General features: G+C 40.3%; 51 protein-coding genes and 1 riboswitch (2 of these 52 only partly in view). Of the genes, 7 read left to right on the top strand and 44 right to left on the bottom strand.

Annotated elements, in window-relative coordinates:
* The 3 genes from MFF31_RS16505 to MFF31_RS16495 form a co-directional block, all read right to left on the bottom strand.
* Positions 1-78: the start of a LysE family translocator gene (locus tag MFF31_RS16505; RefSeq protein ID WP_238189327.1), read on the bottom strand. 555 nt of this gene lie to the left of the window's left edge; the window shows 78 of its 633 coding nt (coding positions 1-78); its start codon is at positions 76-78; its stop codon lies beyond the left edge, outside the window.
* A 47-nt stretch (positions 79-125) separates the two neighbouring features.
* The gene (locus MFF31_RS16500) at positions 126-944 is read right to left on the bottom strand and encodes an AraC family transcriptional regulator (RefSeq protein ID WP_238189326.1); all 819 of its coding nucleotides are present in this window, start codon (positions 942-944) and stop codon (positions 126-128) included.
* Positions 945-1,111: 167 nt separating this feature from the next.
* Positions 1,112-2,344 (bottom strand): aminopeptidase, encoded by a 1,233-nt coding sequence (locus MFF31_RS16495; protein ID WP_238189325.1) that lies wholly within the window; start codon positions 2,342-2,344, stop codon positions 1,112-1,114.
* Between the two features lie 216 nt (positions 2,345-2,560).
* Here MFF31_RS16495 and trhO point away from each other — a divergent pair, with 216 nt between their 5' ends.
* Positions 2,561-3,463 carry an oxygen-dependent tRNA uridine(34) hydroxylase TrhO gene (trhO, locus tag MFF31_RS16490; protein ID WP_238189324.1) on the top strand — a complete coding sequence of 301 codons (903 nt, stop codon included), beginning with the start codon at positions 2,561-2,563 and terminating at the stop codon, positions 3,461-3,463.
* 60 nt (positions 3,464-3,523) lie between these two features.
* On the opposite strand, the gene MFF31_RS16485 is transcribed toward trhO, so the two are convergent.
* Positions 3,524-4,051, bottom strand: a complete 528-nt coding sequence (locus tag MFF31_RS16485; protein WP_238189323.1) for a GNAT family N-acetyltransferase — start codon at positions 4,049-4,051, stop codon at positions 3,524-3,526.
* Between the two features lie 217 nt (positions 4,052-4,268).
* Here MFF31_RS16485 and MFF31_RS16480 point away from each other — a divergent pair, with 217 nt between their 5' ends.
* Positions 4,269-5,111, top strand: coding sequence for a chemotaxis protein (locus tag MFF31_RS16480; protein ID WP_238189322.1), 843 nt, complete (start codon positions 4,269-4,271; stop codon positions 5,109-5,111).
* Between the two features lie 48 nt (positions 5,112-5,159).
* On the opposite strand, the gene MFF31_RS16475 is transcribed toward MFF31_RS16480, so the two are convergent.
* The 5 genes from MFF31_RS16475 to MFF31_RS16455 form a co-directional block, all read right to left on the bottom strand.
* The gene (locus MFF31_RS16475) at positions 5,160-5,744 is read right to left on the bottom strand and encodes a hypothetical protein (RefSeq protein WP_238189321.1); all 585 of its coding nucleotides are present in this window, start codon (positions 5,742-5,744) and stop codon (positions 5,160-5,162) included.
* A 382-nt stretch (positions 5,745-6,126) separates the two neighbouring features.
* A complete protein-coding gene (gene metE / locus MFF31_RS16470) occupies positions 6,127-8,415 on the bottom strand; it encodes a 5-methyltetrahydropteroyltriglutamate--homocysteine S-methyltransferase (protein ID WP_238189320.1) in 2,289 nt (762 codons plus the stop codon).
* Between the two features lie 536 nt (positions 8,416-8,951).
* Entirely contained in the window at positions 8,952-9,854 is a 903-nt protein-coding gene (locus MFF31_RS16465; RefSeq protein ID WP_238189319.1) for a LysR family transcriptional regulator, read from the bottom strand.
* Between the two features lie 138 nt (positions 9,855-9,992).
* Positions 9,993-11,327 carry a 5'-deoxyadenosine deaminase gene (locus MFF31_RS16460; protein WP_238189318.1) on the bottom strand — a complete coding sequence of 445 codons (1,335 nt, stop codon included), beginning with the start codon at positions 11,325-11,327 and terminating at the stop codon, positions 9,993-9,995.
* A 56-nt stretch (positions 11,328-11,383) separates the two neighbouring features.
* Positions 11,384-11,483: riboswitch (purine riboswitch) on the bottom strand.
* Positions 11,484-11,711: 228 nt separating this feature from the next.
* Positions 11,712-13,271, bottom strand: a complete 1,560-nt coding sequence (locus tag MFF31_RS16455; RefSeq protein ID WP_238189317.1) for a tetratricopeptide repeat protein — start codon at positions 13,269-13,271, stop codon at positions 11,712-11,714.
* A 199-nt stretch (positions 13,272-13,470) separates the two neighbouring features.
* Between MFF31_RS16455 and MFF31_RS16450 the strand changes: the two genes are divergently transcribed.
* Entirely contained in the window at positions 13,471-13,809 is a 339-nt protein-coding gene (locus tag MFF31_RS16450; RefSeq protein WP_309296701.1) for a hypothetical protein, read from the top strand.
* 69 nt (positions 13,810-13,878) lie between these two features.
* Here the strand turns inward: MFF31_RS16450 and MFF31_RS16445 are convergent, their stop codons facing one another.
* Positions 13,879-14,421 (bottom strand): NADPH-dependent FMN reductase, encoded by a 543-nt coding sequence (locus MFF31_RS16445; RefSeq protein WP_238192076.1) that lies wholly within the window; start codon positions 14,419-14,421, stop codon positions 13,879-13,881.
* A 113-nt stretch (positions 14,422-14,534) separates the two neighbouring features.
* Positions 14,535-16,283, bottom strand: a complete 1,749-nt coding sequence (locus MFF31_RS16440; protein ID WP_238189315.1) for a choice-of-anchor I family protein — start codon at positions 16,281-16,283, stop codon at positions 14,535-14,537.
* 389 nt (positions 16,284-16,672) lie between these two features.
* Between MFF31_RS16440 and MFF31_RS16435 the strand changes: the two genes are divergently transcribed.
* Positions 16,673-17,107 (top strand): hypothetical protein, encoded by a 435-nt coding sequence (locus tag MFF31_RS16435; protein WP_248565505.1) that lies wholly within the window; start codon positions 16,673-16,675, stop codon positions 17,105-17,107.
* 177 nt (positions 17,108-17,284) lie between these two features.
* On the opposite strand, the gene MFF31_RS16430 is transcribed toward MFF31_RS16435, so the two are convergent.
* The 11 genes from MFF31_RS16430 to MFF31_RS16380 all read right to left on the bottom strand — a co-directional run bounded on the left by MFF31_RS16430 (position 17,285) and on the right by MFF31_RS16380 (position 28,310).
* Positions 17,285-17,476, bottom strand: coding sequence for a hypothetical protein (locus MFF31_RS16430; protein ID WP_238189313.1), 192 nt, complete (start codon positions 17,474-17,476; stop codon positions 17,285-17,287).
* Positions 17,477-17,498: 22 nt separating this feature from the next.
* Positions 17,499-17,903 carry a nucleoside-diphosphate kinase gene (ndk, locus tag MFF31_RS16425; RefSeq protein WP_238189312.1) on the bottom strand — a complete coding sequence of 135 codons (405 nt, stop codon included), beginning with the start codon at positions 17,901-17,903 and terminating at the stop codon, positions 17,499-17,501.
* 79 nt (positions 17,904-17,982) lie between these two features.
* Positions 17,983-19,095 carry a PAS domain-containing sensor histidine kinase gene (locus tag MFF31_RS16420; protein WP_375541323.1) on the bottom strand — a complete coding sequence of 371 codons (1,113 nt, stop codon included), beginning with the start codon at positions 19,093-19,095 and terminating at the stop codon, positions 17,983-17,985.
* Positions 19,088-19,741, bottom strand: a complete 654-nt coding sequence (locus MFF31_RS16415; RefSeq protein WP_282570502.1) for a response regulator — start codon at positions 19,739-19,741, stop codon at positions 19,088-19,090. Before MFF31_RS16415 ends, MFF31_RS16420 begins: the two co-directional genes overlap by 8 nt.
* Positions 19,742-19,780: 39 nt before the next feature.
* Complete coding sequence (locus MFF31_RS16410) at positions 19,781-20,230, bottom strand: GAF domain-containing protein (RefSeq protein WP_238189311.1); 450 nt, start codon at positions 20,228-20,230, stop codon at positions 19,781-19,783.
* A gap of 17 nt (positions 20,231-20,247) precedes the next feature.
* On the bottom strand, positions 20,248-20,958 hold the full coding sequence (locus MFF31_RS16405) for a Crp/Fnr family transcriptional regulator (RefSeq protein ID WP_238189309.1): 711 nt from the start codon (positions 20,956-20,958) through the stop codon (positions 20,248-20,250).
* 164 nt (positions 20,959-21,122) lie between these two features.
* A complete protein-coding gene (gene pflA, locus MFF31_RS16400) occupies positions 21,123-21,860 on the bottom strand; it encodes a pyruvate formate-lyase-activating protein (RefSeq protein WP_238189307.1) in 738 nt (245 codons plus the stop codon).
* 35 nt (positions 21,861-21,895) lie between these two features.
* Positions 21,896-24,166, bottom strand: coding sequence for a formate C-acetyltransferase (pflB, locus tag MFF31_RS16395; RefSeq protein WP_238189305.1), 2,271 nt, complete (start codon positions 24,164-24,166; stop codon positions 21,896-21,898).
* Between the two features lie 81 nt (positions 24,167-24,247).
* Complete coding sequence (mobA, locus tag MFF31_RS16390) at positions 24,248-24,877, bottom strand: molybdenum cofactor guanylyltransferase (protein WP_238189303.1); 630 nt, start codon at positions 24,875-24,877, stop codon at positions 24,248-24,250.
* A 104-nt stretch (positions 24,878-24,981) separates the two neighbouring features.
* Positions 24,982-27,603 (bottom strand): bifunctional acetaldehyde-CoA/alcohol dehydrogenase, encoded by a 2,622-nt coding sequence (gene adhE, locus MFF31_RS16385; RefSeq protein WP_238189301.1) that lies wholly within the window; start codon positions 27,601-27,603, stop codon positions 24,982-24,984.
* Between the two features lie 128 nt (positions 27,604-27,731).
* The gene (locus tag MFF31_RS16380) at positions 27,732-28,310 is read right to left on the bottom strand and encodes a hemerythrin domain-containing protein (protein ID WP_238189299.1); all 579 of its coding nucleotides are present in this window, start codon (positions 28,308-28,310) and stop codon (positions 27,732-27,734) included.
* 251 nt (positions 28,311-28,561) lie between these two features.
* Between MFF31_RS16380 and MFF31_RS16375 the strand changes: the two genes are divergently transcribed.
* The gene (locus MFF31_RS16375; RefSeq protein ID WP_238189297.1) at positions 28,562-29,095 is read left to right on the top strand and encodes an NAD(P)H-dependent oxidoreductase; all 534 of its coding nucleotides are present in this window, start codon (positions 28,562-28,564) and stop codon (positions 29,093-29,095) included.
* 78 nt (positions 29,096-29,173) lie between these two features.
* On the opposite strand, the gene MFF31_RS16370 is transcribed toward MFF31_RS16375, so the two are convergent.
* Positions 29,174-29,524, bottom strand: coding sequence for a winged helix-turn-helix transcriptional regulator (locus MFF31_RS16370; protein WP_238189295.1), 351 nt, complete (start codon positions 29,522-29,524; stop codon positions 29,174-29,176).
* Between the two features lie 456 nt (positions 29,525-29,980).
* Between MFF31_RS16370 and MFF31_RS16365 the strand changes: the two genes are divergently transcribed.
* Both MFF31_RS16365 and MFF31_RS16360 read left to right on the top strand, forming a co-directional pair.
* Positions 29,981-30,508: an RNA polymerase sigma factor gene (locus tag MFF31_RS16365; RefSeq protein ID WP_238189293.1), complete on the top strand. Its 528-nt coding sequence runs from the start codon at positions 29,981-29,983 to the stop codon at positions 30,506-30,508.
* On the top strand, positions 30,477-31,511 hold the full coding sequence (locus tag MFF31_RS16360) for a DUF4179 domain-containing protein (protein WP_238189291.1): 1,035 nt from the start codon (positions 30,477-30,479) through the stop codon (positions 31,509-31,511). The genes MFF31_RS16365 and MFF31_RS16360 overlap by 32 nt, the downstream gene beginning before the upstream one ends.
* A 289-nt stretch (positions 31,512-31,800) precedes the next feature.
* Here the strand turns inward: MFF31_RS16360 and MFF31_RS16355 are convergent, their stop codons facing one another.
* The 21 genes from MFF31_RS16355 to nikB form a co-directional block, all read right to left on the bottom strand.
* Positions 31,801-32,991 (bottom strand): serine hydrolase domain-containing protein, encoded by a 1,191-nt coding sequence (locus MFF31_RS16355; protein WP_238189290.1) that lies wholly within the window; start codon positions 32,989-32,991, stop codon positions 31,801-31,803.
* Positions 32,992-33,259: 268 nt separating this feature from the next.
* Positions 33,260-35,377: a serine hydrolase gene (locus tag MFF31_RS16350; protein WP_238189288.1), complete on the bottom strand. Its 2,118-nt coding sequence runs from the start codon at positions 35,375-35,377 to the stop codon at positions 33,260-33,262.
* Positions 35,378-35,552: 175 nt separating this feature from the next.
* The gene (locus tag MFF31_RS16345) at positions 35,553-36,542 is read right to left on the bottom strand and encodes an alpha/beta fold hydrolase (RefSeq protein ID WP_238189286.1); all 990 of its coding nucleotides are present in this window, start codon (positions 36,540-36,542) and stop codon (positions 35,553-35,555) included.
* 216 nt (positions 36,543-36,758) lie between these two features.
* Positions 36,759-38,126, bottom strand: coding sequence for a sensor histidine kinase (locus MFF31_RS16340; protein ID WP_238189284.1), 1,368 nt, complete (start codon positions 38,124-38,126; stop codon positions 36,759-36,761).
* A complete protein-coding gene (locus tag MFF31_RS16335; RefSeq protein ID WP_238189282.1) occupies positions 38,123-38,797 on the bottom strand; it encodes a response regulator transcription factor in 675 nt (224 codons plus the stop codon). Before MFF31_RS16335 ends, MFF31_RS16340 begins: the two co-directional genes overlap by 4 nt.
* 148 nt (positions 38,798-38,945) lie before the next feature.
* Positions 38,946-40,280, bottom strand: coding sequence for an S-layer homology domain-containing protein (locus tag MFF31_RS16330; protein ID WP_238189280.1), 1,335 nt, complete (start codon positions 40,278-40,280; stop codon positions 38,946-38,948).
* Between the two features lie 184 nt (positions 40,281-40,464).
* On the bottom strand, positions 40,465-43,251 hold the full coding sequence (locus MFF31_RS16325) for a glycoside hydrolase family 3 C-terminal domain-containing protein (protein WP_238189278.1): 2,787 nt from the start codon (positions 43,249-43,251) through the stop codon (positions 40,465-40,467).
* A 306-nt stretch (positions 43,252-43,557) separates the two neighbouring features.
* The gene (locus MFF31_RS16320) at positions 43,558-44,910 is read right to left on the bottom strand and encodes a lytic polysaccharide monooxygenase (RefSeq protein ID WP_238189276.1); all 1,353 of its coding nucleotides are present in this window, start codon (positions 44,908-44,910) and stop codon (positions 43,558-43,560) included.
* Between the two features lie 595 nt (positions 44,911-45,505).
* Positions 45,506-46,645 carry a HAMP domain-containing sensor histidine kinase gene (locus tag MFF31_RS16315; protein ID WP_238189274.1) on the bottom strand — a complete coding sequence of 380 codons (1,140 nt, stop codon included), beginning with the start codon at positions 46,643-46,645 and terminating at the stop codon, positions 45,506-45,508.
* Complete coding sequence (locus MFF31_RS16310; protein WP_238189272.1) at positions 46,638-47,333, bottom strand: response regulator transcription factor; 696 nt, start codon at positions 47,331-47,333, stop codon at positions 46,638-46,640. The genes MFF31_RS16315 and MFF31_RS16310 overlap by 8 nt, the downstream gene beginning before the upstream one ends.
* Positions 47,330-48,220 (bottom strand): M15 family metallopeptidase, encoded by an 891-nt coding sequence (locus tag MFF31_RS16305; RefSeq protein ID WP_238189270.1) that lies wholly within the window; start codon positions 48,218-48,220, stop codon positions 47,330-47,332. Before MFF31_RS16305 ends, MFF31_RS16310 begins: the two co-directional genes overlap by 4 nt.
* A gap of 172 nt (positions 48,221-48,392) precedes the next feature.
* Positions 48,393-49,745 (bottom strand): ABC transporter substrate-binding protein, encoded by a 1,353-nt coding sequence (locus tag MFF31_RS16300; RefSeq protein WP_238189268.1) that lies wholly within the window; start codon positions 49,743-49,745, stop codon positions 48,393-48,395.
* A 48-nt stretch (positions 49,746-49,793) separates the two neighbouring features.
* Positions 49,794-50,954, bottom strand: a complete 1,161-nt coding sequence (locus MFF31_RS16295; protein WP_238192069.1) for an efflux RND transporter periplasmic adaptor subunit — start codon at positions 50,952-50,954, stop codon at positions 49,794-49,796.
* Positions 50,955-50,985: 31 nt separating this feature from the next.
* Complete coding sequence (locus tag MFF31_RS16290; protein ID WP_238192068.1) at positions 50,986-51,819, bottom strand: carbohydrate ABC transporter permease; 834 nt, start codon at positions 51,817-51,819, stop codon at positions 50,986-50,988.
* Positions 51,820-51,884: 65 nt separating this feature from the next.
* The gene (locus tag MFF31_RS16285) at positions 51,885-52,751 is read right to left on the bottom strand and encodes a carbohydrate ABC transporter permease (RefSeq protein ID WP_238189266.1); all 867 of its coding nucleotides are present in this window, start codon (positions 52,749-52,751) and stop codon (positions 51,885-51,887) included.
* 214 nt (positions 52,752-52,965) lie between these two features.
* Positions 52,966-53,652 carry a class I SAM-dependent methyltransferase gene (locus MFF31_RS16280; protein WP_238189264.1) on the bottom strand — a complete coding sequence of 229 codons (687 nt, stop codon included), beginning with the start codon at positions 53,650-53,652 and terminating at the stop codon, positions 52,966-52,968.
* 3 nt (positions 53,653-53,655) lie between these two features.
* Positions 53,656-54,501, bottom strand: a complete 846-nt coding sequence (locus MFF31_RS16275; RefSeq protein ID WP_238189262.1) for a DMT family transporter — start codon at positions 54,499-54,501, stop codon at positions 53,656-53,658.
* Positions 54,502-54,533: 32 nt separating this feature from the next.
* Positions 54,534-55,325 (bottom strand): ABC transporter ATP-binding protein, encoded by a 792-nt coding sequence (locus tag MFF31_RS16270; protein ID WP_238189260.1) that lies wholly within the window; start codon positions 55,323-55,325, stop codon positions 54,534-54,536.
* An 18-nt stretch (positions 55,326-55,343) separates the two neighbouring features.
* A complete protein-coding gene (locus tag MFF31_RS16265) occupies positions 55,344-56,216 on the bottom strand; it encodes an ABC transporter ATP-binding protein (RefSeq protein ID WP_238189258.1) in 873 nt (290 codons plus the stop codon).
* Positions 56,217-56,269: 53 nt separating this feature from the next.
* The gene (gene nikC / locus MFF31_RS16260; RefSeq protein ID WP_238189255.1) at positions 56,270-57,142 is read right to left on the bottom strand and encodes a nickel transporter permease; all 873 of its coding nucleotides are present in this window, start codon (positions 57,140-57,142) and stop codon (positions 56,270-56,272) included.
* Positions 57,139-57,671: the 3' portion of a nickel ABC transporter permease gene (nikB, locus tag MFF31_RS16255; RefSeq protein ID WP_238189254.1), read on the bottom strand. Its footprint extends 412 nt past the window's final position; only the last 533 of its 945 coding nucleotides appear in the window; its start codon lies off the right edge, out of view; its stop codon occupies positions 57,139-57,141. The genes nikC and nikB overlap by 4 nt, the downstream gene beginning before the upstream one ends.

Here is a 57,671-nt window from a genome sequence, read left to right as displayed (position 1 = left end):
CATAATAAGTACAGTGTCAGTGCCGGGTATTATCGACATCATTAATGCCATAAGTATATATCCAACTAAGTTATCCATCTTATTGCTCCTCATCAAATCATTCAAATTAGCTTCTGTCCATACATTTACGTATTAAGATAGATCCTCATATATTGTTTTGGTGTTAATCCGATCTGTCTTTTGAAAAACTTAGTTAAGTGACTCTGATCGCTGAATCCTGTCAAGAAGGTTACTTCGATTGGCTTTAAACCTTGCTCCAACAGTCTTTTTGCATGGTTGATTCGAATCGTTTCCAAATAACTGTAAGGAGAAATCCCCTTTTCTTTCGTAAATGACCGCAATAAGTGAAACTTGCTCCACCCTGTCAATTGGCTTAAATCATTAAGCGATATTTGTTTTGTGTAATTTTCTTCTAAATAATGACACATCGTTTTGATTTCATGTGAAGTTTCTACTGCTTGCAGATCGTTTGTCAGGTCAGAATAAGTTTGAATGAGCTCTTCCATAAAATATAAAAATAACTCTTCTTTTTTAAATTGGCTTTCGTCCTGCGATATTTTTAAATGAAGTTCTTTTAAGTTGGATACAAGCTCACTTTGAGAGATGACGCATTGTTTGAAGTACGGAAGATTTTCATTACCATTAATTTCGAAAACAATCTTTTTCATTACTTCCGCTTTTACATTAATGCTGCGATAATGAAGTTTTTTGTCGTCTAGCTGCTCGCAGCTGTGCGTATCGTAAGGATTAAATAATAATAGATCTCCTGAATTGATGATGTATCGTTCACCTTTGCACATTAATGCATGTTGCCCTTCTTCAATGTAGCCAATTACATAATAATCATGAAAATGAGCAGGAAACTTGTGCATGATACCCTTAAAACGATAAGCTTCTATATTTAAATCAGCATCAAGATAAATCGTTCGGATTTCATCCAACATCCCGTTTTCCTCCTAAGTTATAACACCTTTACTAAAATAGCATACATAAAGTACGTTTTCTTGTATGATATTGCGCTGAACAGGTGTGACTCAAATGAAAAAAGCTATTATCTCAGCAATTTATCTACTGAGATAATAACTTTTGATTTGAGTCTATTTGCAAGATGCTAAATTGCCCAGTTTCCGTTGCGGAAGATTGGCTCTACTTTTCCATCTTGCGTCACGCCATCAATGTTCATCTGCTCTGATCCAATCATAAAATCTTCATGGACAAGACTTCTGTTTGCACCATGCGACAGTAACTCCTCTGGTGACATTTTTGTACCACCAGCCAAATTGACCGGATAAGCTTGACCTAGTGCCAAATGGCATGAGGCATTTTCATCATATAAAGTATTAAAGAAAACGACATTGGAATTAGAAATTGGCGAGTCATGAGGAACAAGCGCAATTTCCCCCAACTGTCTAGCACTCTCATCTGTATTTAATAAATTATTTAACGCTTCATAACCACGCTCAGCAGTAAAGGTAGTTACTTTGCCGTTTTCGAAAGTTAACGTGAACCCATCGATAACTTGACCGTTGTAATTCAGAGGTTTTGTGCTGCTAACAACACCGTTTACACCATCTTTATGCGGCATTGTAAACACTTCTTCAGTAGGCAAATTAGGATTAAAATAAATGCCTTTGCTATTTGCTTTTGAACCACCTAACCAAATATGGCCATCAGGCAAATCTACCGTCAGCTTTGTTCCTGGTGCTTCGTATTGCAATTGTTTATAGCGTTTATCATTAAGGACATTAACCATCTCCAACAATCTCGCATTATGATCTCTCCACGCTTGAACCGGATTTTCGTGACTAATGCGAGTTGCATCAATAATTCGCTCCCAAAGCTTTTGAATAGCTTCTTCTTGTGTCGAATTAGGGAATACTTTGTTTGCCCATTCAGGTGTTGGATAAGAAAGCAAAGTCCACGCATTTGTATGATTCATTAGAGCACTTCGATAATTTTTAAGCGCTGTTGAAGCCGTTTTTGATGCAGTCGCTACACGTGTTGGATCAACATCGTTCAGCAGATCGGGGTTGGGACTATAGATCGAAATAAATGAAGCGCCCTCTTCTACAAAGTCTTCCCATGCTTTGGCACGAAACATTGGATATTGTGAAAAAGCTTCTTCAGGTGCTTGCTTGAACTTAATACGGGATAATTCCTCGTCGTTATATTCCACATGCACATTTTTTGCACCAACTTCATAAGCTTTCGATGCGATGAGGCGCACTAATGGAGCGGAAGTGATAGGAGCCATAACAACAACCGTTTGACCTTGTTGGACATTTGCTCCAACTTTAACAGCTATTTCGGCGTAATTTTCTAATTGCAATTGTGTAGGATACATAGTGGTGGTCCTCCTCTAATATGTAAAAGCAGTTTTTGAAGTCATTGCCCGTTTCTATTATAATACGTTTTGTGGGAATGCTCAAAATAACGGTAATATGTTATAATATTAGTTATGTGTATGAGAGCTTGTATGATATTAGTTCCATTTTGACGTCGAAAGCTGTCCAGATAGAAAGATATCATACACGATGTTAAATATATTGGAGTGAATATTATGGAGAACGTAATGCCCTATCGTATATTGTTATATTATAAGTATGTAGCCATTCCTGATTATGAGGCCTTCGCGGCGGAACATCTTGAGTATTGCAAGCAGCTAGGTGTCAAAGGAAGAATTCTTATTGCCGAAGAAGGTATCAACGGAACGTTGTCTGGAACTGTTGAACAAACCGAGGCTTATATGACATATATGCGCAGCCATCCTCTGTTTTCCGATATGGTCATCAAAATTGATGAATCGGAACAACATGCGTTTAAAAAGCTGTTTGTTCGTCCTAAAAAAGAGCTAGTTACATTGCGTTACAATACGAAATTAGATCCAAATGTTATAAGTGGCAAACGTTTGACGCCAGAGCAATTTCATGAACAGTTGCAGCGAGATGATGTAATCATTATTGATGGTAGAAACGATTATGAATATGATCTTGGACATTTCCGCAACGCTATTCGTCCTACTGTTGAATCATTCCGTGAGTTCCCTAAATGGATTCGGGAAAATTTGCAAGATGTTAAAGACAAAACGATCTTAACGTATTGCACTGGCGGTATTCGCTGTGAGACGCTGACTGGTGTGTTGTTAAACGAAGGATTTAGCGATGTTTCACAGTTAGATGGCGGGATTACAACGTATGGTAAAGACCCTGTCGTTCAAGGCCGTCTATTTGATGGTAAAATGTACGTGTTTGATGAGCGGATTTCCGTTCGCATTAATCAGACAGATGAAGATATTATTGTAGGCAAATGTCATCATTGCGATAGCCCAACAGATGTTTATATAAACTGCACCGACGATTTGTGCCATCTTCAGCACCTTGTTTGTGAAGATTGTTCGGACAAGCATGATGGCTACTGTACGGATGATTGCAAAACAAATGACTTGGAAAGAAAACAAGCCTAATAACGAAAACAGCGAGCTCAATACATTGGGCTCGCTGTTTTTATGTTGCTGTTATTACTTCTAGCGACTGATTTCTTCAGCAGTAATCGCAAACAATACATGGTCCTCCCACGAACCATTAATTTTTAAGTACGCTAGAGCTAAACCTTCTCTTCTAAACCCTGCTTTTTCTAGCACTCGCATAGATGGTTGATTTTTCGGCATAACGCCTGCTTGAATTCGGTGCAGACCAAGCTCGTTAAAAGCCTTCATTACACATAATTGAGCGGCTGTTGTCGCATAGCCTTTTCCATTTTGTTTTTGATCAATGAAATATCCTAAACTTGCATTCTGAAATGGACCTCTAGCAACTCCGGATAAAGCAATTTTCCCTATTAATTCATCATTTTCTTCTAAAAAAATGCCGAAGTTATAAGATTGATCGTTTTGTTGCCCCTGAATAAAATTTGCAATTTCTTTCTCTTGGCCTTCAAGAGTGAAATGTGATTCATCTCTAATTGGTTCAAACGTTTGAAAAAAATCGCGATTTCTTCGTTTAATATCGAGAAGTGAGGATGCATCTTTCATTTCAATATATTTTATGTACATGTTTTGGCTATTCAACTTTTATCAAACCTTTCAGAAGTTATGAAATATGAATCAACAGCTTTTAAGTAGGACTTCAATAATGATCTTATTTTGAAAGGTAGTCAATTTGGAACTTTTCATAGGATAGATTTCATATAATACTTATAACAAGACCTTCCTCCATCTCCTTTATTATCGCATATGCAATCACCTATTCCCACGAAAGGATGGTGTAGCAATGGAATCAAAAATAGCGGTAATTATTATTCATGGATTAGGCAGGCAAAAGCAAGATTTTGCAACATCGTTTGTACAGCTTCTGAGTAAGACATACTCGAAAGTTTCAGGTAACCCTTCTACTCACTTATCGATTGAACCTGTACATTGGGCGGATATTTTCGAGGAACGAGAAGTTCAATTATATCAGACACTTGTATCAGCAAAAAAGCTCCATTATAAACAGCTGCGGAGATTCGTAATTCATTATTTAGCGGATGCGGTAGCTTATCAGCCCGTAGAGTACCCAGCGCAAAATTACGAAGCCGTTCACGGGATAATTAGCCGAGCATTACACCGCTTATCGGAAAATACTGGGTATAAAGTTCCTCTATGTGTTATAGCCCACAGCCTGGGTGGGGTTATTGCGAGCAACTATTTTTATGATTTACAAATGACTTCGCGCAAAGAGTCGATGATCATCAATCCTCAGTCAGCACTTGAGCGAGGAGAAACGTTAACTCACTTTTTTACATTAGGAACGACATTGCCTTTATGGAGTATGAGATACCGAAACTTTAATCAGCCCGTCATTGTCCCCTCTCCACATCTCGGTACACATTACACTAATTTGACAGGGGGTTGGACCAATTTTTACGACAAAAACGATATACTCGGGTACCCGCTGCGGAATATAGACCCTATGTACGAGCTTGCGGTTAAGGAAGATATTGAAGTCCGAGTTGGTGATTGGAAAACAAGCTGGAACCCTTTTTGTCACAGTGGCTATTTTTTGAATAAAGGCATCGCTGAAAAAATAGCAACCTCGCTAGCATTGACCGTGGATAGTTTGGACCGAAAGTGATACGAGGAAATACAATTAGCCTGCTTCATATTCTACTGTTATTTTTCACTACCAATCAATAAATCTTTCGTCCATAGCAAATAATTTGTCTGCTATTAGCTTCCCATCATTGTCAAATGCTCTAATCGTCCAGTTATCTTGAGAATATTGTTCTGCAAGCGCAAATAAAACATAGTTATTTGTAACTTCTTTTAGATGGTAATCTTGACTATTCGCTTTAACTTCATCTAGAGACAGTTCATATTTGTCATAAGTCGTTACATCTGTCATATCGTTTCCGAGTGCAACGTATTTGATCATAGAATTAGCGGGTGTTATTACAGCAACTATAAAATCTTTGTTTGTTCCACTTCCTATAGCTTGAAACGGTTTACCTTCTTCAACGAAATAACCATACGCCCCTCCTCCATCCTGATACAAAAAACCTAACTTCTTATTTAGTTTTGAAACGCCAAATGTCCCCTGCGTTTTGTCTTTATATAACACTGCTGTACCGTATTTATCAATATCTAGTGATTGAAGTAATTTAACATCTCCTGGTATTGCATTTTCTTCAGTAAGATGGAATCCACTCAAAGGTCCGATTAAAAATACACCTATTACTATTCCGATAACAATTAAAACTTTTTTCAAGTGCATTCTCCTTAACTAGTTCTTGTTAGTATAATAATTCGCAATCTCATCGTTAACTAATTTGACCGATAATTCAGTAAGAGTGCAGATCATGTGGGTGTCTTTTACATTCATCAAAGTTATAGCGTCCTCATCTACCCATAGAAAGTAACCATTTTCACCAATATTCACTCTATATTCGGGGTTTGTCATGTTCACGATTCCGTCCCTCTAATTAGCACCTCCAGTAGATCAGACGCCAGGAAATGGGAAATGGTTACGGATTTCTACATGTGAATTCAAAGTACAACTTGAAAGACAACATAACTAACAAAAAGAGCAAACGCTGTAGCGTCTGCTCCTTTTCGATAATATTGTGTTCTTACTTATTGATAGCTCAGCACTACACACTCAAGGTATGCTTCGCACGAGCAATCTTAGTAGCTTCAACCATGTTACGCAACGAATCGATTGTTTCTTCTTGACCACGCGTTTTAAGTCCACAGTCTGGATTGATCCAGAAGAGTTTCGGATCTAGAACACGTAAGGCACGATCAATCATATTCGTCATTTCTTCCACGCGCGGAACACGCGGGCTGTGAATATCATATACACCTAAGCCGATGCCAAGCTTATACGTATTCAATTCGAAGCTATGAATAAGTTCACCGTGACTACGTGAAGTTTCAATAGAAATGACGTCGGCATCCATATCTTCAATGGAACCAATCATGTCATGGAACTCGCAATAACACATATGCGTATGAATTTGTGTCGTGTCTTGTACAGTGCAAGTTGTTAAGCGGAAAGCTTTGACAGCCCAAGCCAAGTAATTTGCTTGATCCTCTTCTTTAAGCGGCAATCCTTCACGAACAGCAGGCTCATCAACTTGAATCATACCAATACCAGCTTGCTCAAGCGCTTCTACTTCTTGTCTAAGTGCATAAGCCAATTGGTAAGCAATTTGCTCACGAGAGATGTCTTCACGGACGAATGACCAGTTCATGATCGTAATTGGACCAGTCAACATTCCTTTTACAGGATGTTTCGTTTTCGACTGGGCATATTTTGTTTCTTCTACTGTCATATCTTCTTCAAATGCTACATCACCAAAAATGATTGGTGGTTTTACGCAACGTGAACCGTATGACTGTACCCAACCGAACTGAGTGAATGCGAAGCCGGCAAGCTTCTCACCGAAAAATTCAACCATATCTGTACGTTCGAATTCACCATGCACAAGTACATCTATGCCAATCTCTTCTTGTAGCTTAATCCAAATATCAATTTGCTCTCTTATAAAAGTAGCATACTGCTCGTTATCCCACTCACCCTTACGCCAAAGCTGACGCGCCTTACGCACCTCAGCAGATTGAGGGAAACTGCCGATCGTTGTAGTTGGGAAAATCGGTAACTGATATTTATTTTGTTGAACGACATTACGCTCAGCGAATGGCAGATTACGAAGGGGCTGCTTTGCGCTAATTGCAGCAACAGCTGCAAGAACTTCATTGCGATTACGTTCATCAGACTGTTTAAGAGCTAACAAATCTTTTTCAATTGCTGCAGATTCTGCTGAGATTGCAGGTCCGCCAAGAAGCAAACCTTTTGTTAATAAAACAATTTCATCCAACTTCTCTTCCGCAAATGCTAACGCACCTTTTAGCTCAGGAAGAAGTTTTCTTTCATTTCTTACGGTGACCGGAACATGGAGCAAGCTGCAAGAAGATTGTATGAACAGTTGCTCATCTGATACCTGCTCTAGTAATTGCTCAAGCAACGTGAATTTTTCACTTATTGATGCTTTCCAAATACCGCGTCCATCAATAATTCCAGCTCCCAATACTTTTCCCGCTGGGAATCCATATTGTTTAAGCGAAGCTAAATTGCCAGAAAGTCCATGCACGAAATCTAGTCCTACGCCAGCAACTGGCAACTGAACGATCTCATTGTAGTTCTCTACAGATTCAAAGTATGTTTGTAGCAAAATGTTTAGCTTAGGAGCAGCCGTAGCAAACGTTTCATAGATGGTTTTCAAACGCTCTAGATCTTGCGAATTTAGTTTGGTTACTAGAATTGGCTCGTCAATTTGTACCCATTCAACGCCTTCACTTTGTAGCTCTTGTAAAATTTGCACGTAAAGCGGCAGTAAACGAGTAAGCCAAGCATCGAACTCCGATGCCGTATATCCTTTTGAAAGCTTAAGGAATGTCAATGGTCCTACAATAACAGGCTTCCCGTTAATACCGAGCGTTTCCTTAGCTTCTCTATATGCAAGTAGCGGTTTATTTTCGGTTACGACAGGTGTTGCGCCATCCAGCTCAGGAACGATATAGTGATAGTTCGTATTAAACCACTTCGTCATTTCACTCGCAGTTGCTTCTTTCGTTCCACGAGCAATGCCATAATAGAGGGATAAAGGTACTACTCCACCATCATAGGAGAAACGTTTTGGAATGATACCAAACATCGTAGCTGTATCCAGTACATGATCATAATAACTGAAATCGTTGACAGCAATTAGGTCAATCCCTTTTTCCTTTTGCGTACGCAAATGATTTAAACGGATTTCTTGTAGTTTAGTTTGAAACTCAGATTCCTCTATTTTACCTGCCCAAAATGCCTCAAGCGCTTTTTTCCATTCGCGATCTGCACCAATACGTGGATAGCCAAGCACACTACTTCTACTCATCCCTGTAACACCCCTATACAAATTGTTACAAAAAGGATAACACGTAAAATTAGATATAGTGTAACTGGATTAAACTATATCTAGTTATAGCTCGGGGCTATATCTGATGTATGCCTCATGAAGTAGGATAAGACAGAAATGACCACTATGCCGAAAAGCAGAAAACGTCCAATCCTAGATTGGGGAGCAATGGGACGGCCCACCATCTCTCATTAATCACTCATCTCCCATAGCTAACGAACCCAGTATCTCTTATTTGATCAATATAGATCTTTTTCTCGTTCTAACGAACGCCAGAATCGCTTTTTCGATAAAGGTTGCTACGTTTCTACTTTAAAATTGCAGATAGCACTACCAGGACTCGTTAGAATAAAAAAAGAGCGGTTTTTGGCGCAATGGGCATCATACGATTCGTTGGAAGGGTGGGACACTCCGCAATGTGCGGGAAGTACCCCTGCAACAACAAAAAGACGCTGTCCCACAAGTAGATTACTCTGCTTATGGGACAGCGCCATCGATCTAAGCCATTATAAATATTATTGCTTTATTGCCTTCATTAGTGCTTCAACATACTCTGTCCCTAATTTAGATAATGCTACGTTCCGATGTGATATCCATCCGACATTAATCGTTTCATCGCAGTCTAGCGGAACAGGAATTATTTCATTGCCATTCAGATCTGCACTTAATACGCCAGTTGAAATCGTATAGCCGTTTAATCCGATTAATAGATTAAATAATGTTGCCCGATCCGTCACTCGAATACTCTTCTTATGTGACAATGTACTAAGAATCTCCTCGGAGAAGTGGAACGAATTATATTCGCCCTGATCGAATGATAAGTAAGGGTAATCTTCAAGCTGGTCTATCGTTACGATGGATTGCTTGGCTAAGGGATTGTGGATGCTTATAAAAATATGCGGCCTTGCCGTTAACAAGCTATTAAATTGCAAATTCGCACTTTTGAGCAGCTTATTGATTACCTTTCCGTTGAACTCGTTTAAATATAAGATCCCTATTTCACTGCGGAGCCCCTTCACATCTTCAATAATTTCATAGGTTTTGGTCTCACGTAGTGCTAGTTCATATTCGTCTTGACCATACTCTTGTACGAGGCTAACAAAGGCATTGACAGCGAAAGCATAGTGCTGTGTAGAAACCGAAAAATGTTGTGGAGAAGGTTTCGCATTTAAATAACGGCCTTCGAGCAATTCAGCTTGCTCTACCACTTGCCTAGCATAGCTCAGAAATTCAACACCTTCTCTAGAAAGCGAAATTCCTTTATTAGAACGTTCAAAAATCTCGAACTGCATTTCTTCTTCTAGATCTTTAATTGCATTGGAAAGACTAGGCTGAGAAATAAATAATCGTTTGGCAGCTTCATTAATAGATCCACGATTGGCGACCTCAATAACGTATTTTAATTGTTGTAGAGTCAATGAAATACTCCCCCTGTTACATCTTGCTAGACGTACTCGCGAATGAATAGATTGAAAGATCTGATAATAGTATACATTGAAATCTAGCAAGTTGTAGAGGAGAGTTTCTTCTTTATTTAAAACGTTAACGCTTTGACTTTATTGAATATTAGTTTTAGAAAGTAATCTTTTGATAGACTGATCTGCTTCACGCAAAATGATGCTTCTGTCGATTGTTTTCATTATTCCATGCTCCATAACAATTTTACCGTCAATGATCGTTGTTTCGACATCGGCCCTTGTGGCAGAATAAACGATTCGGGAGATCGGATCAACATCATACGATGGATAAGTGTGGAAGTTGTTTAGGTTCAATATGACAATGTCAGCCTTTTTGCCTACCTCAATGCTACCAATCTCATCTCCCATGCCCACTGCTTTAGCGCCACCTATTGTAGCCATCTTGAATACGGTTCTAGCACCCATGGAGGTTGGGCCATGAATAGGTTTCTGAATGAGCGCAGCCATTCTCATCTCATTAAACATATCCAAATTGTTGTTACATGGAGCCCCATCAGCACCTAAGCTGACAGAAATACCGAGATCCAGCATATGAGGTGTTTCAGCAATTCCAGAAGCTAACTTCAAATTGGAGCCGGGACAATGACTTACATGCACACCTTTATCACGAATGATTCGTTTTTCTTCATCATCCAGCCATATGCAGTGAGCCAATATTAACCGGTCGTTAGCAAGTCCGAGGTGATCGAGATATACAACGTTTCGCATGCCAGTCTCAGCCTGCACAATTTGAATCTCTCCTTGATTTTCTGAAGCATGCGTGTGTACTTTGACTTGATAATGTTCAGATAACTTCTGAACTTCGCGCAGCAACGTTTCTGTACAAGAGATAACAAATCTTGGTGAGAATGCATACTGGATACGTCCATTGTCATAGCCGTTCCATTTCTCTAACAGCTCTACGCTTTGTCTAATGGAGTCAGCCGTTTTTTCCTGTAGTGCGAGCGGAACTTCAGCCCCTTTATCCATCATAACTTTCCCTGACAGCGCACGAATGCCGCTTTGTGCAATAGCTTGAAAAGCGAAATCGGTATGATGAACCGTTTCCATATCCACTATTGTTGTTGTACCACTTTGCAGTAATTCACCAATACCTAGCATAGCTGAGTAATAGATGGATTCCTCATCATGTGATGCTTCCAATGGCCATATCCGTTTTTTCAACCAGTCGAGTAGTTCTAAGTCATCGCCTTTTCCTCGAAACAACGTTTGACATAAGTGAATATGCGTTTGGACGAAACCGGGAATAACGGTGCGATTCGTTGCATCTAGTACCTTCTCCCCTGTCGCAGGCTCAAGATCAGAACTAATTTCCGTAATTCGACCGTTCACAACTCGAATATCACCGTTTATAATGTCCTCATTCGCATTCATAGTTACGATTTGCGCATTCTTGATAAGTAGGTTTGACATTGTGCAGTTCCCCTTTGTTTAACGAATATAAAAAAACTAGCTACGAAAAAAACATGCACACAGCACATTTTTTTCGTAGCTAGAAATTTACGGTTTCTAAGTAGAGACCCTAAGCCCAATCGCTAAGGTTATACGAAAGCTGAATATTCAGTTATTTGCATCATAACTAGTGTCATTTATTACTTATTTCGTTTTATATGTTATATATCCTCACGTGAATTTAGCGATAAGTTATATAGATACTTTATGCGCCCTCTTCCAAAATGTTTCTTACCAAAAGCAAAAACAGCCCTTATCAACTAACTGTTAATAAAGGTTGTTTTTGCTGGGTTATTTCCATCTTTTTCAAGGAGTTGTTAACTTAAGCAAAATCTAAGATCAATTCTATTCGTCTGGATTTAGCGATTGAAATAGCTGCAAAGCTTCGTCATGTTTAGGTTCCAAAGCCAGCACCTGCCGTAAGTAGTCAAGTGCTGCTTCCTCCTGCTCCAGCTCGTAGCAACATATAGCAAGATTATATAGAATTGCAGGAAGTGCTTTTCCAGAATTTGCACGAACAGAATTTTCTAGAAACGGTAATGCATCTTCAAACATATTCATTTCGAACAACAGAAGCCCAACGCTTTTAGTTAGTGCACATTGTTGCTCGATTTGATAATATGATTTCCACATTTTATGAATAGCTTGTTGCAGATCCGTCATTTCTTCATCACTGGCATCTGGTATTAGAGTGGATAAGTGCTTCGCATTGTGGAGGAAAAACTCTGTATCATATCCACCCAAACGCCAAAATGCCAATAAATGCTCCAGCCCCATCGTTTCAGAGTGTTGGTCCACCCATTTCTTCATACTAAAGAAATCATCGGGTCCAAATGAATCAACAAATCGTCGGTAAGCTAATCGAATATTGGCATAGTCTAGTGGTGTTTTCAACATGAATAAACAGCCAATATTTAGATTTTTATAATGATGTTCTGTAAATAGAGCAAGTCCGCCTCTTTGCTGGAACACATGTTGAATGGCATGATAATTTGCTGTTAAAGAGAAGCTGCCATGAAGAATTAACTGGGGCGGTTCAGCAAACCTCCAGTTATCTAAACGATGATCTCCTTTATCTGCTGTAATTAGCAAAAATCCTTCTTGTGAAAGCTGATTTAACCGCTCAAGACATGTTAACCCCACCAGTGGAAATAAGATGTGTGAATCTTCAAGCTCCTGCACATAAACTGAAATCAATTCAGAATAAGGGAACGAATTCGTTTCGTATTGAGGTGCATGGCGATACTCATAGCTAAGTTGCATATCCTCCAGCACTTTAGACGGTTGCATTTGATCAACTTGGTCCGGATATTCGATTCTGACATCACATTCAAAAATTTTACCATCACCTACATAAATTAGGTCTTGCGGAATGCTGTCAAAAAAATAATTAGCAACAATTAAGAGCGGCTGTTTCAAATCTCCCGCACGGATTGTTGATTGTGAGACGACCAAATGAAGTTCGGTATCATGTACGGCATCAAATGTTGCGAAATCCAACAATCCTTGAGCCACAAAAGGCTGAAGCATGGAATGATTTTGCCAAGCCATTATATTTTTAACTGCCAAATCGGTCATCACATAACGGAATGGCGGGATTTCTATTCCGGCATAATCTTTAAGTTTGCACAGCTCCTGCAAGACATGAAATGCCAATCGCCCCGCTCCTGCTCCAAGCTCGACTATCGAAACTAGTTCAGAAGTGTGTCCTTTCGCAGCACGGTCCTGCAAAAATCCGAAAATCATCTCCGCATAAGAAGTTGCGATTTTAGGGTTATTCGTTATGTATTGCGGAACTTGGTCATTATTCCAAGCTGTTATACCTTGCTCTTCATAATAAGCCCGTTGTAAATCCCAAATTGGTGCTTCGCTGAAACGGAAAAGTTGTTGATTAGATAATATCATTTACTGCAAACCTGCTTTCTATCTCTCATTCTTCTCTAGAATCGTACCATACAAATGTGATCTGCCCAAATCAGTTTGTCTATAAAAGTGATTCCCCGCTAATCATGCTTTTGGGCTTGGATAAAAAAGTTTCTCGCAGGCAACATTAATCACATAAATGAGGTACTGAATTACTGGAGGTGGAAATAGGTTGTTACTTGTGTATGCGATTGGACTCTTACTTGGAGGGCTTTTTATAATAAATGCAGTGTTTGCTTATCAAGGTAAACATATTGATCCTGCTTTCTGGTCAACCGTATGGTATCAATTTAAACTGCTCCCTCTCCTGTTTACGGCTAATGTGATGATTGGATACGGGATTAAATTTACTTACAAAACGATGGGTACATTGACATTTTCACTTGTTCTATCAAAAGGAATTGAACTGCTTGTTTGTGTACTCGTTGGCTTTATTTTTCTCAAGGAAGTGCCAAATTGGAAAACAGCATTAGGATTACTTATTGTAATGGCGGGAGTTTGGATTACAAAGTTAAAGTAGTAAGGACGATAAAGAAAAAACGCTTAATCTTTGAATATCCAAAGATCAAGCGTTTAATAAACTATAATGTCAAGTACGTACCGTTTGAAGTGCTCCGCTCCATGCAAGTACTTGATCCAGCATAAGATTTACATTATTGAGATGTAGTGCAGCAGGTTTGAATGTGCTGTAATTTTCAAAATCTGTAAACAGTGATAAAGTTGGATGTGTTTTCACGTCAGCAACATGCAACTCACCCAATATTCCTCTCAAATGTTCCGCAGCTCGTGCACCTCCAGTAGAACCGTAACTGATTATACCTGCAGCTTTGTTATTCCACTCATCTCGTGCTGAATCCAGAGCATTTTTTAACACACCCGTAATACTGTGATTGTATTCAGGTGTAACGAACACAAAACCATCAAGGGAACGTAATGTCGACTTCCACTTTCCAATTTGATCTTCTGTATCAGCGTCACCAAAAAACGGGAGCTTGTAGTCAGCGATATCTACTATTTCAAAGCTTGCATCTCCACGTTGATCCGCAATCTCTTTAAGCCAATTTCCTACTTGTGGACTAACGCGTCCAGGTCTTGTACTTCCTAATATAATACCAATCTTCAACAAACGAATAGCCTCCTTAAAATCATGTATACTTCATGTTTATGATAACATTTTATTATATATTCAATTGAAAGTGGCGACGGGCCACTTCATCAACTATATTAGATTCTCATTACATTATATTATGGCTTCGATTTTGCACGAATTTCATAGATGGATAAAGAACCAGATGTTTCATTAGCGACAAGTAAAAGCGGCTTTCCTGTCGGGCTTTTTGTACCATCCACAATATGAAGCCCTTCTGGACCTAGATCCTGCTGTGTATCAGCAAGGGCAAAATTCCGATCATTTGTATACGTTACAAATTGCGCAGCATTAGGATTCGTTACATTGTACGCAATTATGCCACCAACTCGCTCTAAGCTTACAAAAGCATATTGTTTGCCGTACAACTTAACTACCTTTACATCCTCCGGTTCAGGTCCTTTACTTGTACTTCGTTTATCCAGCGAACTTGCCTTCTCATTATCGGAGTTGAATCCACTAGGAGCAAATTTGGTCGTTATTTGTTCAAAAGCATCACCGCTGTCATACACCGGCCCATTCTTAAAGTTATCAATATCCCAAATCGAGAAGGATCGCCCACCAAAAGTGTAAAGCGCATCATGTAAAGTTGAAGCGTTCTCCCCATTTGCAGCATCATATTGGGCAGTGCTCACTTTTAACTTTCCAAGCTTTTCCTCGCTTAATTCATTCGCAATGATTCCATCTAGCTGTGCTTGCGCATAGCCTGCATAATGCTCATCATTCAATTTAATAGCGGACTTATCAAGCTTCCCAATCGTCTGCTCCTCTGTCCAACCATTTGGTGTTTCATAGTCTCTGGAGTCTCCTTCATTGGCAGATACTAAATATGTTTTGCCATTAGCTTGATAAAGTGATATGCCGTCAGGCATATAAGTGCCGAGCAGAGGCCAATTTTTAATGTTAATGCCGCCATCTTTATCGGAAACATCTAACCCATTACCGGGCAAAGAATGATCCTTATAACCTAATCCGTTAACGTGGATAAACTTTTTGCCGCTAATATCGAGCTGTGCAATCGCATTATTTTCTTGTAAGACAACATAAGCAAATTTACTGCTTGCATCTACTGCGATATACTCTGGTTCGAAGTCTGCTGCCCAATTGTTACTGTTAGAAGAAGATTTCTTTTGGTATACGCCGTTCTTATGTGGATAAATCCTTACATTGTCATCGATCTGTCCGCTTTTTACAGTCTCGAATGTAACATCAGTAACATGCTGTTGTTTAATAGAACCTGCTCCGCCAGGAACAGTAATAATGGAAACAGAGCCAAGTGGATCAACGGAATAATCGTCCGTAGGTTCCCCTTCATTAGCAACGATGAGACTTTTCCCATCTGGAGTAAAAGTAACCATGTCAGGATGGTAACCTACTTCTACCTTGTTCACGTACTGACCATCTTTTTTGAAAAATGCGATATGTCCTTTTAAAGGTTTTTTGTTAAGTACGGCAACGGCAACAAGATCAAACTTCGGATGAACCGCTATACTGGTTAAATCATGAAATGAAGGTTCCCCCAACTGAGAAATAACAATTTGCTTACTGAGAGCAAGTGCAGATACTTTACCTGTTGTACTAGTTAGCTTGGACAAATCCAGTATGTCGATAGACCGCTTGTCCCCATTCACAGCAAAAACTCGTTTCGTTGCGGCATCAAACGTGGATATTTCAACCCCATTTTTCCCGACAGCTGTTTTCCCCGAGTTATAACGAGCAATTTTGTGTAAAGTTAACTCCCCAGTACCTATGTACTTCTCTTCAGTGCTAGCATTAGCCGGTATTGATATAGCTAATAACGTCATTGTTAGAGATAATGCGGTTACAGTCTTCTTCCAATTGGACATGAACAATTTCCTCCTCATTATGGAAAAGCTAATACTGCTATTAGCATAAACTGTATATGTAAGAAGAGTATAAAGGATTTATGAAAATATTGTAAATCATTTATTAAAACGCTTTCAAAATTATGTCTTATTTATAGAACCACAATAAGCCTACAGATTATTCCTCCATCAAGAAGAATGACCCATCGGCTCTACGGATAATTTATTTGCAATTGCGTACGAAGGAAACTGCACATAACAATCTCTTCATAAAAAAATCTCTAACGTATTGAATTAAATTACAATTATGCGTTAAAGTATTTACAAGAATATGTACCTCTCTTTAATGAGAAAGATGGTGAATTTATGAAAAACTTTTTTTGCTAGCGTTCAACTTAACTTTATTATTTGTGTTTTCGTCTTGTAGTCAGCCTGTAACTAATGAAGTGTGGCTACCGTCGTTAAATGAAGCGATTGAACACGGTTTAAAGATTGAAGAGGTGAGCTTAGTACTAACGCAAGAGTATCAAAATACACATTATGTATTAGTCGAAGACAAAACGGATGCATTCTCGCTAGCAAAAATTAATAAAAGCAGCAAAGGTTACTTGTGGGAGAGGATAACGTTAAAATTAGGCACACCTTCTTATGTAATGTTTGAACATACAACGGAAACTGGAGAGAAACTACCTATACTTATAGGGAAAACAAAAGATGAAACTACAAAAAAAATAAAACTTGCAAACCATTTAACCTCATTAACATTAGATGTACATAATGGTTATTATATTGGATTCAATCTTCCACTCAACGGTCATGCATACACAGTAAATGTTATTAAGTAATAGGAACACCATTCCATACAAACGAAATACTCTGCATAGAGAGCCTTATATTTACCACAAGTCGGTGTTAACCATAAAAAACCCTTCCAACAGTAATGTCATGTTCATACAATCATGAACAACGAGCACTTCTGTTAGAAGGGTTGATTGCTTACTGTTTTATAACATTCATTGCTGCTATTGCGCATATAGGGTCAACAATTGCTCAGTTGTTAATTGCTCCTTCAGGTCTTCTTTTTTGAGCAGACCTTTTGCTTCCCAACACGTTTTACATTTTTCTTCTGTGTCACATTTATGAGCATCCGGGCAAGTATAACAATACTGAATCATATTTTTAGTAATGACATCAATTTTAATTAGTTCTGTCATAGCAGATGACCTCCAACAGTCATTATTTTTCGAAAAATAGCTTAATTTCTCTAATTGCATTATCTACAGAATCCGAGCCATGAATAATATTTTGTGCTACATCAAGCCCAAAGTCTCCACGAATTGTACCCGGCGGTGCTTCAGCTGGATTCGTTGGTCCGATCAAGGAGCGAACATTTTGTACAGCAGCTGTACCTTCAATGATCATTGAGAAGACACATCCGGATGTAATATATTCAACCAGTTCATCAAAAAACGGCTTGCTTTTGAGATGTTCATAATGGATCTCAGCTTTCTCTTTCGGAATAGATGTAAGCTCTGCTCGAACGAGACGAAGCCCCTTTTTCTCGAACCTGCTTACGATCTCACCAATCAAACCTCGTTCAACACCATCTGGCTTAATCATTACAAATGCTCTTTCACTCATCGTCTTCATCCTCCTCTTATCTATCATTGTAGAGGTTTGTAACAGTCTGCGATGTGAGCGAAATCACAATTAGCAATAATTATGATTTCGGAATGATGATCGTTACAATCGTTCCTTCGCCTGGTGTAGATGCCAACTGAAAGCTTCCGCCAGCAGTACGGGCTCGTTCGACCATACTGAACCTGCCAACACCCTTTGTACTTATACTAGTATCGAAACCGACGCCCTGATCGATAATCCGAACGATAACTTCGGACTCCTCCTCTTGAATGGTAACTTCGGCTTCGGAAACGTCAGCATATTTGGCTATATTGGTGAGCGCTTCTTGGATGATTCGATAGATAACCGTTTCGTTGCTGCTTGGGAGTCTTTTTCGCAAATTGCAGTTAAAGTTAACCTTTATCCCGTAATGGGAAGCGTAGTTGTCTATATAGGTTCTGATAGCTGGTACAATACCAAGATCATCTAGGACAGATGGTCGAAGTTCCCATGCTAGGCCGCGTACCTCTTCAATTATTCCAGCTACATGATCGCGGATATGGCCCAAATCATCCCGTTCATGCTTCGGTTCAGAGATAACACGATCAAGTTGAATGAGCAGGGAAAACAAGCTTTGCCCGATTCCGTCATGAAGCTCGCGCGAAAACTTTCGACGTTCATCCTCTTGAATTGTCATTACTTTCGCTAACGTTTCCTTAAGCTCTTCCTCAACTTTCTTGAGTCTAGTAACCTCATTGCGAATGGCAAGATATTGATAAGGCTTGCCGTCTTCTCCGATAAAGGGTACTATCGTCGTATTTACCCAATAATACGATCCGTCCCTCGCCTTGTTTTTAATTTCCCCTCCCCAGACGTTTCCTGTAGAAATTGTCTCCCAGAGGTTACCCATAAACGTTTTACCGTGATATCCAGAATTAATGATCCGATGATCTTTTCCAATCAAGTCATCCCGTTCATATTTGGAAATCTCGCAAAATTTATCGTTTACATATTGAATTTTGCCTCTATGGTCTGTGACAGCAACGATTGAGGATTCATCCAGTGCAAATTTGACATCAGCGAGCTGTTTTAATGATTGCTTTAGCTCACTGCGAAACCCACCATCCTCAATACGTTCATCTAATTGCTTTAATAACGTATCTACATGCTCGGCAATTATATTTTTTCCAGAGGGGAGTCCATTTTCAATCAAATTGCAGCAGTCCCTTCTTCATTGCATATTTAATAAGCTCTGGCCGCGATTTTAGACCAAGCTTCTCCATAACATGACTTTTATGTGTCTCGACCGTCTTTACACTGATGACCAGCTGCTCCGCTATTTCTTTGTTCGCATAGCCTTTTGCCGTTAGTGCAAGCACTTCCTTCTCACGATCGGATAACGTATCGAATAGATCGGAGCTTTCGCCTCTCTTCATCCGATCGGCATATTCATTCATTAGACGCTTAGTCGCAGTAGGATATAAATAAGCATCACCACAAGATACGGTACGAATTGCTGTGAGCAGTTCCTCATGGGGAGCGCTCTTAAGGATATAGCCTGCTGCACCAGCATGAATAGCTCGGAATAAGTATTCATCATCGTCATGCATCGTTAAGATCAGAATTGCCGTTTCTGGTAAAAGCACTTTAAGCTCAGACGCAGCGGTAAGCCCATCTTTACCGTTAGGCATACTTAAATCCATTAGGATGACATCCGGATTAAATTCCAGTGCGGCTAAAATCCCTTCATCTCCGTCGGACGCTTCCGCTACAACATTGAACTCTCCCTTACTGCTTAGCAGCATTCGTAGTCCAGATCGAACCATTGCATGATCATCTACGATAATAATTTTAATCACAAGACCCATCCTTCTCGCATGCATTAATCGTTACATTCATCATAACGCTTCTGCACCCATCATCTCAATAAGATTAGGCAGCAGTGATTGAACCATCTCGATTTCTTGCTCATCATAAAATTGATTGTTTCTTCTTCCCAGTATTAAAATACCATTTCTATAAGTAGGAACAGGGGCAATAATCGGGAAGGCAATGCCTGATGCAAGCTTCTCTGCCAGCATAACAGGGCACTCTGTCAGCATCCCTTTATTCTCGTTCTCATTCACTCTGAATACTGCCCCATGACGCAGCACCATGCCGCCGATTCCAATACCGGGCCTCAGTTTCATTTGTCCTACCCTGTCATTTCGGCTGCCCATGGAAATATTCCACTTCATTTTACGGTAATGATCAGCGGGCATCGCAAGTGCTGCATAATCACTTTTGCTTTTTGATAGAATGAGCCCTAATACCACCGTCAATCGTTCAAGTTCTTTTGGTCCGTTCATGCTCCGTCACCTTTCTTTTACATTCGGCAGATTTCTTTCGGGCAATTCTCGCAATGGCAAATATTACGAAGATAGGATAGATCCTTAATAATAATGTGACCGTCCTTGACTTGTATAACTTTGTCTTTCTTAAGGTCACTCAACATCCGGTTTACACTTTCACGAGTTGCTCCGATCATGTCCGCCATCTCGGAGTTGTTAATTTTTAAGTCGATAAAAATTCCAGTATCTCCTTCTTTGCCATACGAGTTGCCAAGACGAATAAGCAGTGAGCATAACGCCCCCGTTTTGCCGAACATCATCAAATCACGGAACTTCGTTTGCGTAAGCCGATGCATCAGACCCATCCATTTCATAAACTCGACAGCTAAGTCGCCATGTTGCCATAACAATACTTCTAAATCTTTACGTTGAATAACGCCAACTTTAGCTTCTTCGGTTACTTCAGCACTAAAGCTGTGTATCGAATCTTGGAATGGGTCCATTTGTCCGATCAAATCACCCTTCTGGTGCAAATATAACGTTAGTATCCGTCCACTATCAGAAGACTTCGTTGTTTTAACCCGTCCCTCCATGACGAAAAAGAGATGGTTCGCAGTATCGCCTTCCCAAAATAAGCAACTTCCTTTTTCCATATTTTTTATATACATAATGCTTTTCAACTTCTCAAAACTTTCTTTTGATAATACAGGCTCCAGACCTTCTATATGTTTTGTTGTAATCTCCATTTCGTTTCCCCTTCCGATCCATTCATTTGATTTAATCATATCGCTGTGATGATCGTTTGAACATCGGGGGATTCCCTGATCTTTCCGGGGGAGTTTCCCCTATAAGTTGGGAGAGAACAGCAAAGAAGACGCACAAGAGCTGTGCGTCTTCCAATTAATTGCTATTAGTTGTGATGCATCGCTAAATTTCGAGCCGTTTCAATCGTATTTCTTGCTCGTTCAACCTCACGATCGGTTGGAGTTGGCACACCTTCAAGTACATATGGAAGACCGAGCTGTTGCCACTTGTAAACACCCATTCGATGATAAGGCAGTAGTTCAAAATGCTCAATATTACTCAGTTCTCCCATAAACTGTCCTAATGCAATCAAATCTTCATTATGATCTGTAATGCCCGGAATGAGCACATGTCTAATCCAAACTGGCTTATTACGCTCGGATAACCATTTTGCAAATGTGAGAATTCTATCATTGGGCTGAGAAGTTAACCATTTATGTTTGTCTTTGTTCATTTGTTTTAGGTCAAGTAGTACGAGATCCGTATGATCTATCAGTTCAGCCGCATGTGTCGGATCACAAAAGCCAGAGCTGTCTAGCGCAGTACGCAAACCAAATTGCTCCTTACAAGCTTTAAACAACTGTGCGACGAACGGTGCTTGAAGCGATGGTTCTCCGCCAGTTACGGTTATACCTCCGCCGGAACCTCTGTAATAGGGCAAATAGGGTTCGATTTCATGCAAAATATCTTCGACCGTTACTTGCTGCCCAACCGTAGTATCCCAAGTATCTGGGTTATGGCAGAAGCGGCATTGCAGTGCGCAGCCCTGCATGAACAGGACGAAGCGAATACCCGGGCCGTCTACTGTGCCGAAAGTTTCCATGGAATGAATACGACCTTTCATTCGGGTCACGCTCCTTTCACTTACTCATTCAGCCGTTACATCTCTCCGTGGAACGTTCGGCTGATGACATCTAGTTGTTGCTCTCTCGTAAGCTTAATAAAGTTAACCGCATAACCAGATACACGGATTGTAAGCTGCGGATAATTTTCTGGATGCTCCATTGCATCCATAAGTTGCTCACGATTAAAGACGTTAACATTGAGATGATGACCACCACTAATTGCGTAACCATCGAGCAAAGCGGCTAAGTTGTTGAAGCGCACACTCTCCTCTTTGCCAAGTGCTTTTGGAATGATGGAAAACGTGTTAGATATACCGTCTAAGCTGCTTTCATATGGAATTTTGGCGACGGAAGCAAGTGATGCAAGCGCCCCTTTGCGGTCACGTCCATGCATCGGGTTGGCTCCTGGTGCGAAGGGCTCGCCTGCTTTCCTGCCATCCGGTGTACTGCCCGTTTTCTTTCCGTATACAACATTTGAAGTAATGGTCAACACTGACAATGTCGGAATCGCACCGCGATACGTTTTGTGCTTGCGAAGGCGTTCCATGAACCCTTCTGTCAGCTCAACTGCCATTTGGTCTACACGATCATCGTTGTTGCCGTATTGAGGATAATCGCCTTCAATTTCGAAATCAACGGCTATACCTGCTTCATTGCGAATTGGACGAACTTTTGCATAGCGGATAGCACTTAAGCTGTCTGCAACTACTGACAATCCGGCGATGCCGCAAGCCATCGTTCTAATAATATCCCGGTCGTGAAGCGCCATCTCGATCCGTTCATAGCAGTATTTATCATGCATGTAGTGGATGACGTTCAACGTATTGATATACAGCTTAGCTAGCCAGTCTTGAACGATATCGAAATTTGCCTTCACTTCTTCATAATCAAGTATTTCGGAAGTGATTGGTGCGATTGCCGGGCCGATTTGTGCTCCCAACTTCTCGTCTAAACCTCCATTAATTGCATAGAGCAACACTTTAGCAAGATTCGCTCTTGCGCCGAAAAACTGCATCTGTTTGCCGATTCTCATAGCAGATACGCAACAAGCAATACCATAATCGTCACCGAAGTGCGGACGCATCATATCGTCATTTTCGTACTGGATAGAACTCGTTTCAGCTGAGACGCGCGCACAATATTTTTTGAAGCTATCTGGTAATGAGGTTGACCATAATATCGTTAAATTCGGTTCGGGAGCGGGTCCAAGGTTATAAAGCGTGTGAAGGAACCGATATGAATTGCGTGTTACGAGTGACTTCCCGTTTCGTCCCATGCCGCCAACTGCTTCCGTTACCCATGTAGGGTCGCCACTGAACAGTTCATTGTAGTCAGGAGTACGGAGAAACTTTACGATCCGCAGCTTCATGACAAAATGGTCAACAAGCTCTTGCGCTTCTTCTTCCGACAGTACGCCTTCTTTAAGGTCGCGCTCCATATAAATATCTAGGAAACTTGATACACGCCCAAGACTCATCGCTGCGCCATTTTGTTCTTTGATTGCAGCCAGGTAAGCAAAGTACAGCCATTGCACCGCTTCCTTCGCATTAGTTGCTGGAACAGAGATATCGTATCCATACGTTGCGGCCATTTGCTTAAGCTCTGTCAGGCTGCGAATTTGCTCGGAGAGTTCTTCACGAAGCAGTATAATATCTTCCGTCATTGCTTCCACTTCAAGCTGAAGTTGCTCTTCCTTCTTACCAGCGATAAGTCGATCTACTCCGTACAACGCAACTCGACGATAGTCTCCGATAATTCGTCCACGACCATATGCATCTGGCAATCCAGTTATGATTCCAGCTCTGCGGGCAGCACGCATCTCTGTTGTGTAGGCATCGAATACACCTTGATTATGCGTCTTCCGCAGCTCAGTGAAAATCGTTTCAATCTGGGGAGAAAGAGTGTATCCGTATGCTTCACAAGCATCGACTGCCATCCGAACGCCACCGAACGGTTGAACAGCCCGCTTCAGAGGCGCATCTGTCTGTAGTCCAACAATCTTTTCTTTGACCTGATTGATATAACCAGGCTCATGCGACGTGATCGAAGATATGGTGTTGACATCGATGTCGTGTACGCCGCCTCTTTCTCTCTCCTCCTTGAGCAGCCCGCTAACCTGATCCCATAGTGCAATGGTATCCTCAGTAGGATTTGCTAAGAAGTTTTCGTCGCCATCATAAGATGTGACATTCTGTTCTATAAAAGAATGAACGTCAATTTGCATCTGCCAACTTCCAGCTGCAAAACTTCGCCATGCTTCATTTGTTGTATTGTGTTTCACAGCTTCCTTTTCTTTCATCGCCATAATAAGCACCTCCGTGTTCTACTTTCTACTTTCTACTTTCTACTTTTAGATTAATGGTTTCTGTAATCATTCACTATGACATTAGTCACATTCAGCTATCGATTCTAATGATTCTCTATCAAGCTTCTTTACTAGGCGGGCATAATCCCCTTCAGTGCGGATAGATTGAACGAAATGACATCCAATCCCATGTTCTTCAAATGGAGGCTCACTAATTTTTGACCAGCGGAGTCTGTTCAACAGTGCAGAAACTTGGTAGCTTCCACTGTTAAGAAGACTTCCTATTCGAGCGGCACATGATCGATCATAGATCCCATGAAGTGGCTGAGATTTGCCATTTACCCAAGGAATAACCGCTTCTACACCTTCATGTTTGTATGTTAGCAGCAACTTGGCTGCATCACTTGATGGAAAAGGCATATGACAGCCGAGAATCCAAACATCGTTATTTTGAGAGAGTGAAAGTCCTGCATGCATGCCGCTTAATAAGCCATTGCCAGTAAAATAATCGGTAATGATACGAATATTACGGTCGACGGTTCGGAGAAACGGCTGTGGATCATTCGTAACGATCGTAATTTCATTGCAGCAGGACTGCATTTCACGAATTTGTTTCTGCAGCAAGGTTTCTCCGTCCACAACAAGGAAAGCCCGATTTGTACCATTAATACCATTGTGATTGCCGCCAGCCAAGATGACTCCGGACATCATGCTGATCACTCCTTCCTGATTGCCATTATAATTGCATCATTGATGATGTTTATAAAAGAAGCTGCCGACCCTTCAGATCGGCAGCCAAAACTGCGGTTACCTCGTTAGAAATTGCCGTAGAAAGCATTTCGATATACATCTGCTAGCTCCGTGACGAGCGGCATACGAGGATTTGCTGTCGTACATTGATCCTCGAAAGCACGATCGGCTAGATAGTCCACTTTTTCCTCGAAATCGGCAGGATCTACTCCAACGTCTTGGAATTTCTCTGGAATACCTAACGATTGATTCAACTTGCGAATAGCTTCAATTAAACTATTAACACCCTCTTCAGTCGTTCGAGCAGGAAGTCCGATCGTACGGGCAATTTCTGCATAACGTTCATCTGCGATGAAGTGGCTGTATTTCGGGAAAGAAGTAAACTTTGTCGGTTTCTGTGCATTGTAACGAATGACATGCGGCATAAGAATTGCGTTAGTACGGCCATGAGCTGTATGGTATTGACCACCCCACTTATGCGCTAAGCTGTGATTGATGCCAAGGAATGCATTCGCAAAGGCCATGCCAGCAATTGTAGATGCATTATGCATCTTCTCTCGTGCTACTGGATCAGCTGTATGATAGGATTTCTCCAAGTTTTGGAACACAAGTCGGATCGCATGAAGGGCTAACCCGTCTGTATAGTCGCTTGCCATTACAGACACATAAGATTCTATGGCATGAGTAAGTACATCCATTCCAGTGTCAGCTACTGCTGTTTTTGGCAATGTGTATACAAACTCTGGATCAATAATGGCTACATCTGGTGTCAGCTCGTAATCTGCAAGCGGATATTTCGTATGTCCTTCTTGCTTGTCAGTTATGACAGCGAAGGATGTAACTTCAGAGCCTGTACCCGATGTTGTTGGAATAGCTACGAACTGAGCTTTGTCGCCGAGACGTGGATATTTGTATATCCGTTTACGGATATCAAGGAACTTTTGCTTCAGCGAATGGAAGTTGGTCTCAGGAAATTCGTAGAAGAGCCACATCGCTTTTGCTGCGTCCATTGGAGAGCCGCCACCAAGAGCAATAATGCAGTCTGGCTTAAAGCTATCCATTACTTTTGTGCCCCGCTGCACTGTTTCAACAGATGGATCAGGCTCTACATCAGCGAATATTTCAACAGCAACCGGGTTCGCCCGTTTCCGCAAATAATATTCCAGCTTATCTACATAACCAAGCTTCACCATCATTTCATCTGTAACGATAAGCACACGGGATATATCAGGCATCTTCTCAAGATATTGAGTAGCCCCTTTTTCGAAATAAATCTTCGGTGGTATTTTGAACCACTGCATATTAACGGTTCGGTAAGCGAGTCTTTTCATGTTGAGCAAATTAACAGCCGAAACATTGGAAGTAGTCGAGTTATGTCCATATGAACCGCAACCAAGTGTTAGCGATGGTAAGTTCGTATTATATAGATCGCCAATAGCGCCATGTGTTGAAGGTGAGTTAACGATGACACGTCCGGTTTTGAGTCGGTTTGCAAAAGCTGAAATTATTTCATCATTATTCGAATGAATGACCGAAGAATGACCTAGGCCGCCGAAAGCAACGACTTCCGCTGCACGTTCTATTCCCTTCTCTGCTGTCTTCACTTTGTAGCAAGCCAGAACGGGACTCAGCTTCTCAGCTGATAGTGGGAATGCTGTACCTACACCCGCAAGCTCGGCAATGAGAATTTTCGTATCAGATGGCACCTGAATACCTGACATCTCTGCAATTTTCACTGCTGACTGACCGACGATTACGCCGTTTACTGCACATTTATCACTATGGATGACGAGCTTCGAAACGGCTTCTGTCTCTGTTTTATTCAGGAAGTAACAGCCGTTATCTTTCATAAGCTTGCGCACCTGGTCGTAAACCGCTTCTTCGATAATTACCGCTTGTTCAGAAGCACAAATCATCCCGTTGTCGAATGTTTTGGATAAAATTAGATCCGTTACAGCTTGCTTCAAATCTGCCGATTGTTCAATGAAGCAAGGCACGTTGCCAGGACCAACCCCTAACGCAGGTTTGCCTGTACTGTAAGCTGACTTCACCATCGCAGAGCCGCCTGTAGCAAGAACTAACGCTACATCCGGGTGGTTCATGAGCAGCTGTGTTGCTTCTAATGATGGCGATTCCACCCATTGCACACAATGTTCTGGCGCTCCATTAGCAATAGCAGCATCACGCAACGTTTTGGCTGATTCTGCACTACACTTCTGCGCCGATGGATGAAAAGCAAAGATGATCGGATTACGTGTTTTCGTAGCAATAAGTGCTTTAAACATCGTAGTTGACGTTGGGTTTGTAACAGGAGTTACTCCGGCGATAACCCCAACAGGCTCAGCCACTATGCGATAATTTTCAAACGTATTCTCCTCGATCACGCCAACCGTTTTGTCTTTCTTGATGCTGTGGTAAATGTATTCCGTTGCAAAAATATTTTTCGTAATTTTATCCTCATATACGCCGCGCCCTGTCTCTTCAACAGCCATCTTCGCGAGCATCATGTGTTTATCGAGACCAGCAAGCGCCATCGCTTGGACGATCCGATCAATTTCTTCTTGATTCATACCTAGGAAGGTTTCCTGCGCTGCTTTTGCACGAGCGACGAGTTTGTTTACTTCTTCTTGCACCAAAGATTGGGTTTCAATCTTATTTTCTTCTCGTTTACTATCTTTAACTGCCATACACTATTCCTCCTCGATGCAACTATTTGGAATCGTTTATCTGGTTGATGTCTTCATCATATCGGATTCGCAATCAACAAACTGTGATCTATATCACTACAATCTAACTAATTGCGTCCTATCTTGATCTATGAAAATAAGTAGTCAATATCCGTCAATATTTGATTGGCCAAAGGAAAAATAAGTTCTTCCTCCATTTGAAAGTGGCCACTCAGAATGAAGCAGCCTTGAGTCAAATGATCGCAGCCTTCCTTGAGCTTTTCCTTAAGTCTGGGATCTGTACATTCCTTATCAAGCTGCATAACGGCAATCAATGTGCGGCTTAATTGCAGGAAGGATTCAAAAAACTGTAGTGCCAGCTCATGATCCTTTTCGAGTACCCAAAGTGAAGGCAGAATGGTTGGTTCAGTTGACTTTCTGAAGTAACGCGAAAATACAGGAAACAATTCCTCGTCCTCCCACTTGGAATGCTGTTCCAAATCATGAAGCATCGCTTCCGCATGTAGACGTAAATCTTTTAGCAACTGTAATGCACCAAATCTGCCTGAACTGGACGCAGTCCTCATACTAAGTTCACACAAAATGTTGCACTTCGCCTTCAATTGCTCATGTTCTTCCTGTAAACGAATCGCCAATTGCATAAACGTACTTGGTCTTGACGAATTGATAGGGTCCAGCAACTCTACTTTTGATTTGGTATCAAACATTGATTTCACCTCCACTAATCATCGTTTCTCTATATAGTTTGAATTATAGAAGTTCCTCGGGTGAAACTCTGTGAGATAGGTCACTTAATCGCAACAAAAAGACTAACGATATGATGAGTGTTCGATAATATTCACATTTGTTGTATTACACTCACCTTTATGTAAGTACCTGTACTAAAAGTGCGTACTTACATATTTTTAGTGTTCGACTTATACTCAAAAAAGAAATTAACGTTTAGGAGGACAAAGCAATGAAAACACTCGTAGTCGTAACGCATCCAACTATAGAAACATCCGTCATCAATAAACGGTGGGTAGAAGAACTCCAAAAGTATCCAGAGAAATATACGGTTCATGACCTGCATAAGGTATATCCTGACGGAAACATTGATGTGGAAAAGGAGCAACAATTAATTGAATCGCATCCTAATTTGGTTTTGCAATTTCCTATGTATTGGTTTAGTAGCCCACCACTTCTAAAAAAATGGTTAGATGATGTTTTCACTTATGGCTGGGCTTATGGTTCAAACGGAGGTGACAAACTCAGTAATCGCAAAGTTGCTTTAGCCCTATCTGCTGGAATTAATAAAGAAGATTATAGTGAAGCGGGTAGATATCGGTATACACTTGAGCAGTTATTAACTCCTTTTGAAACAACCTTCTTATACTGCCGGGCAGATTATCGTTCGTTCTATGCCTTTTATGGTGCAGAAAATAATACGCCATCCCCAAAGGAAATGGATATAAGCTCACAGAATTATTTGCAGTTTATTAACAAAATGTAATTGGTAGCTTTAGTGAATACAAAAAAAGAAGTATTTCCTTGAGAAGGAGATACTTCTTTTGCTATTTCTACTATATAGTCAGTTATCCTGAGCCTGTAAGCTATTCTTCTCTCCCCACTCACACATCATATTCAAAATTGGAATGAGAGAAAGTCCACGAGCAGATAAGGAATATTCAACTTTTGGAGGTACTTGGGGATATTCCGTACGTATGATCAGATTATCTGCCTCCAGCTCTTTTAACATGATGCTCAACGTTTTAAAAGGAATTGTACCGATACTTCGCTTCAGCTCATTATGCCTCAACACTTTATTTTCAGCTAGCAAGTACATAATGATCATTTTATATTTACCGCCAATTAAAGATAATGTATATCCAAAGCCAGTTTCTTTCAGCCCAACGCCAGATGGAACACAAGTTTCGTCCACGAACGACACTCTCCTTTATTTATGTATACGCTCTTGATCTATACATTATTTTGCAATCATATTGACTGTTTGTAAAGTAATTCAGTTTGTAAGCTAACTTGGACATATAAGAACATATGTTCTGTGTGGTTAAAAAGGCCATTTTTGTTTCTGAAGTTAAGCGAAAATAAGAGGATCTTCTTACTTTTATTATAAATTTTTGATTTAGTTGGTGCGCTATTCAACAATTCCATGCTGAAATTTACTCTCCACTGATATAATTCCAATAGGTCAGGTCAATCGTGTAAAAAATGCTAAAATAACCGGACGAGAACATATGTTCCATTCCGTCAATCATAACTGTCTTTTCAGTAATATTGGGACGATAAAATATTTCTAGATCTTATATTTCAAAACGTTAACTGGAAATGGGATATTTTCGAACACCCAATCGTGTTGTATGTAGGAGGCGAAAAAATGGAAAGTAATTCTTTATTGCGTACTGATACAGAACTGGCCGAATTATATGGGCGGCATGCGGATATGGTGTACAGACTTTGCTACATCTATTTGAAAAATCCAATTGATTCAGAAGACGCCGTTCAATCTGTATTTCTGAGGCTGATCAAAAATGGAACGATATTTAATGATTTCGAACATGAAAAAGCATGGTTGATGGTAACTGCCAGAAATTATTGTAAAGACATTCTTAAAAATTGGTGGAAAACCCGTCGTGTAACTTTAGATGCGTTGCCTGAGGTTTCTTCTTGGAATGGCAATAAGCCATCAGGGAACGTTCTTGAAAGACTACTTTCACTTCCCGAAAAATATAAAACCGTTTTATACCTATTTTATTTCGAAGAGTATTCTGTAATAGAAATTTCAGAGATGTTAGGACGGAAAGAAAGCACGATCCAAACGCAATTAGCAAGGGGTCGTAAACGTCTTAAGATTGACTTAGGAGGGAATTCCTTTGAGCAACAAGAATATCAATCGTCTTTTTGAAGCTCTTACACCAAATAGCGAGCAAAAGGAGAAAATGTTACACACCATTTTAGAGCAAAGTCGGGATAACAATGTAAAGCAAAGCGGATTTGCTCCCGTCAAACGTCTAAGAACTCTAGTATTGGCTGCCATAATGATAGTTTGTTTAACTACAACAGCTTTTGCAGCAGCATATATTGGGTTAGATGAAGCTTTCTTGAAGTTTCTTAAACCAGTAGACGGTGAGCAGGCACAATACTTGTCAAATGGCGCTTATGCAGTTGATGAAACAGTGACTAACAAAAATGGATCGCTTACCATTAAACAGGTAATAGGCGATAGCAATCTAACCTATATCTTAATGGACTTTACTGCTCCAGAAGGATTTGTTCTAAATGCGAAACGATATCGGTTTTTGAATCCCAATATTAATGCAGGGTCTGGATCTTTCGGCACTGATTTTCATATGTTGGAGGATGGAAATTCGAATGATAATAAAATTAGCTTAGTCATGAGTATCATGACCAAAAGTTCGATAGTAGGTAAAACTGTTCATTTTACATTTGATGAACTGCAAGCAGCCGATCCGTTTCCGGGAATATTTGAAACAGTCATATCGGGCGATTGGCAGGCAACGGTTAAGTTTGACTTCAAGGAATATTCCAACCTATATGAGATCAATCAAAACATAGATATGTTTGGTTATGAGGCTATATTAAAATCGATCGTTGTCTCCCCTATTTCAATTTCTTTAAAGATTGAGAGTGAATATATAAAAGAGATTAGCGATGCTAATAAAGGCAGCTTAAAGGAAGTTGGTGAAAATGAAAGCTTGGATGACTACCCTATTACGATAAACTATAGGGATGGCACGTCAGAAACCACTAGTATCTTTAGAGGATTACATTTAGGAGATCTTCTAGTGGGCGAAATATTTACGATCAAAACGTTTGAAAATGTTATAAATGATAAGGAAATTACTTCTATCGTGTTTTTTGATAGAGAATTTTCGATTAATAACTAATCTACTCTACTATTAATTATACAAATTTAACCTCGGGATAATTCGCTGTGGGACCGATTATGAAATGATTAGTTTATTTGCTTGAAGTTAATAGCAAAATTGTAATATTAGATGTTTTTTCACTCCAATAGAACTCTAGTTTCACTGTAACCGACGAGAGGCTTATCTACGCTTCTATTTGCAATCTCTATCATTATGTATGGATCTCAATTTGTCGATCTTACAATAAAAAGCGCACCTTCCCTCGTTAACAAGGGTGGTGCGCCTTTGTTTATCCTACCTATTTCAATTATTGACCAAACTCAGCCTTAATAACATTAAACTGTTGTTCAGACGTATCTGCATGCATTGCATTTATACTTATAGCCATTACATGTTCCCCGCCTACCAAACCTCCCGCAAATGACGAACTGCCATGTATATTACCGCCATGTCCCCAAAACGTCTTTCCATTAGGCAGATTAACTCCAATCATTCCTAATCCGTATAGTCCAATCGGTGTCTCTACACCATTCAACATCTGCTGCAACGTCTCCGACTTTAATAGCTTGCCGCCTAACAATGCGCTATAAAATGTATTGAGATCCCTCCCCGACGAGATCATGTCCCCAGCCGCATTACCCCATGATGGATTTATTTCAGTGAAGTCTACTAATTTATTGTCCTTGCTACCAAATGGAATCGAATACCCTCTGGCATGCAATCCTGGAATATGCGATGAGCTTCCCGGCGAATACGTATCCTTTAATCCTAAAGGAGTAATAATTCGCTCCTTAACTTGCTGAGCATATGTTTCTCCTGTTACTTTACGAATAATTTCTCCAGCAAGTGCAGTATTCGTATTGGAGTATTCCCATTTCCCTATTTCTCCTGGGGCAAATGAAGGTTTAATCGCAAGTCCAGCTCCAATTAACTCCTCTGTACTGTAGTTGCGGAACGGCGTTTTCTCGTACTCGATTATAAACTTTTCCGTTGTATAGTTTGCTATTCCGCTCGTCATCTGTAGCAAGTCGCGGACTGTAATCTTATTACCATCGTATCCATTTCCTTGTACTAAACCTGGCAGCCATTTCTCTACCGTATCTTCCAGACTTAGCTTCTTCTCGTCTACGAGTTGTAAAATAACCGTTGCTGTAAATGATTTAGTTATACTACCGATTCGAAAGGAGTAATTCGACTTAATCGGATACGAATCATAGATGCTAGCTTGACCAGAAGCGTAAGACCAAGATTCACCACTTTTCATCGCTACGGCAAATATTCCCGGTGTGAGCTTATGTGCTGCTGCTTGATCCATCGCATGTTTTACATTGGATCGTGAATCAACAATCTCTTTACTCCCCATCTGCTGTTGCGATGATCGTCCATCTTGTGCGTTTGCTATCCCTTGCCCTGAAACAAGTATAGAGCTTGCCGTTACTGCCGCTGCCAGCATAATCATTGTTCTTCTTTTCATGTCATTTGCTTTTGAATTCATCATACTTCCTCACTTTCATTTTTTAAATTTGTCAAACACGTTCACCTTATGCTACTAAATTGCTTCCTTACACATTCATCATAAAGCGGCGAAATCTCATTTTTCTTACCTATTTCTTACTTCATTCTTACTTATCGGGAAATGATTACAATTGATCAGGTTTAAACTAGTTTTAATGCGACCAACTAGATTCAGATATATGTAGATTCAAAAAACTGTCCTACAAAGTCAGTAATGACTTAATAGGACAGCCTTATAATCAAGCGCTTATTTACTTTTGCAATGATATACCAAACTTAGAGCCCGCTTCACCTGCAAATACAATTCTACCGTTCTCCGGTAAAATGACCTCATTCTTGCCGCTGACCACTGTGTGGTTAATGCAAATTCCTGCTTGATCATATACAGCAAAGGCACCATTTGAAGGAAGCTTAACCGTCATGACCTTTCCTTTGGCGACGTCTGGAATTGAAAACCATTTACTATGACCGTCCGCCCCAATCGTTGTTGAAGATCCTTTACCTGTATAGAGCGGTTTTACAAATTCCTCACTAGCATACAAACTACCATATAGTGTGAAATACTCTACTCCATTTTTCTGAAAGAAGTTAATTTCCATCGTATCTCGACCAGCTAAAGTAGGGATTTGCAGATTAGTGACTGCTTTATTTGCATGAATGATTTTATTGTTAAACAAATAATCAGGAACATCCTTTGTCATATTCAATTGTACAATTGATCCACCGTTGAAATAATTCATCGATGAGTATTTCTCACTTATTACATAATACTTTTTGTTATTGCGCTTATCCCATGCGGCAGTTACTTCCGGCGATAACTCATTAGCTTCAAGCTTCTCTGCGATATACTCTGAAGATGCTATCTGTCCAAGCCCCGGTATGGATAAATAGGAGCGAGACCACAAGTAGGTACGTCCGTTTTTCTCAACAACAAATTTGTACTTTTCAGTGCCTTCCTTGTTCACAAATGAACCATCTGCCGTATACGTATACTTTTGAACAAAATTTTCAGCGGCTCCAAAACCAGATAGGGACAATTCACCATTAGCATTAATATCCACCTTGATTACTGCACTTGATCCAGTCCCATAAATACCGCTATGCTGGGACAATCCCTGTGGCATATTAGCTTTTATTGGAACACCGTGTGACTTCTCTGGTTTTCTTTCTTTAATTACACCTTTCTCTTGCAGCGCGCTAAGTAGAAGTTCATTTGCTACCAATTGATCTATTGCACTTGAGCCGCCTGAAGAAAGAACTGCTGCAGCCATGTTGTATTCCGGGAGAACAACTAACGATGAATGATAAGATATCGTATCTCCGCCTTTAGTAATCGCTTTAATCCCATATTGGCTGAATGGAAACAAGTTTACACTATCCCATCCTAACCCGTATGAAAAAGTCATATCCCCTTCTACCGGCCACATCCCTCTTTTATACTCTTCCTGTTCCATGGCTGTAACCCAATTGGCAGAAAGAATATTATCGACTTCTCCTGTGAAAATCTGTGAGAATTTAACGAGATCCTCCGCAGTGGAGTAAATACCACCAGTAGCAATAACATTATAATTTTCTGTAGGTAATTGTCCCTCATTATTAGGATGATAAACTCCCGCCATTGTCGATGAGTCCACAACATCCTGTGGTGATTTCGTATGTTTCATTTCTAGAGGCACTGTAAAATACTTGTGAATGAATGCTGTAAAGTCCATGCCGCTGACTCTTTCTACCAAAATCTCAGCTAGTGTAAAACTATCGTTGCTATATACAGAATATGCCCCTGGATCAGCTTTCAAGTTTTGCAGGGCTAATTGCTCTAACAAAGTATCATGTGCATAAGTATCATTATCTTCATATAAAGTTGCATTACTGAACGTAGAACCCATAATACCGGAAGAATGATTCAGAAGCATGCGAGGTGTGATTGCTTTGTAACGATTGTCTTTCATTTTAAAGTCCGTGATATAGTTTACTACAGGCAAATCTATATCCAACTTCCCCTGATCAACGAGCTTCATAACAGCCGCCGCAAGCACCACTTTGCTCGTTGAACCTATGCCATACATCGTATTTGAATGAAGAGGAATATTGTCCTTTATGTTGTTTTTGCCTGCATACCCTGAGACGACAATGTCTCCATCATCGATGAGTGCATATTGCACACTTGTATTCCCGTACGTTTCTGTTAGCAACTTCACTTTCTCAACAGTATTTTTTTTAGTCGTTTCAAAAGTTAATTTACTGCCTTTATTGGTATTTGCTTCGGCCAATGCTGACATTGGGGCTATCATCGTTAACGCTAAGGTTAAAGTAACTATTAAAGTTCTTGTTCTACCTGTCCTCATCTTCATACCCTTTGTTTGTTTCATTCGCATTTCCTCCTATCATCGTATGGGACTTGGCTACCTTAAAGAGCCATTAAGGGAAGTTTACACGACGAAAATGACCACACTATGACGGCAATATGAACGGAGTATGAACAGACAAAAAAAGTTACGACACCACATGCAAGAATACTTGCACATGATGCCGTAACATTAAGGCTTACTTCATTTCTTTCATAAATGATCTGAAATGTTCAGTTATTGCTTTCGATTGAGTATGATGCAAATAATGACTTCCTTCAAGTGGAATCACTTTTCCAAGTTCAGATTTTTTGATCTGCTCATCATGCAATGATTTCCAATCTGGCCTTGCTTCATTGTTTGCTTCTACAAATAAAAGGATAGGAAGATTTGTTGGGAACGATAATTGTTCAGCTCGTTTAAAGTTTGGACTAATATGTTCCATTTCATTTAAAACAGTGGAGTTATTATTGACTTTGTTCGTAATCATTGTCATTTGTTTTACTGTTTCATCATCGAATGGAAGTCCATCATACGGGCTAGCACTTAGTTTCATTATCAATCTGTAAAAACCAGAATTTTTGAGTAGTTTAAACGTTCCTATTGGGAAATCAACATCCATCCCACCTTGCGTTGGCACACTTGTATCGATCCCCACAAAGGCACTCACTTCATCTCTATATTTGTTCACATATTCTAGTCCGTAAATGCCTGCAATAGAGTGACCCATTAGAATAAAACGGTCAATATTTAAGCTCTGCAAAGCCTCATGCATTTCACTTACAATATTTTCAGTCGTTCGTTCCTTTTCAGTTAAATCACTTAATCCATAACCAAATGGTTCAATCACAACTACTTTATAAAATGGTGACAGCTCATCTACGAGCAGCTTGAAGTCAAGAGCTGGTGTTGCAGTTCCATAACCAGGTAGGAGCACGATTGTTTCGTCACCTTCTCCTTGTACTAAAACATTCATTTGTTTCCCATCCACAGGAACTAATTGGCCATACGTTTCTATCTTTCCTAGTTCCGATTTGCTACTAATCTTATGAACGATAAAAACAACAGCTATAAAAACAACTATCAAAATAATCAAAACGGCTAATGACTTAAATAAAATATTCATCGCTTTTTTCATTTTTGGGTTCATCTTCTTTTTCATTACCTCATTATTTGGATTCAATCTCATCTGCTCCTGTCATCGTCTCTGTATGGGGCAACCTTAACGGGCTACTACGGACAGCTTATACGACGAAGATGTACTCACTATGACGGCAATATGAACGGAGTATGAACAAGCCAAAAAAATGCCACGATTTCACACGTGCAAAGAAGTTTGCACGTGTGAAATCGTAGCATGGAGAACACATTGTATACGATTCGAATGCTACCTTATGTCTTCTAACTACTCTATCGATGTTGTAATTGGCAAAATGACGATGATTGTTGTGCCTTGACCGAGCTCACTTTCTACTCGAATATCCCCATTATGAAGAGTGACGATCTGTTTAACGATGGCAAGTCCCATACCGCTCCCGCCATACTTGCGACTATGTGAGCGATCTGCTTTAAAAAACCTTTCGAATATACGCTTCTGATCATCTAACGAAATACCAACGCCTGTGTCAGATATTCGAACTGTCACGTTTTTGATATCTTGCTTGATGCTGATGCTAATGATGCTGTCATCAGTAGAAAATTTGATGCTATTGCCGAGAATATTCATCCATACCTGGTTTAATTGATCATAATCAGCCAAAAGGCTAACATTCTTCAAATTCAGCTCGAAACGAATATTCCGCGCTAACCACAACGGCTGGATCGCAACGATGACTCGTCTGATCTGTTCATCTAAGCTGAAAGTTGTGAGCTGTAGTTTCTGTGAATGTGATTCAAGTAAACTCAGCTTTAGCAGACTATCGCTCATCTTCGACATCCGATCTGCTTCTGTAATAATAATATCGAGATAACGACTTCGCGTATCATCGGAGATATCCATTTGCTTAAGCGCTACAGCGTAACCAGATATTGAGGTAAGAGGTGATTGTACCTCGTGTGACACGTTCGCTACGAATTCCCTCCTCATCCCCTCAAGATGCTGCAAATCATGCATCATTCCTTCAAAGCTTCGTGCCAATGCACCTAGCTCTCCCGTTTGCTTAATATTGAGCTTGACGTTGAAATCACCAGCTGCTATACGCCTAGTTGCTTTTGTCAGTTTTTTGATCGGTCTTACTAGAAACATAGCTGCTACCAGAATCATCAAGCTTCCTACTAACAACGAATAGGTCAAAAAGAATATAATCCATTTTACGGCAAATTGGGCAGTAGAGGTAACTTTCGGCTGAACAAATATAGCTTTCCTTTCTGCTTCCGTTCCGAGCGGCAATCCTATTAAAAGACTAGCAAGTCCCTTTGGATCTAATTGAACGATCTCTCCATTTATTGCCTTCGTTATATTCTCCATAGTTACCTCGGAAGGTTTGTCTCCCTTAATCGCGCCGAAAGATTGGACTTCACCTGTATTATCGTAAATTCGAACATGATAGGACGCAAGCTGTTTCATTCCATTTATGTATGAATTTGCCTCATCTAACGGGAATGATTCATAAAGCCGCACAATATCCTGTGTGAAATGAAGTGTAGAAAAATTCGAAAAATTGTTTAACTTATCCTCAAAAATCCATGTTGCAATAAAAAAAGCAATAATTGTGCCGCCAATCACGGAGGCTAGAAAAGTCAAAACTACACGAGTATATAAAGATTTAATCATAGGGGTACCTCAAGCCGATAGCCAAGCCCTCGTACCGTCTCAATACGAAAATCGGGTGTAGTTGCAAAGCGTTCGCGCAGCCGTTTAATATGTACATCTATTGTTCGATCATCTCCAGCATAATCGATCCCCCAAATTTGCTCGATCAATTGCTCGCGTGTATAGACTTGTCCCGGTGTTCCAGCAAGTTTATAAAGTAATTCAAACTCTTTGAGCGGCAACGAAAGCGACTCCGTCCCTCTCATTACCTTATATGTTTGCCGATCAAGCATAATATTGCCGAACTGAATCGATTGCGTTGCACCAATCCGGTATCGTTTCAGCAGCGCCCTAACACGAACCGTGAGCTCTAGCGGATCGAATGGTTTCGTCAAATAATCATCCGCCCCAAGTTCAAAGCCTTTCACTTTCTCCCATGTTTCCCCCCTCGCTGTGAGCATGAGTAATGGGAGATCAGCATTAACTCTTCGGAGCTCCTTGCACAATGTCCAACCATCCATAATCGGCATCATGATATCAAGCACAACTAGATCAATATGTTTCAATGCAAAGACGCTTAATGCTTCTTTGCCGTCTGAAGCTTCAACTGTTTCGAATCCGTCATTACGCAGAAATAAACACACTAGTTCACGAATGTTAGCATCGTCATCAGCAACCAGTATAGTAGGCATTCGTTCCCTCTTTCCTAGTTTCCATCTTTTAACTAAGTAATAATTATACTATATTATTCCGAAGAAGCTGACTTAACGTTTGTAGATTCATCAAGTAAGCTCCTTTGCTCAACGCTTTCTTCAAAAAAGATATTTAACAACACCTGTTTCAAGGTATAAGAAACTGAATGACTAACTTGGATGCCTCTGCGCGGGATAACGTTTTCTTGGATCTGAACGTTCCATCCGAATAACCGCTAATCCACCCTGCATTTTTTAAACGCATAATGGAGAAAACTGCCCAGTCGGGCATATCTAGGTGATCGGGATATGGCGCATCGTAATTATAAATAGGAACATCAGCAAATAATGGTGTACGTCCTAGAATTGTTACCGCTTCGGCTCTGTTTATCGTTCGTTCGGGATGAAAGTACCATTTGCCCTCCTTTTCCTCGCCTTTAATAAGCCCCGCATTTGTTAACGCATCTATATACGGCTTGGACCATGATTCGGGAGATATATCGTCATAGTACCGAGTCGGCTTATCGCTTACTTCCAGCCCAAGTGTTATGGCGAGGAGTTTCGCAAATTCCTGCCGTGTCATCGAGGCGTCAGGCTTGAATCTTTGATTTCCTGGACCTTCAACAATACCCAAATGATTCATTACTTCAATCGGATGATGTCCCCAATGCGATTTGGGTACATCTAGAAACGTATCGAACCTATCGACTACAAAATCGCGTATCAGTTTGGTTTCATTGTTAGAAGTTTTATCTTTTTTAACGACAACAGTAATGTGGTGAAAGCCGTCGTTCAGATTACTCGGATTAATAATAAATGGTTCATTCAGCATCCCATTTCCAACAAATTGGTCATCTAGGTATACCTTCACATCTTCAGCCTGTCCATTCAGAGATCGAATGCCCAAATCAAATGGTTCTTCAATCGTTTCGAAAGTTTCAAACCGCCGCAATGCAACCCACGGGGGATCCATCTCAGTAAAAAGAAGACTTTTAGCTTTAATGGTTACATGCACAGGGTCAGTTTTTCCCCGGTCTCCGTTAAATACATACTCCATATACAAATCATACGTCCCTGTACGAGGCAATGTAAATTTTCTTTCATACACCTCAGATTGTTCTATTTTAACTATTTCTTCTCCATTTGCTGGATCAACAATCGTCAAACGAATCGCATTCGTTATCATAATATTGCTTAATGTTATCAATATTGGTCCTTGAAAAGCGACAAACTGAAGTTTGTTTATCTGTTTTCGATCAATATCAGTGAAATGTGTCTCAATCAATACTCCTGATAAATCCGCTGGCCCGTTCATTTTAAGTGATTGCTTTTGCAATACTGTTTCATTCGAATTGTAACTATTCCGAGAAAGTTCATTTTCGGTTGAACGATGTTCGTTAACATTCGAGTTCATCAAGTAAGCAACAGTAATAGCACTACCAAGCACACAGAATACAATTATCGAAAACAATTTTTTATTCATTAAACCACTCTTCCGTTTTAGTGGTATTGTTCCCAATATTGTAAAATGTAGTTGCCTTATTTCAGGATTAAATCATCCTCTCATGTTAAGTTGCTACCTCCCTCCTTACAAAAAAGAGCCCCACCATAGACACTATAGTGGGGCTCACTAATCATAAAATTAATTTATAACGTTTCCTGTTAAATCACACTTTTTTAAACTCGATCCAATCGATTTGCAATCCCGGTTTAACGAAATCAAGCTTCATTTCATAGAGACCTGCTTCCAACTCAACTTTAACAAGTTTTTGCTTCACCCATCTGCCATCTGTTCCATTTGTTTGTATTGTCGTCATTAATTGATTGTTAAGCGTTACGTTACATGCACTTTGAGCCAATTCAGTTTCCAGCGACATCATATTAACAAAAATTCTATATACACCTGTTTGTTCAACATTAATATAGGTCGATCCGACATTAGCAGGTTTGATCATAGTATCCTGAGATAATAATTGCACGTTCTCAAGTGAACGTGATGGTATAGCAGCAAAAGTCTCAACCTGCTCTTCAATGACTTGTTCCCTTCCGAACACAGGTGCTTGCATTAAGAACTCACAAATATTTATTGCACAGCGCTGTAACTCTCCACGAGTAAGGGTACCATTTGCCAGCGATTCTATCGTATTATCATCCCATGCATTCGTTTCTGCACCATAATTGCTGACGACCATATAGAGATCATTTTGAGCTCGAACCATCCAATTTGTAAGTTTCCGATCTGCAGGTCCGCCATGAACAACATCGTTCATAATTGCCCACCAATCGGTCATCACGATACCTTTAAAGCCCCATTCTCCACGCAAAATGGTCGTATTTAGATCATAATTGGATGCGGCCCAATGTCCATTAATTGGGTTGTACGACGTCATAATTGAATTCGCACCGCCTTGTTTCACAGCAATTTCGAACCCTTTCAAATAAATCTCACGCAAGGCACGTTCAGACACGACAGCATCTACCTTGCTGCGATGTTTTTCCTGATTATTGCAGGCAAAATGTTTTAGTGTAGCATTAGATCCACCCTTCATAATACCGCGGGTACAAGCAGCAGCTATAACGCCAGAAATTAGCGGATCTTCTGAGAAGTACTCAAAGTTACGTCCATTCAGCGGACTACGACGAATATTCATACCTGGTCCAAGTAAAGCATCTACATTGTTGCTAACTAATTCTTTGCCCTCCATAACATAGAGCTCCTCGACCAAATCGACGTTCCAGGTTGCTGCAAGCAATGTGCCAATTGCAATCTGAGTCGCCTTCTGCCCGCTATCCATTCGAATTCCAGATGGGCCATCTGCTGTACATCCTACTGGAATTCCGTAGCTGAACAAGCTGTCGCTTACACCACCGAACGCTGATGCCGTACCAGAAGTAACAAGTGGACTGCTCATACCTTCGCCTCTCACAATTGCAGCTAGATCCTGATCGCTAAGTTGCGCGACGAATGTTTCTATACCAATTTTCCCGTCATAAACATCTCGCAGTTTATATCCTTTATTTCCCGTTTGCTCGATCGTTTCTGGAAGGTTCTTTTCGATCCGTTCTGCCATCGATATTTTGCGAGTTGGTACCTCTTCGAAAATAAGTGTATAAGTGCCATCTTCATTCCGAACACCTGGCTTCATTCTTGTGAAGCCCTCTTTTGGAGCCATAGCCTCTTCTAATACATTTACAACTTGAAGCTCGTCAATAATGAAGCCACGTTGTCCTTCAATCATTACATCCTCTAGTTGTTTGACACTATTCCCTACATAAAAACAATATTCACCTGCTTCAAGAACATAAGTAGAAGAATGACCCGTCACGCCACTATCATCATAAGAAGCCATAGAATGAAGCGAGAAACTTATTGTTACACTTTGAGATTCGCCTGGTTCAAGAAGCTTTGTCTTCACAAATGCTGCAAGCACCTTGGCAGGTTTTCCAAGTTTTCCTTGCGGAGCTTCATAATAAACTTGAACAACCTCTTTACCAGCAAAAGAAGTTCCCGCATTCGTTACGGTTACGGCAACTTCTATATATTTTCCGTCCTCTTTAACAACTAGTTTGGCTTCTTCGTGCTCGATATTGAAATGGGTATAAGACAATCCATAACCAAATTCGAACTGAACTTTATTCGGGCAGAACGTCTCAAAATAACGATATCCGACATAAATATCTTCTTCATAAACGCTTCTAAATTCATTGCCATAATTGCGAGTAGAAGGATAGTCTTCAATGGAGTAAGCAATCGTATCCGTTAGCTTACCGCTAGGTGTCACGTCACCAGCCAGCACATCAGCAATCGCATTACCGCCTTCCATTCCGCCATGCCAAGCATAAACTACACTTGCAATCGGGAAGACATAGTTATCATCATTCATCCAACTCATATCAATAATATTTGATACATTCAGTACAACAATTGTTTGGTCAAAATAAGTTGTTACCTGCTGTAACATAGCCTTTTCTTCCACTGTGAGTTGGTAGCTGCCTGGTGCGTTTGCATTATCTTGATCTTCTCCTGCAGTTCGTCCAATGACAACAATTGCCTTATCCGAATTACTTCTTGCAGTTGATACTAGCTCATCTGTTAAAGGCATTTCAGCTTGGTGCCAGGGCTCTGCTGCCCAGCCGCCGCCACCATTATCAAATGGATTTTTTTCTATCCATTCTGTGTATACAGTTGCTAATTGTTCATTAATTGTAACGTTCTCTTTACTCCGAAGACCGTCTAATAGATTTGTTGTATATGCAACATGAACACTACCGCCTGATCCAGTACCGCTGCGATAATAATTAGTTTGAATTCTACCAAAGATAGAAACTTTATCATTGTTTTGAAGCGGAAGAGCATGTCCTTCATTTTTCAACAATACTGCGCCTTCTGCTGCTACTATTCTACTAAATTCAGCAAAACCTTCTAATGGAATTCCTTGTGTTTGAGTACTCATAAGCTGCCTCCCAGTTATCATTCGAGTAGTGGTAACATCCCTTGAAGGATGAAATCGAAACGTTTCGATTAGTATAGCATATCAACATACATTTTAAAATTCGTTTATTGTGAACGAGTAATGAAAACCCTAGAAACTCTTTCAACTGATACTAGATTCTTATTATCTGGGACATGTATAAGTGAATAAAAAACAAGCTGATTCCGGTATAAGACCGTCGTCAGCTTGTTTCTTAGCGATATTTTTCAACATCTACTAAAGCGGGGTTTAATTTCTAACGGGGTTAATGATTTAAGCCTACTATTATTATTGAGCTTGCCACAAAGCTGCTGTTGTACTCGGCTCCCAACCAGTTAGTGAAGTATGCGGTTGAAGACATTTGTACGTCACGCCATTATAAGAAACTAGTGCATTCACTGCATAAGCAGTGTTTGCAGCCCATGGTGTAGCAGCAGAAACTTGTGCAGTTGTAACGGTAACAGCATTACTATTACCAGATTCATTTGAAGATGGATCAATAGCACGAACAGTATACGTGTACGATGTATTCGGAGTCAGACCCGTAATATACCTACTGGTAGCCGTACCCGTTACAGTTGCAACCACAGTCGAGCCGCTATAAATGCGATAACCTGCAATGCCTGCTGCATCAGTAGATGGATTCCACATCAATGTGAGTGAAGTCGTACCCGCTGGTCCCATAACGTGTAATCCCGTCGGGTTGGTTGGCGGAGTTACATCGTTCGCAAGTGGACTGGTAGTAACTGAGACGCTGTTGCTGGCGGCAGAGCGATTTCCGGATGGGTCAACAGCTTTAACTGTGAAAGAAAAGGTCGTTCCCGCAGTCAAACCGGTTACAGTTGTGCTCAGCTGGTTGCCTAGTACAGTAGCGACTGGTGTTGTGTTCGATCCAGCATAAATTTCATAATTTGCAACTCCATTTGCATCTGTAGATGCGCCCCATGATAATGCAGCAGTTGTTGTACTAACTGCACCCGAAGTCAAACTCGCAGGTGTTGTAGGAGCTATATTATCGACTGCTCCAAATTGTACATCAATAGCGTTGTACCATGCATTTGGTGTGTTAGAAATATCCCAAACAGCTAGAATGATATGATAGCCTGTTCTAGCAGGAACGTTACAACTGTGGGACAATGTTGTTGGAGGCGCTTGCCCGTTTCCTTGAACTGTACAGAACGGTGTAAGATCAAGTTGTGCACGAGTTAGCGGCGCATTAGGATCCCAATTAGCTTTAGTAATAAAATAACGATAGCTCGTTGTTGCGTGAGGTGCTGTAAATTTCCAAGTAAATGTATTTGTACCACTGCTTATAGTTGCTTTGTGCCAACGTGTGGCTGTTTGTGCATCGAGATTTGCAAAGCCAGCTAGGCCTGCGCTCGCGATTTTCCCGTCAGCTGGACCAGCTGCTGGAAAATTTTTTAAACCTTCAAGACTTTGCGGCTCATGAACGATGCTGCCGCAGTTTGTATTTAGACCTGTTTTACATTTTATAGCCCGGCTGCCTGGAGAATCCACATAACCGTGAGCAGAAACCGACTTGGAAAACGCAAGCATACAGGCTAATATAAGCAAAGCACCACCGCAAACAACCAAAATACGCATCATAAGATTCGAATTAAATTGAAGTTTCATTGTCATTACATTACCTCCCAGGTTTTTGGTATGGTATTGGTATCCACCCATCTCCTAACATCAAGTAAAGTAGCGTTATTAATTGCCTCCTTTCATCCACGTGCACAGACAAAACAACGTCACATTACTAAAAAGATATCAGCTCCTTATAAATCGATTTATATAAACTCTTATGAGCTTATACACGCTTTGGATGCATAATAGTTGAATGAATTGGGACTGTTTTGAAAAGACAGGATGGGGTAGGGTCAAGCGCTATGTTACTTCTTTCCGGATGTATGGACCGACTTTTTGCTAAGTCAAATGATCCTAGTTCGGATACTGGCTGAGGAATGTTGAACAACTCTATCATAATGCAAGCGCTGTCATATTTGCACTGATATTTTAGAACTATTATTAATAAGGTCGAACTAGGTCCTTCCTATACTCTCAATGTCCTACATAAATGATAGTATAGGTCTGAAAAGTTCAACCTATTAAGTGTATAGTCACGGAATTTATGACGAATGAAACATCATTACTAAGAAAAAACACTAATTATGATAGAAACTATCATAACTTAATTCGGCTTTTATTGACATTTGAACAAGTGAAAGAATAGCTAATTTATGTTGCCCAACAATAGATGAGGGTCCCCTCCCCGCTCTCCTTCTTTATTATGAGGTAGTCGGACTTCAAAGAGCGTACGTATCAAATTGCTTTGTGCGGAAATTGTACCTTGATGTTGCGTCACAATTTTTTTGGCAATAAACAAGCCTAGGCCAGTACTACCTTCGTGATACGTTCGCGCTTGATCACAAACAAAAAACATATCGAATATGTGCGGCAGCTCTTCCTGTGGAATACAAGCACCATAATTAATCACTTGGATCACAACCTCTTCCCCATCGAGATTGCAATGAATATCTATAAAATGACCATCTGTTCCATATCGAATCGCATTCGTCAGCAGATTTTCAAATACCCGTACCAATACCTCTCCGGCACCTAAAACCTTCAAATTTGGAGTTATATTCAACCTAGTTGTAAAGCTGTTATTTTCAAAAACAGGATATAACTCCTCATTTAATTGGATGAGAAGCTCGCTAATATCAAGCGACTTATTTTCAATGGGAAGATTGCCGTAGTTCATCCGAATAACTTCGAACAGTTCATCAATCAGCTTTGCCAATCGTTGAGATTTAACAAAAGCGATATTCGCATAGTGTTTTATTTGCTCATCGGACAATTGATCTTCCTTAAGAATTAAATCCAAATAACCTAAGATGGAAGTCAGTGGCGTTCGCAAATCATGAGCCAAGTTCATCACTAATTGCTCCTTGCTACTCTCTGCAAAATCTCCTCTCTCCAATGCTTGCTGCAATTTTTCACTTGCTAGATTAATACTTTTCGCAATATCCCCGAATTCATCCTTTGATGGAATAACAACAACACTTTGAAAATTTCCATTTGCGAGCTGATTAATTCCGTTGGAGATATCTCGGAAATAAGCAACGTACCGTTTCGTAATAAGAAAATAAAACAAAAAGGAAAGCGGAAAAAAAATAAGCAAAAAAACATTGATGTCCCCTACTTCCCTTATAAAATAACGGATTTTAGTAGTGGGATCTTCGATCTTCGTCTGGTAATAATAAAATTTGAGCGCTCTATAGATCAGATAGGTAATTGTACCTGAATAAAGCATGCTTAAACCAAATAACACAACCATTTTAAACCTAAAACTTCGTATTATATTAGCCATTGAATGTATATCCAACTCCCCACACTGTTTTGATCAATTTGCTTTTATGATTGTCTTCCCCTAGTTTTTTGCGCAAAGTACGAATATGTACGCCAACCGTATTGCTACCACCGTAATAGGCTTCGCCCCATACCTGTTTAAAAATATTTTCCGAACTGTAGACTTTTTTAGGATAACTAGCAAGCAGATACAAAATATCAAACTCTTTCGGAGTTAGTTCAACCGTTTCGCCGTACAGGAGTACGGTCCGTTCTTCGACATAAATGATCATCCCACCCGCTTCCAAAGTAACTTTGTTTACTTGTTGCGATTGATTAAGCTGTAAATACCGCCTCAACTGAGCATTGGCACGAGCAACCAATTCCATTGGATTGAACGGCTTGGTCACATAATCATCTGCTCCTCTTACTAGTCCCGCAATTTTATCGAGATCGGTCACTTTGGCACTTAAAAAAATAATCGGCAGTTGATGATGTTCCCGAATTAGTCTTGTTACTTCATAACCATCGAGTTTGGGCATCATTATATCTAAAATAGCCAAATCAATGATATTCGTTTGAACAGCATGTATAGCTTCTTGCCCATCACTTGCTTTAATGCAGCGATAACCTTCTTTTTCCAAATGAAACGCGATCAAATCAGCAATCTCGGCTTCATCATCAGCGATTAGAACGGTAGTCGACTTCATTCATTCCCCTCCCCATGAACCGTAACAATAACACCGTCCACATTGTTTCCAGAAATCTCATAGTGACCATTCCTTGGCACTAGTATGGACGTATTTCTTGAAACGGAATAATAGGAGATTTCATAATTTTGCTGATCTATAGTAGTCGTAACAATCATCTTTTCCTTCAAAAAATTCAAGTATTCTTCCAATACAAAATTATTTTCCTGCATAATTGCACTATGCGGCAAACCTACATACCGATAATGCCAAGGCTCATACATCGTTCCTGTTACTTCCGTTTTGTCCTCTGGATAACGTAATATAAATCCATATTTCCATGCATTATCTTTCAACCATTTTCCTTCTGGTGCTTGATCCATCTTCGCTAAAGCCGAACCAATATCAATCGATAAACCTAAGTTATGTTCGCTATGGCCGGCTGGCATTGCAACTTCTGGACCCAATTGTTGATAGAGCTCGTGTTGACTTTCCATATCTCGATAACCGCTGTTAATTATAAAATGATTAACACCATCTTTTTCTGCAGCCTCAATCATCGTTGAAAATTTCTGCAACAAGTTTGGAGACAATTGAATGGTGTCATCCATTAAACCAAACCCATCGAATAATTCCTCGTTCTGAGATAAATGGATCACATTAGATTCTGAATCCCATTCTTGTATAGGAATATCTTTATTCACCAACAACAAATTACCCTTGTAAATCTGATCTGATGTTACTTTAACTGCCTTTAAGGCATGATCGATCCTTTCGGGAGTCGTAGTCACCTTTGGAGCTTCACCGGTATCTCTTAATGATATCTCGCTAACGATATTTGGGTATTTTTGAGCAATCCCAGAACCCAGTAGTAAGCACAAAACAATTCCAAAAATCCACTTCTTCATCTTAAGTTTCCTCCTATTTAATCTGTATCTCTACAATAGGGAAAACTAATTAAAAACAATTGTGTTAAGTATGAGGTTTTTCTTAAATTTCCATAATAAATAGTGATGTGATACGCTCGCCATAAATGTCAAAAAGCCCCCCGCTTGAGAAAAAAGTGAGGGCTGTTTGGCGTTATTCATTTAAGTAGATGATTATTCGGCTTTGGATTAATTTAGCCACATCCTTAACAGACTTTTGACCGCTAAAAAATGCGATAGCCTCATCGTAAATAATCGATACCACTTTAGCGTCCACATTTGCATAGCGATTTGCTGAATTAATCGTCACTCTGAATTGCTCAAAGTCTTCATCCGGCACTTTGGCTTGTTCCTCGTTAGCAAGCTTAAACGTTCCGCTTTTAATTTGTGCTTGAATGTTATCAAACTTCTTTTCATTCAAAGCTTTCAATAGTGAAAACCCTTCTCTTTCTGCTAGCGATTGTGCTTCTTCTGATAATAAGAAAGCTACAAACTTCCAAGCCTCCTCTTTAACTGAAGAGTTGGCATGGATCGCAAGTTTAGATGATGTTACAATTCTAGCTTCACCAGATTGTCCTTCCCCATGTGGTCTTTGCAGCAAATTCGGATTAGAAAATAATAGATACGGTCCATCGATGAAATCTGCTGGAGAGAACATACGAGCAGAATTGAACAACGGATTTTCATTTTCTACCGGAGTCGAAGACAACACGTTATCATCATACATCTGTTTGATGTGCAACAGCATATTCTCAAATAAGGGAGATTCAAAGTTTGCTTTCTGATTAATAGGGTCGACGAATTCATTGTAGCTGTCCATTACCATTTCTTGAAGGATCAGTTCTGGTGGGTTATTGGTTAACGCATACCGATGATCTTTGCCTTTCTCTTCTTCCTCACTCATAAGCTGCTTCGTAATGTCGGCAAACTGTACCCAGCTCCAGTTTTTATCGTTGACCTTCACACTTGTATTTTCCAGAACTTCGCCATCCCCAATGAATGCACTCAGAGAGAATGCGGAAGGCATCGTATATAAACCTCCATCTATTTTTGATGCATCCAAAATGTTCATCTGCAAATCATCTTTATTAATCGTTTTGTCTTGATCCAGCCATTCACTCATGTCCACAAGCAGCTTTTTGTTGATATACTTTCCTTCAGGCAAGCTGCTTGTTTCGATAATATCAGCGCCTTTTCCAGACAACATAGCTGTATTCGTCGTTTTTATATAATTTTCTAGATCGCTGAAACCTGCCCACTCTTGACCCGGTTGCTTAAAATATTGGAATTGCAGATCTATATCTGGATATTTCGCCTCGAATTTTTTCTCTGCTGCCTCGTAAAATGGGTCAGGCATCTTAAGTGATAATGTGACGACTGCTTTACCATCTTTTGTTTTAGACTTTTCTTTATTCGCCGTATCCCCACTGCTTCCAGCGCTGCAAGCAGTGGTCACCGCAAGCAGCACACAGCTAAATATAATCCCTAATTGCATTTTCAAAGTCATGGTTTGAGCTCTCCTCTATCATTTTTTTATTAACGTAACTAGCTCTGCCTATTGCAGACGAACTCGATTATTATCCTGTAAAGGCTCGCTGCTTTCCAAAATAATCAAATCATTTTCATATACATTATCCGATTGGATCATTGTTTCCTTATCATTTTTCTCATTGGAATGGATGCGCACTTTATGTACTACAAAGTCATTTCCAAGTGCACCTCTCTGCTCTTCAATTTTGTAAATAAACATTCCTTCGCGATCTTGATGAATCGCCTCATTAGAAATTAATAGACCATTCTGCTTTGATTTTTTCGTCAGTTTGATATGGGCTTGCTCACCCCCAATCAGAGCAGAGTCAGTGACCTTTACATGAAGAAGCTTCTGTTCTATCGTCTCCGTGTTGTCGGACTCTTTAGCAGATGAATACCCCAAACGCGGCTCTACATCCTTCAATTCTATAATTTCTCCTTCTATTGTCTTCGTCTTTTTATCCGACTTCACTTGCACCTTGACTTGCACTTTATCTCCTAGTGAAATGTCTAGGCTCGACAACAAATCAGCGTCTGCCATAAACGTAAATTGATAACCGTGACTAAGGTTCGCGATCACGACATCAGATTCTCCCGATGACGATAATCCTTCTAAAGCACTAACTTTCGTGATAAATCCATCAAATGGAGCTGAAAGCTCCTTATCGTTAGCTAATTTAACTTTCATTTCGTCAATTTTTCTTTCCTGTACGCCTATATCGAGTTTTTGCGTCTCTATGGTGCGACTTGCATTCCGAATCTTGATTTCGTCGCCTTCCATGCTAATGAGAATAAACTGATCATGAAATTGCTGCAGAGCAATTTTTTGCTTTTTCAATTGAGCTTCTTCATCTTTTAATTCACGTTCAGCAGATTGACTGTCATAGGATATAAGTTTTTGCCCACGCTTCACACGATCTCCTTCCTTTATGAAGATTTCTTTAATTTTCCAATCCGATGGATTCACTAATTTAACTTCAACAAGCGGCTGAATATTGCCACTGCCTTCAAGAGTATGAACAACACTACCCATTACAGATTGTTCTGCTCTTACTTTCGGTAAAGTGAGCGATTGCAGCGTATTGCTGAGCAGTGTAAAAAGAACTAACAACAACATAAACACAGTAAACAAAATCCCAATTATTCTTTTGCTCCGACGATCTTTAAGTTGTTCATTTAACCTCATTTCCACATCATCTTTCTCCTATCAGCAGAATCTATCCTTTAATGCCAGACAACTGAATGCCTTCTATGAAATAGGACTCAGCATATAGAAACAACAGAAGCATTGGAGTCATATAAAGCATTGATGCAGCAAAAGCAACACCTAACTCATCCTCATTAATTGTTGCTAAATAAACCGATAACGGTTGCTTAAACGGATCATCTAGAAAAATAAGAGGCTGCTCCACCATGTTCCAATAATCAACAAACAATAAAACAATAAGTGCAGCTATACCTGGCTTGACCATTGGAACAATAATTGTGCAAAATATGCGCAAATGCCCGGCTCCGTCAAGCTTCGCCGCTTCAATATAGGCATATGGTATGTACAACATGAATTGCCTAAGCATAAACACGCCAAATGCTGCGAAAATACCTGGCAATATAATCGCATTTGCGGTATGAAGCAGTCCCAACTTATCCGCCATAATATAATTCGGCACCAACGTGACTTGAAACGGCATAAGCATGGTCAAAACATAAACGAGGAACATCGTTTCTCGACCACGAAATTTCAGCTTTGAGAATGCATAAGCAGCCAGCGCCGCTACAAGTGTCTGTCCAACGATAATCGGGACAACCAAAAATACGGAATTCCAAAACATGATTAGAAATTTCGGGCCGCTTACCAAAATTTCACCGTATTGCTCCAATGACAATAAGTCCGGCAAAAGTTTCAAATTAACGAACGTATTCGTATCGTCAAGGGACGTCTCATTCATTTCTCCTATTAACCCATAATTGATACCTATTTCTTGTTCAGTCATGAGTGAATTGGTAAACGTAATAACAATTGGGAAAAGCAGCACTACTGCAATGACAAACATAAAGCCGGTTAATGCACATTTTTGTAATACCTTTCGTGTACTTTGCAATCCATTCTCCTCCAGCCTTATTCCATAAACTGCCGGAAACGGCGTTCTATCGTAAACAGTACTAATACAATGATTAAAATGCAGGCTACCATTAATGTTGCTGCAGCAGTCATCTTTTGAATGTCCAGCGACATAAACATGTTGTTCATATAATGCTGCAACATATATATACTTTCGTGTGGGTAATCGCCAGCGATTAAATACGTTTCCCGAAACACCTTGAATGAGTTAATGATAGACATCAACACAACAAAAAACATTGTAGGGGTCAGATAGATTAGCGTAATGCTGCCAAACTGTCGCAAACGTCCAGCACCTTCGATTTGGGCTGTTTCATAATAATCATGTGGAATTTGCTGAAGTCCAGCCAAAAACAAAATGATGTTATAACCGATGTTTTTCCACAAATAAACGATGATTACAACATTTCGTGCTGCATCTGTTTTCATCCAATCCGTTCGTTCTACTCCAAAATAATGGAGCCAAGCATTAAGCGACCCATTCCAATCTAATAGTATTTGCCAGATTAAAACGATCGAAGCTACAGGTATAACAAGCGGAATAACAAATGCGGTTCTCAACCATTTTCGAATGAACATATTTTGATTCAAAAGCAATGCAAAACCTAAAGACAGCACCACCATAACAGGAACACTTACAATGGTAAAATAAAAGGTATTGGCTGCTGCTTTCCGAAAAGAATCGCTTTCGATAAGTTCACGGTAATTATCAAACCCAACAAAATGGCCATCTACCGGACTATCTACAAAAGAGTAAAAAAAACTCAAAGCAAATGGAATAAAATAAAACAGTGCAAACCCAATTCCGCTCGGTGCGAGAAACATCAAAGCAGCGGAAGCATCATGACGGAACCATTTTTTCATTAAGAATTTATCCTTTCAAAGTCTTTTTCATTCTTCCTTTCCTCCTGCCTCATGCATTTAGAATAAAGTGAACATTTTAAATAGAAGTAGGGTAAAAGATAAAGTTTTTATTAAAGCGTCAAACAGCCCTCATCTTTTTATCAAGATGAGGGCTGAAATAAGCTGATTTAATTATAAAAAACGTGCATTCATTCCAAGTCTACTAATCGCCGTGTTATCTCGGTGCGACAATTCGCAATAAATAGGCTTGTTCGTATACATACTGCAGATGATCTTCAATCGTATTAAACCATTTCTTTCCTGATGATACATCAACAAAATCCGCAGGAGTCATGCGACGAATGCCGATCTTGAATCCCTCTTTTAAAAAGGCATTTGCAACAGAATCTATCGTATGCTCTTGCATTGGCAATGCTGCGTTGCTATTAATTCTATCTCGAATGTTCGGCAAGCTGGGGTTGCCGGAATAATCAACAAAAGTAGCATAATAGACGCCGCCCGGCTTCAATACCCCTTTTATTTTGATAGCGTGATCATCAAGATCGGGGAGTAAATAAATAACAGCAAGGCTAAAGGCATAATCAAAATAATGTTCATATTGCTCCGGCATTGATGTAGCTAAATATTGAATGGGCAAATGCCCTTTTCTACTGTTAGCAACTTCTATCGATTGACGAGCTAAGTCAGTGCCAATTCCTTGTTTGAAAGGCCTCTCTTCATATAGAAGTCGAAGGAACCCGCCTTGATTACAACCAAAATCAAGAACATTGCTTTCACTTAGATCTTCTACAGGAATAAAACGGAGTACTCGCCTCCAGTGCGGCAAATGATCATCCTCCATCCCTTGTTCACCTTCACCTTTATACTCCCACCAAACATCATACAATGATTCCTCCGTCATCTTTTATTCCTCCTTTATTCGTTTCTCATTAGACAACGCCATACATCCCGCAATAATAAACAAACCGCCTATAATCGTTATCATGTCGGGCACTTCTTCCCAGAATAAAAAGCCAAATAGCGTATTCAGCACGATCCCAAAGTAGCTTACAACTTGTACAACAACCGCATTAGAATAAGTAAAGGCTTTTGTCAGAATGAGTTGCCCAAGTAAAGAGATGATTCCTATCAGTAACAGAAATAATCCTTCACGTACATTTGGTAGAACAAACTGTCCCCACATGAAAGGAACAGCCACAAGCGTTGAAGTTGCTACAAAATAAAACACGATCTCATAGGCGTGATGACTTTTGCTTAAAAAACGAATAGATATTCCTGCTGCTGCAGCGAAGAAAGCGCTTAAAAGTCCAGCAATCGCATAAACAGAGTAACTAGAATATTGATAAGGTTTAATCAGCAGCAGCGCTCCAATAAACACTATTGGTAGAAGCGACCACGTTCTGCGCGAAATTTGTTCCTTAAGAAATACACCAGACAAGATGATTACAAATATAGGCGACAAATGAGCCAAAATACTTGCGTCTGTTAGCGGCATTTTGGCAAGAGTGTAGAAATAAGCCAGCATGTATAGACCGCCTAAAACACCTCTCAAAGCGAGCATCGGAATCCCTTTTCGAGAAAAGGAAAGTTGACTTTGCCGCATGAGCACTACTATTAACAGCGTACCAATCAGACCTCTAAAAAAAGCGATTTCCGCAGCAGGAATCGTACTGCTTACTTCTTTAACCAATGCATTCATTACACTAAACACAAGAGATGATAATAAAGCGAGCTGAACACCGTTTCTCATGTGAACCTCTTTCATCACACGTAATGATGGGACTAAAACTCCATTTCATCCGCAGCTGCAACTAACATGCGAGTATAGACATGCCGATTTTCACTCCAAATATCTTTACTGGAAAACAAATCGACCATGCGCCCTTCCTTCAAAATAACAATTCGATCGCTCATTTGTTGAACAGCCGCAATGTCGTGTGAAATAAATAGATAGGACATGTTGAGGTTATTTTGCAGCTGTTTGAGCAGTTTCAGAATTTGTGCTTGTACAGTCACATCAAGACTCGAAGTAGGCTCATCACAGATTAGCAGCTTTGGATTAAGACTGATGCCGCGCGCTATCGCAACTCGTTGTTTCTGTCCGCCGCTAAGCTCATGGGGATAACGATCAAGATGTTCGGGTTCTAAACCTACCATTTGGAGTAAACATGCAGCAGTTTCCCGCCGAGATTGTTTTGCTTTTGGAAGAAACGGCGGTGATACCTTCGGGAAATTATCTAGTGGTTCGATCACCGAACGCCAGATGGGAAGCCGATTGTTTAATGAAGCCGTTGGATCTTGGAACACAACCTGAAAATATTGACGCAATAACCGACGTTTTCGATCAGGGATATGAACTAATGAAATACCATCAAATCGAATATCTCCACTGTCCGGCCTTTCCAGAGCAAGAAGCAGTTTAGCAATTGTACTTTTGCCACTCCCACTCTCACCTACAAGTCCAAGACATTCTCCTGCTCCAATATCAAATGAAATATCGTGAACAGCACAAACTTCTTCTCTGCTATTTTTGTACGATTTGAATAGTTTATCTACCGATAATAATGCCCCCATTAGGATTAAATAACCTCCTTACTTAGTCAATTTAGGGCTTGCCGCTAATAACAATTTTGTATAGGGATGATTTGGACAATCACGAATCGTCCTCGCTGTTCCTTGTTCAACTATTATTCCGTCCTGCATAACCGCAATGTAATGGGATCGTTGCAGCACCTGTCGCAAGTGATGGGAAATAAGCAGCACGGCGCAGCCTGTATCTGTTTGCAGCTGTGCAATTAAATCCAAAATCAATGTACTTGTAATCACATCCAAAGCTGTAGTCGGCTCATCAACAATCAGAAGCGAAGGCTCAAGCATTAAAGCAGCAGCGATTGCAATTCGTTGTCGTTGCCCGCCGCTGAGCTGAAATGGATAACTTGCAAAAACTCTATCTGCTGGAAGTGCTACACGAGCAAGCCAAAGCATAGCTATTTCCTTTGCTTCATTATTTGTCAACTTCCTATGTGTTCGGATCATCTCCATCAATTGACTGCCTATTTTGATAAAGGGTGTAAAGCTGCCTTGATAATCTTGAAATACATAGCCTATACGGTTACCCCTTAATTGCTTTCTTAGCTGCTTCGTCCACTTACACAAACTTTCGCCTTGAAACAAAATGTTGCCCGCCCTGATCCGAAGCGCTTTCGGGAGAAGTCCTGCAACGGCACTTGCAGTAACACTTTTACCGCTGCCGCTTTCGCCAACAAGCGCAAGAGTTTCCCCTTTGTTAATCGAAAAAGAAATGCCATGTACAAGTGGTTTGCACTTTTTATGAAGATAAGCATCGATATACAATTGCTCTACACGAAGTACTGCTTCGCTCCCAATGTCAGAACCTATTTCTGTACGTTTCACATTAGAGTCAACAGTGTTTACAGTCTTTTCGCTTATCGCTTCTATAAACATACTGCACCTCTCATTCCAAGTGTCCCACTAGCTTACTCGTTGTAACAACCCGTTTATGTACGGTTGCGAACGTCTAGTTTATCTCGTAATCCATCACTTAACAGATTGCATGCTAACACGATTATGAAGATAGATAGTCCCGGATATATCATTAGCTGCGGCGCAGCTTGGAAATAAGGCCGACCATCACTTAACATAGCTCCCCATTCCGGTGAAGGAGGCTGTGTGCCCAAACCTAAATAAGATAACATCGATATGAGCAGGATCATTCTTCCTACATCCAGTGATGCCATGACCGCTAACGGGGAAGCAATTTGCCGAAATAAATGCCGGCTTATTACCGCCCACGTCCCACTTCCTGCAACAATAGAAGCAAGTACATACTCCTTTTCCCTCTCAGATAGGACAATGCCGCGGACTAAGCGTGCATAACCAATCCATTTCACAAAGCAGATGGCAAGCATAACTTGAAGTAATCCCGGTCCAAGAAAACCAGCAACTGCTATCGCAAGTAAAAATTCTGGTACTGCGCCTAGCCCATCTGTAATTCGCATAAGAACACTATCTACTATTCCACCTCTATAACCTGAGAATAGTCCAATAGGTACACCAATAGAAACGACAATCAATATGAACAGAAATGAAGTACCTAGCGTCGTACGAGCACCCTCCAATAATCTCGAAAATAGGCATCGCCCGAGATGGTCCGTACCGAGTGGATATTGCAGACTTGGAGAAAGCAACCGATCTGACATGTTTACAAGCAAAGGGTCATTCGGTATAATCCATTGGCCCAGTATAATCAACACTATTGCTACAACAATGAATCCTATTCCAATACATATCATAGGATTGCGCAGCAAATTTCGTCCTACTTGACCAAATCCTCCCTGTGCGGGGGCTATAACCAAAGGTTTGTCATTCAAGCTCGTTTCCCCCTCCCCACACGAATTCTGGGGTCAAGCAGTCCGTAACTGATATCAACAGCCAAATTAGCAAGTACAATAAAAAAACCCGAAATGAGAACATACCCTTGAATGAGCGGATAGTTCCGCTGTGTAATAGCCTCCATTGCCATGCTGCCCAAACCTGGCCACCCAAACAACGATTCCGTAACGACTGACCCTGCCATCAAACTGCCTATACTCATCCCGAACACCGAGAGGATGGGCAACAAAGCTCCTTGAAGAGCATGTCTCATAATGATGCTCCATTCCGCTATCCCCCGTGCGCGGGCTGCACGAATATATTGCTCCGATAAGGTTTCAAGCAAGCCTGCACGCAGCAGTCGAATATACTCAGGTGCCATTACAAAACCTAATGTTATAGAAGGTAAAATCAGATGACTTAAACTTCCTTTACCCATCGTTGGCAGCCAGTTTAATTGATACGAAAATACGTATATGAGCAGCAAACCTAACCAAAAGCTTGGAATAGAAGAACCTATGAGGGCAA

It is taken from the genome of Paenibacillus sp. L3-i20 (assembly GCF_022180385.2).
GTDB lineage: Bacteria > Bacillota > Bacilli > Paenibacillales > Paenibacillaceae > Pristimantibacillus.
Note: the sequence above shows the minus strand (reverse complement) of the source record. Positions and strands in the feature narration are given on the sequence as shown.

What these genes read in the sequence shown, in the direction of transcription:
- mobA (WP_238189303.1), bottom strand. Translation starts at nt 24,877, where the DNA reads ATGATGTCCGGAGTCATCTTGGCTGGCGGCAATCACAATGGTATTAAT.
- MFF31_RS16410 (WP_238189311.1), bottom strand. Translation starts at nt 20,230, where the DNA reads ATGAACGGACCAAAAGAACTTGAACGATTGACGGTGGTATTAGGGCTC.
- adhE (WP_238189301.1), bottom strand. Translation starts at nt 27,603, where the DNA reads ATGGCAGTTAAAGATAGTAAACGAGAAGAAAATAAGATTGAAACCCAA.
- MFF31_RS16310 (WP_238189272.1), bottom strand. Translation starts at nt 47,333, where the DNA reads ATGAAGTCGACTACCGTTCTAATCGCTGATGATGAAGCCGAGATTGCT.
- MFF31_RS16335 (WP_238189282.1), bottom strand. Translation starts at nt 38,797, where the DNA reads ATGCCTACTATACTGGTTGCTGATGACGATGCTAACATTCGTGAACTA.
- MFF31_RS16320 (WP_238189276.1), bottom strand. Translation starts at nt 44,910, where the DNA reads ATGACAATGAAACTTCAATTTAATTCGAATCTTATGATGCGTATTTTG.
- MFF31_RS16325 (WP_238189278.1), bottom strand. Translation starts at nt 43,251, where the DNA reads ATGAGTACTCAAACACAAGGAATTCCATTAGAAGGTTTTGCTGAATTT.
- MFF31_RS16460 (WP_238189318.1), bottom strand. Translation starts at nt 11,327, where the DNA reads ATGTCAAACCTACTTATCAAGAATGCGCAAATCGTAACTATGAATGCG.
- MFF31_RS16295 (WP_238192069.1), bottom strand. Translation starts at nt 50,954, where the DNA reads ATGAGGTTAAATGAACAACTTAAAGATCGTCGGAGCAAAAGAATAATT.
- metE (WP_238189320.1), bottom strand. Translation starts at nt 8,415, where the DNA reads ATGAGTAGAAGTAGTGTGCTTGGCTATCCACGTATTGGTGCAGATCGC.
- MFF31_RS16500 (WP_238189326.1), bottom strand. Translation starts at nt 944, where the DNA reads ATGTTGGATGAAATCCGAACGATTTATCTTGATGCTGATTTAAATATA.
- MFF31_RS16265 (WP_238189258.1), bottom strand. Translation starts at nt 56,216, where the DNA reads ATGTTTATAGAAGCGATAAGCGAAAAGACTGTAAACACTGTTGACTCT.
- MFF31_RS16350 (WP_238189288.1), bottom strand. Translation starts at nt 35,377, where the DNA reads ATGAAACAAACAAAGGGTATGAAGATGAGGACAGGTAGAACAAGAACT.
- MFF31_RS16280 (WP_238189264.1), bottom strand. Translation starts at nt 53,652, where the DNA reads ATGACGGAGGAATCATTGTATGATGTTTGGTGGGAGTATAAAGGTGAA.
- trhO (WP_238189324.1), top strand. Translation starts at nt 2,561, where the DNA reads ATGGAGAACGTAATGCCCTATCGTATATTGTTATATTATAAGTATGTA.
- pflA (WP_238189307.1), bottom strand. Translation starts at nt 21,860, where the DNA reads ATGAAAGGTCGTATTCATTCCATGGAAACTTTCGGCACAGTAGACGGC.
- MFF31_RS16300 (WP_238189268.1), bottom strand. Translation starts at nt 49,745, where the DNA reads ATGACTTTGAAAATGCAATTAGGGATTATATTTAGCTGTGTGCTGCTT.
- MFF31_RS16340 (WP_238189284.1), bottom strand. Translation starts at nt 38,126, where the DNA reads ATGATTAAATCTTTATATACTCGTGTAGTTTTGACTTTTCTAGCCTCC.
- MFF31_RS16480 (WP_238189322.1), top strand. Translation starts at nt 4,269, where the DNA reads ATGGAATCAAAAATAGCGGTAATTATTATTCATGGATTAGGCAGGCAA.
- ndk (WP_238189312.1), bottom strand. Translation starts at nt 17,903, where the DNA reads ATGAGTGAAAGAGCATTTGTAATGATTAAGCCAGATGGTGTTGAACGA.
- MFF31_RS16485 (WP_238189323.1), bottom strand. Translation starts at nt 4,051, where the DNA reads ATGTACATAAAATATATTGAAATGAAAGATGCATCCTCACTTCTCGAT.
- MFF31_RS16355 (WP_238189290.1), bottom strand. Translation starts at nt 32,991, where the DNA reads ATGATGAATTCAAAAGCAAATGACATGAAAAGAAGAACAATGATTATG.
- MFF31_RS16290 (WP_238192068.1), bottom strand. Translation starts at nt 51,819, where the DNA reads ATGTTTGTCATTGCAGTAGTGCTGCTTTTCCCAATTGTTATTACGTTT.
- MFF31_RS16285 (WP_238189266.1), bottom strand. Translation starts at nt 52,751, where the DNA reads ATGAAAAAATGGTTCCGTCATGATGCTTCCGCTGCTTTGATGTTTCTC.
- MFF31_RS16405 (WP_238189309.1), bottom strand. Translation starts at nt 20,958, where the DNA reads ATGGAGATTACAACAAAACATATAGAAGGTCTGGAGCCTGTATTATCA.
- MFF31_RS16345 (WP_238189286.1), bottom strand. Translation starts at nt 36,542, where the DNA reads ATGAGATTGAATCCAAATAATGAGGTAATGAAAAAGAAGATGAACCCA.
- MFF31_RS16375 (WP_238189297.1), top strand. Translation starts at nt 28,562, where the DNA reads ATGAAAACACTCGTAGTCGTAACGCATCCAACTATAGAAACATCCGTC.
- MFF31_RS16315 (WP_238189274.1), bottom strand. Translation starts at nt 46,645, where the DNA reads ATGGCTAATATAATACGAAGTTTTAGGTTTAAAATGGTTGTGTTATTT.
- MFF31_RS16305 (WP_238189270.1), bottom strand. Translation starts at nt 48,220, where the DNA reads ATGAAGAAGTGGATTTTTGGAATTGTTTTGTGCTTACTACTGGGTTCT.
- pflB (WP_238189305.1), bottom strand. Translation starts at nt 24,166, where the DNA reads ATGGCGATGAAAGAAAAGGAAGCTGTGAAACACAATACAACAAATGAA.
- MFF31_RS16270 (WP_238189260.1), bottom strand. Translation starts at nt 55,325, where the DNA reads ATGGGGGCATTATTATCGGTAGATAAACTATTCAAATCGTACAAAAAT.
- MFF31_RS16330 (WP_238189280.1), bottom strand. Translation starts at nt 40,280, where the DNA reads ATGAATAAAAAATTGTTTTCGATAATTGTATTCTGTGTGCTTGGTAGT.
- MFF31_RS16365 (WP_238189293.1), top strand. Translation starts at nt 29,981, where the DNA reads ATGGAAAGTAATTCTTTATTGCGTACTGATACAGAACTGGCCGAATTA.
- MFF31_RS16455 (WP_238189317.1), bottom strand. Translation starts at nt 13,271, where the DNA reads ATGATATTATCTAATCAACAACTTTTCCGTTTCAGCGAAGCACCAATT.
- MFF31_RS16380 (WP_238189299.1), bottom strand. Translation starts at nt 28,310, where the DNA reads ATGTTTGATACCAAATCAAAAGTAGAGTTGCTGGACCCTATCAATTCG.
- MFF31_RS16495 (WP_238189325.1), bottom strand. Translation starts at nt 2,344, where the DNA reads ATGTATCCTACACAATTGCAATTAGAAAATTACGCCGAAATAGCTGTT.
- MFF31_RS16275 (WP_238189262.1), bottom strand. Translation starts at nt 54,501, where the DNA reads ATGAGAAACGGTGTTCAGCTCGCTTTATTATCATCTCTTGTGTTTAGT.
- MFF31_RS16430 (WP_238189313.1), bottom strand. Translation starts at nt 17,476, where the DNA reads ATGACAGAACTAATTAAAATTGATGTCATTACTAAAAATATGATTCAG.
- MFF31_RS16440 (WP_238189315.1), bottom strand. Translation starts at nt 16,283, where the DNA reads ATGTCCAATTGGAAGAAGACTGTAACCGCATTATCTCTAACAATGACG.